The following is a 42,001-nucleotide window of genomic DNA, read 5'->3' on the forward strand; positions in this document are numbered from 1 at the left end:
CGCCCGCTCCCGCGGCGACGCCTGCCTTGCCGGCGGCGGCCGCACCCGCCGCGCCCGCTGCTCCGGCTGCGCCCGCATCCACTCGAGGAGAACCGGCATGATTTCGCAGCGGCCGCTGGGCGAGACGCTGGGCGCGTTTGCCGACGTTGCCGAACTGCTGACCGCGGGTGCGGCGCAGGGGCTGCAGGTGCGCTCGCTGGCCATGGAGCTGCCGCTCGACCTGCGCGTCGCGCGCGGCGCCGGCGGCATCGAGCTGGTCGGCGACCTGCCGCAGTTCCTGACCCGCACGGCCTTCGATCCGGAGCCGGCGCGGCTCGTGATCGTCCTTGAAGCCGTGCCGGCTGGCGGAGCGGGGCAATGAACAGCAACGCCAGCCTGCGCCTCGAGGATTTCATCCAGGCCGTGCAGAGCCAGCTCGACAACGCGCAGGCGGCGATGGCGATCAAGGCGCGCAACCTGAACCTGCCGCTGACCTTCGCGATCAAGGACGTCAACCTCGATTTGCGCGCCCATGTCGAATTCGTCGAAAGCGAGGTCTGGATTCGCCCCGCCGGCCCGGGCGACACCGACAGCAGCACCTTCCATCTCGTCTTCACGACCATCACGCGGCCGGCGATCGAGGAGAACGCGATCGCGCTGTCCGAGGACAGCAAGGACCAGCCGCTGGACGCGCTGGGCGACGAACTCTCGGCCGAGGACCGCAAGCGGCTGGAATGGGCCGGCGTGCGCACGGTCAGGCAATTCCGGCAGGCCGAGCAGCGCGACATGGTGCATGCGATCGGCCGCGTCACCAACCTGTCCGTGGACCGGCTGCGCCGGGCGCTCGACCGGGCGTCCGCGCCGAGTGTCGAGCGGGTCGAGCCCGTGGCGCCCGCCACCGACGCGCTGCCCGATGCGTCGCCGCTGCTGCGCGTGGTCGGGCGCAATCTCGTCAATGGCGGGCACGCGCCGCTGGTGCGGATCGGCAATCGCCCGGTCGCCGTGCTGCAATCGGCGGACGACGAGCTGCTGCTCGCGCCCGGTCACGACCAGTGGGCCGGCGAACTCGCCGTGTCGCCAACGAGCCGGCATGCCGCCGCCGTGGCGTTCGACCTGAGCGCCTTCGCGCCGCCGCCGGCGCCCGCCGCGAGGCCGATGACCCTGGCCGCCGTTCCCGGTCAGGAGGAGACGCGGCCATGACGATCCATGCACTCGGCACGCCGTGGGCGTCGCCCGGCGAGCGGCAGTTCAGCCTGCCGACCAGCCTGCTCCTGAAGCTGGCGCTCGGCGAAGCGCCCGAGCATGTGCCGTCGATCCGCGACGTGACGCGCGGCGCGCTGGCCGCCGCGCAATGCATCGACGGCGGCCCGGTCGACCGCATCGTGGTCGCGTTCGCCGGCCGCTTCCTCGCGGTGCGCCCGTTCAGCGCGCTGGCCGGGCGCTGGGTGCCCGGGCAGGCGCACCACGGTTACGACGCGGTCGAACAGGCGACGGGCATGGCCCGCACGCTGCTGCTGCGCGTGCCGGCCGGTACGCCGATCGGCGCGCTGTGCGACTCGCTCGCGCAGCTCGCGAGCGTGGAGAGCGTGACGCCCAACTACGTGGCGATGGTGCCGATGGACGCGCCCGGCCGGCTGGCGCCGGTGCCGCCGGCTGCGCGGTTCGCGCAGGATGCCCGCGCGCTGGTGCGCATGGCCGACGCGCATGCGATCGAGCGGGGCGACAGCGGCGTCACGGTCGGCCTCATCGACAGCGGCATCGCCCGCCAGCATCCCGAATTCGCCCACGCGTTCCGCGCGGGCGCCGACACGGTGCGGCTGGAGCCCGGCGATCTGTCGCCGGGCGTGCAGCTGCTGAGCGGCCACGGCCATCGCGGCGATTTTCCCGAGGACCGCTTCGTCGGCCACGGCATGGGCTGCGCGGGCATCATCGCCGCCGAGGGCGTCGCGATGCCGCGCGGACTCGGCGGCGATTGCCGCATCCTGCCGATGCGCGCGCTGGCGGCCGCCCGCCTGCCGGGCAAGGCGCACGCGGTCGGGCTCGGCGCGATCGCCGACCTCGACCGCGCGCTCAAGCTGGCGGTCGACCTCGGCGCCAAGGTCATCAACATGAGTTTCGGCACCGACGATGCGACGATCGCCGCCAACCGCCCGAAACCGCATGCCGACACGATTGCGTATGCCGCCGCACGCGGCTGCATCCTCGTTGCCGCGAGCGGCAACGACGGCAGCGTCACCCGCTACTGGCCCGCCGCCTACCCGCAGGTGATCGCGGTCGGTGCGGTGGGCGACGACGGACGGCCCACCCCGTTCTCGACGCGCGGCCCGCACGTCGCGCTGTGCGCACCGGGCGAACGGGTGCTGACGAGCGCGATCGAGGCCTATCAGCTTGCAACCGGCACCAGCTTCGCCGCGCCGTTCGTCGCGGGCGCCGCGGCGCTGCTCGTCGCGTATGCGCAGCGCCGCGCCTATCCGCTCGACGGCGCGACGGTACGCGATCTGCTCGTCGCCACCGCCCGCCCGTTCGCGCCCGGCGCGGCCGACGGCTGCGGCGCCGGCATTCTCGACGCGGCGGCGGCGCTGCAGGCGCTGTCCGGCCGCATCGATGCGTACGAAGCGGCGGGCGACGACGGTTGCGCGGGCAAGGAAGGCAGTGCCGACGACGGCTGACTTGTGCACCGGATCCCGTTCATTCCCTCGAACCGACCGGATTTCAAGGAGAAGTTAAATGTTTCATGTCAATGATCAAGTCCGCTTCCTCGACTTCGTCGACCTCGAGACCCGGGCACGCGACGGGCTGGTCGATATCGTCAACCGGCTCGAGTCGCTGAAGCGGCCGCTGGTCGCTGCCGAGCGGCAGCAGCTTGCCCTGTGCAAGGCCATTCTCGACGTCGTCTACCGCAGCAAGACGTCGTCCGGCGACGTGGCAGAGGTCTGCGACCCGCTGTTCGTCGCCACCCGCGCACTGCTCGCCAGCAAGTCGCTGGTCAACCCGCCGCTGCTTACCGAGGACGAAGGCCGGCTGCAATTCCGCGAGGACGACGCTAAGCATTCGGACCACGAGCCCGCGTCGATCACGCTGGTCGCGCTGGTGCTCGGCATCCTCGCGGTGGACGGGGCCACGCCGCCGCCCGTGAAGGTCGCGGACGGCAAGATCGTGCCGGACGACGACAACGGGCTGATGAACGCGTTCACCCGCCAGTTCTTCGCGGCGGTGGGCGAAGCCAATTCGTACGGGGCGCTCGCGCAGCGGGTGCTGGCGCTGCTGTGCATCGAGGGCGATCCCGACGGCCGCAGCGGCCAGCAGCAGCCGGGCGTGGTCGCCACCGAATTCGCGCGGGTGATGCGCGGCCTGCAGGCCCGCAAGATCCAGGCCGACGAGCCGCAATTGCGCCGCCGCATCAACGAGGAGCTGAACACCATCCAGAACATCGGCGGCGAAGATGCGATCGCCGATCTCGGCATCGACCTGCCGAACCTCGAGGATCTGGAGGACGCGAACATCGTCGCCGACAACGTGCGCGTGATGGGCCCGATGATCGTCGCCGCGATGTTCGACGAGCTCAAGGTGTTCCAGGTCGTCGACCGCATCGTCGAGCAGTTCCAGCACGGCACGCTGCCGATCGGCCCGGGCAATGCCGGCAAGCTGCTCTATCGCTACTGGCGCGAAACGCCGAACCGCATCTCCGAGCAGGAGCGCAAGAACTTCGCGGCGATCACGCTCGGCGTCCCGGGCGGCGATCCGAATACCGCGGGCAACCGCGAATTCAACGATCTGTGGATCCGCTTCGTGTCGTCGGTGTCGTCGTTCGTGCGCCAGACCGAGGTCGACGCGTTGCTGCGCGCGAGCGTGCCGAACCCGATCAACCACCAGCAGGTGCGCAAGGCCGCCCGGGATCTCGCCGGCAACCTTTCGCTGCACGGCTACGGCATGGCGCATTACGCCGCGCGCGAGATCCAGTCGCAGGTCAAGTTCATGATCGACCTGCTGCAGGACCCCGAGATCCGCGGCTGCTACGGCGCCAAGGACATGTGGCAGGTGATCGACCAGGTCGCGACCTACGATCTGGGCGGCGCGCGCACCAGCTCGCGCTATCGCACGCTGGCGACCTGCGGCACGATCATCACCGCGTGGCTGGCCAACAACGTCGACCGCGTCAACAAGGCGACCGGCCCGCTGCTCAGCATCGACCAGATCGCCAATCCCGACGTCTCGTCGAACCACAAGTCGACCGTCGATCCCACCGACTACGACCTGGTCAACGCGTGCGAGCTGTGGCTGGCCGATACCGCGACCACCGATACGCAGATCGAGCAGTTCTCGCAGCCGCGCGAGGCGCCGCAGATGACGTCGAAGCCGGTGCCGATCCCGGCGATGGCGCGCGAGATGCTGGACGGCGTCGGCGATATCGGCGCCGGCATCGGCCTCGGCACGGGCGTGCCGGTGACGGCGGGCTACGGCGTCGGCACGCACAACGGCGCGAGCTACTACTCGAACCGCCCGCACTGAACCGGCGTTGCGTGCGCTGCGCCATCCCCGAACCCTGCCGGAGCCGAGCCATGCCCCTGACCTCAATCCGCGAGCCGGTCGTCGCCCGGGTCGAACGCCGCCTGAAGAGCGCCGCGCGAAGCCTCGGCACCGCCGATCCTTTCGCGCCGTCGCGCGACCTGTTCCTGCGCACGTTCGGCGACGGCGCCGACGATCTGCGGTTCCGCGACAACGCGCTGATGCCGATGGCGGTGCCGTTCGAACCCAGCTTCTCGGAAAGCCAGCCGGGCAAGCTGCGTTTCACGATCGAGCCGCTGCCGCCGGAGGCGTCCGCGATCGACCGGCGCGACGCGTCGACGCGCGAAATGCGCAAGCTGATCCGCGACTTCATCGGCCGCGAAGCGCTGCACTGGTTCGACCAGGCGAGCGAGCCGTTCCGGGGCTTCGCCCGACCGGGCGGCAACCTCGACTACGGCGCGTTCTTCGGCTCCAGCTACGACCGCGACGGGCTCTACGCGTCCAAGGTGTATTACGAGCTGCCCGGCGACGCCGGCACGATCGAGAACCTGCCGCGCGACCTGGCCGGCATCGTCCAGGCCGTGCTGCGGATGGTGCCCGGGCTCAAGCCGCTGTTCACCACGATGGCGGCCCAGCGCGACCTCGGCGGCCAGCGGCTCACGTTCGCGTGCACCCGGGCGCTGCGGCTCGCCGATCTGCAGCCGGTCATGGACGCGCTCGGCATCGGCCATCGCCTGCCCGGCATCATGCAGCTCCTGGGGCTGGTGCTCGGCGGGCGGTTCGACCTGCCGCCGCACGGCGCGCTGCTCGCGTTCGGGCTGGGACCGGACGGGCCGGATTTCGAGCTCTACGTGCTGCTCTCGGCGATCCCCGACGTGCCGCCCGCATTCCTCAGCCTGCTGACGATGGGGCTCGCCGAGCGCCCGCGCGGGCTGCAGGCGCTGGAGCAATGGATGGGCGCGTTTACGCCGGAGGACGCGCACTGGCCGGGCCGCTTCTCGATCATCAGCCTGCGCACGGACGCGGCTTGCCCGGCGCGGGTGAGCCTCTACCTGCGCCCCATCGAGTTCGAGTTGCCTGTGGACGCGTTCGCCCAGGCCAGCTGAATCCGAATCGCTTCGTCACGCGTTTCCCGCGAGGTCGCCATGTTCCCGCAAGCTGCCCGTCCCACGCCGATCGCGCCGCCCCCGCGCGCCGCCGCGGCCGCCCCGCGCCACACGCCGCCGGTGCCGGTCGACGCAGTGCGCCACGGCGTCGCGCAGATGCTGACCCGATCGCAGGCCTTCAACGCGATGCCCGACGCCGATCGCCGCGACATCGCCCGCAACACCGCGTTGATCGCCGATTACCTGGCGCGGCCCGAGGGGTTTGCCGGCCACGAGATTCCGGGCGGGCTGGGCACCGCCACGGCGCGCGCGCTGGACGACAACACGGATCATTCGGCGCACGAGCAGGATTTCAACGTCCACAACCAGGCAGTCGAGGCCATCGGCAAGTCCAAATTCACCGCGTCGGCCGCGCACGAAGGCGCCGCGGTGGCGGGCGAGCTGCTGAACCAGGTCAAGTTTCCGACCTTCGTCGCCAGCCTGATCAGCGGCGTGTTCCAGTCGATCACCCACAGCTCGATCGAGCAGATGAAGGCGTATCAGGAAATGATCGCGCAGGTGGCGAAATCGCTCGGCCAGTTCGCCGACGAGCACGTGACCGAGAACCAGGCGCGCGATCACATGGTCGACCAGTTTCCCGACCTGTTCCAGATCGGCATGGACGACAGCGGCGATACGCCGAGCCCGCGCGTGCAGGTGCGCGACGGGGTCGACCCCGACGAAGCGTCGAAGACCGTGCGCGCCCGCCTGCAGATGGGCGACGGCGACACCTTCGACCTGTCCGACGAGGCCTCGGAGCTGGCCATCGTCAACCGCTTCAAGATGCAGCTCGCCAAGCAGCGCCAGCAGATGCTGGCGTCGATCGTGCTGATGGGCATCAACCGCATCGTCGTCACCGACGGCAAGATTTCCGCGAAGATCATCTACGACGTGCGCGCGCAGGACACGCTCTCCAAGCAGCGCAGCGCCACCGCGGTCGACCTCGCCCGCGACAAGGACGGCAACGTCCAGACGACCTATGCCGGCAAGGGCACCTACGACCGCGGCGGCAAGTACGACTCCAGCAACGACAAGGACAACGGCCGCCAGTACAGCGCCGACTACTACGCGAAGGGCGACTACGAATACGAGAACAAGCCGATCATCACCGCGTCGACCGCCGCGTCAGAAACCAGCAACGCGGCGATGCAGACCAAGATCCAGCTGTCCGGCGCGGTCGACGTCAATTTCAAGAGCGACTACCTGCCGCTCGACAAGATGGCGACGCCGCAGATGATCGCCACCATCACCGGCAACGCGACGCCGGCCGATCCCAACGTGCTGCCCAGCCCGAAAACGCCGCCGGCCGGAGCCGCACCCGCACCCGCTGCGGCACCGGCCGCCGCACCGGCCGCCGCGCCGGCTCCGGCCAGGGGAAACTGAGCCATGCGCCTGTCCGCTCCCCCCGACGCGCTTCACCCGGTGCGGCCGCCCACGAGCGCCGCCGCGTTCGACGCGACGCGGCCCGAGGTGCGCCGCCTGCTGACCGCGATTCCGTCGTTCCTCGACCTGCCCGACGACGAGCGCCGCCGCATCGCCGCCGATACGGTGCGGGTGCTCGCGTACCTGGCCGATCCCAACGGCGTGCATGCCGAGATCGCCGAGCGCGAGGCGAACGGCGAACTGCCGCCTACCGGCCTCGCGCGCCCCGTCGCGGCACCGCGTCCGGTGCCGGCCGCCGCCGCGCTGGCCGACGATCCCGTCACCGCGACCAAGCGCCAGCTGTCGCAGGATCCCGGCTTCGCCGGCAAGGACTTCCAGGCCGGCGCGGTCAAGCAGGGCGTCGAGCAGTTCGGCCAGATGGTGCAGAAGGTCGATTTCCCGAAATTCGTCGGCGGCCTCATCAAGAACGTGTTCCAGGCGATCGTCGAAAGCTCGATCGAGCAGATGCGCGCGTATGGCGAGCTGATCGCCAACGTCGCCAAGACCACTGGCCAGTTCATGAGCGACAACATCAGCGAGGGGGCCGGCCGCGACTATCTCGCCGATTCGTTCCCGGACGTGCTGTCGGTGCAGGCGCAGGACGGCGCCGACGCGTTCGACGCCGACAGCGCCGGCGCGGCCGCCGCCGCGGCCCCGTCGCGGCTGGTGGCGCAGGGCGACAACGCGCCGCAGCGGCTCGCCGAGATCAGCCGCAACTACAACCTCGATCCGCCCGTGACCGACCTGTCCGACGACAAGTCCGAGCTGCGCCTCGTCACCGCGGCGCGCCTGCAGATGGCGAAGCAGCGCCAGCAGCTGCTGTCGTCGATGGTCATGCTCGGCATCAATCGCATCGTCGTCACCGACGGGTCGATCAACGCCAAGGTGGTGTTCGACATGCGCGCCAGCGACACCGCGAAGCGCACCTATACCGCGTCGATGCACGACCGCGAGAGCCAGAAATACAAGGAATCGCTCAGCGCCCACTACGGCAGCTGGTACACGCCTTATTCGGCCGACGCCGCGTTCGAGGGGCAGCAGGAACACGTGGCCACCGTCGGGTCGGCGCTCGACGACACCAGCGAATCCAAAGCCGAGGTGAAAGCGAAGCTCTCGGGCGAGGTCCGCGTCAACTTCAAGAGCGACTACCTGCCGCTCGACAAGATGGCGACGCCCGAGATGATGTCGGTGATCCAGGGCAACTCGACGCCGTACAACCCCAACAAGCCGGCCCCCGCCGCCGGCTTGCCGGCCGGGCAGCACTGAATCATGGCGCGCATGCTCATCGCCCCGCTGGCGGATGCCGGGCTCGCGGTCGCCATCCGGTCGGGGGAGCGGCTCGTCGAGCGCGCGACCGCGCACGGCCTGGCCGTCGCGCTCGACGAGCTCGGCGACATCGCGATCCCCGATCCCGTTGCCGCGCGCGTCGACAAGGCGCAGCTGCGGGCGCTCGCGTCGCTCTATCTGGCGGCCGATCTCGAGCCCGCGGGCGTGATCCCCGCGGTCGAGGCGCTCGCCGGCTTGTCCGCGAGCGGCGCCGTCGACGTCGATCTCGGCGGCGCGGGGCCGCTGGTCGCCAACTGGTGGCGCCACCGCGCCGAGAAGCTGGCGGCCGGCGAACGCGCGGCGTTCTATTCGCGGTTGTTCGGCACCGCGTACGGCCCGGCGGCGGCGGATGCCGAGCGCAACGTCCAGTTCGAGGAGTGCATGCTCGCGCTTTGCGAGGCGCTCTACAAACTCGACGAGACGCCGGGCGCCGACCCGCGTGGAGATCTCGGGCACCAGGCGCGGGTCCGCAACGCCGCCCGCTCGCTCGCGCAAAACCTCGGCGCCGCGTGTACCGGCGTGACCGCGTTCATGGCCGGCGAGATCGTCGGCATGCTCAGGGACGCGTTCGCGATCCTCGGCCATGCCGACATGCGTCAGGGCTTCGGTGCGCACGACATCTGGGGCGTGGTCGCCGGCATCGGCCGGCTCTCGCGCCAGCCGCCGCGCCAGCCCGCCGCCCATGTCCGGCGCGGCAAGGCCGGGATGACCGTGATCGCGTGGCTGGCGGACGTCGCGGATGCGCTGGGCGGCGCGTCGCCGCTGGTGACCACCGACAATCCGGTGATCGCCGCCGCCGCCGAATGGCTCGAGGCAACGCTCGGCCTCGGCGAGAAACCCGACGGCCAGGCGCCTGCCGCGCCGGACGCCGGCCGCGGCGTGCCGCCGGCTTTGGGGCCGGCTGCGCCGGAGAACCCGTGGGCGGCACTCGGACGCTGACATGAAACCTCGTCGCTCAGGCCGTCGCGATGCGGACGGCACAACCGGGATACCGACGGCGGTGGACGCGCCGTCGCCACCCCGGCCGCGCGCTACGCGTCGCGGGACGCGCGACGCGCGGCGGAGCCGTTGAGATGGCGGCGGCCGCGCGCTCTGCGCGTTCGCCGGTGCTGCGGCCCGACGTTCGCCACCGTGTCCGCGAACTGCTGTCCGCGCAGCAGGGCTTCGGCGCCCTCGATCCGGCCACGCGCCGCGATCTCGCGTCCGGACTGGTACGGATCGGCTCGATTGCGCTCGACCACGACGCGCTCGCGGCGCGTCCCGGCGCGGCGCTGGCCGTCGCGCAGAACGCCGGCTCGGACTATTCGGGCACCGCCATCGACCGGATGGCCGGCACCACCCGGGCGGTGCTCAACGCGGTGTCGTTCCCGCGCTTCGTGACCGAGCTGATCACGGGTGTCTTCAAGGCGATGAACGATTCGAACCAGCAGCAGCTGACCGCGTTCGTCGACCTGATCCGCAACGTCGCGCAGACCACCGAAGGCTTCGCGGACAGCAACGTCGGCATCGCCGGCGCGCGGCAGTGGCTGGCCGAGCATTTCCCCGCCGCCTACCAGGTCACCGGCGACGACGAGGCCGCGGACGATGCCGACGAATTGGCGGGTCTGCCGCCGGACGAGCGCCGCCAGCGCCAGCAGGAGCTGCAGGCCGAGCGCGATGCCGCGACCCGGCTGACGTTGCGCCCGGGCGCGTCTCCGCCGGCCGAAGCGGCGCTGCGCAGCGCACTGGGAATGGGGCCGGGCGACGCGGTCCCGGCTTCCGATCCCGAGCGCCTGGTGCCGCTCGCGCAGCAGGTGCTGGCCCGCAACCGCCAGCAGTTGCTCGCGACGATGGTGCAGATGGGCCTGCAGCGCATCGTCATCGAGAGCGGGCGGCTCAACGCCGCGATGAATTTCCATATCGACGCGAGCAGCGCCGCCGCCAACGACCGCGGCTCGCAATTCGACACGCGCAACACGGTGGGCGTGAGCGGCGGCGCACGCTTCGGGCCCTGGGGCGCGGAGGCCAATGTGCAGAGCACGATCGGCTACGTGTCGACCGACCGGACCCAGACGACCGAGAGTTCGCACGCCGACGTCAACCTGAGCAGCGGCGTCGAACTGGTGTTTCGGACGGACTACGTGCCGTTGAACCGGCTGGCGGGCGTGGGCGACGTCGAGCGCATCCGCGTCAACACGATCAATCCGGATGCCGAAGCGGCGCGCCTGTCCTCCGATCGCGCCGCTCTGCGCAGCGCCGAACAGGCCGACCTGGCAGCTCGCCGGACCTCGCTCGACGGCGGGCTGCGCCCGCCGCCCGGCGCCGCGCCTGCGGCTTCGGGTTCCGCCGCGTCAGGCTCGGCAGGGGGAGCCGGCGCCGGCCAAGCGTCCTCGTCGCCACCGGCTGCGACGCATACGCCTGCTCCGCAGCCGCCTTCCGGGCCTGGCGCCGCAGCGTCCCCGTCGCCAGCGCAATCCGCTGCGGCAGCACCTCGATCGCCTGCCGGCGCAACGGCAGCGGGACGCCGCGCAGCGTCCTGAGCGCGCGCCCCGGCAGCCGTTCCCGAAGCGTCCGCTTGTTAGGGTTTATTTAGCGTTCGCTTGTCGACCCACCGAGCCGACGACATCGCCGCGCTTCTGCCGCATCGCTGGGCACTCGCGACTGCGTGATTGGCACCGGTTTACTCCGAGGGATGCCTTCGCCGGGAGCTTACGCAATTGCAGCGCTGCGGCTCGGAACACCGACTCTCTCTCGGGCGTCGTCCCCCTCTACCGCGTTAACTTTGAAATCCCCTGCCGCTATCCGCATGCCGTTGATATTTGGCTGGCCCTGGATTTTGTTGTCGTGTAATCGCGTGTAATTGATCTGGCTGCGTGCTCGACCTAATTTTGAGTCCGGGAAACATTGTGTGCCCGGTTCGCTGAAAATTGCCACGGAGGCTGAAATGAGTAATATTATCAATGTAGAAGTCGTTTTCGATGCGGGAGCTCTTTTGACTAAATATGGGCATCAGGACATCGGCTCCAATTCGCCGGGGGGGAAGCCGGACAATCCATTGGGCGTTTGGTATGAAGATATTTACATGGTGGGGTCGAAAAATTACGTCATCGATGGTCAGGCGACGGCGCAATTGAATATCAAAGCAAACGTCGGTGACGAGATCCGGTGGGCCGGAATCTCGCTTTCCGAGAATATTAGCTACAGCGTAATCCTCTACGAAATCAATTGGAATCCAGATAAGAAAAACAGTGTGCAGGTGACGCCCGATCCAAGCCCGAATGTCGTGTTTCCGATGGTTCCGATTCCAGATACGAACAATCCGGTGAAATACGGGATTCAAACTGTACCTGAGTATTTTCTCTCGTCCAACATTTCCGTACGTGGCTGGGAGGCGTATCTGGTCAAATTTTATATCACGCAAAATGATTCGGGTACGCCGACGACGCTTGGATATTTCTACTGGGATCCGTCGATTGACGTTTCGTGATTGCGTCAATCGCGGAAAAGCGGTGCGCGAGCTGAATTTGTGTCGATGAGGATATTTTAAATAGAAGTGACGATTCGTGTCATTTAAGTGTGTGTCGGCCTTTTGGCAGGATAAGTGAAGCCTGCTACTACCACACCATCCATCATGCGGCGCCAGAGGGCTGACCAAGCGCCGAGTACGAGAAAGTAAACGATATATCTACCGAATTTACAAACCAGGATTTTCGGGCGAATGAGCTGGCTGTCAATCCCACGTCGAGCTGGGCGAATGTCGATGGAGCGGTTAAAGCCAATAGTCTGATCGCACCGATCTTCGTTGATGGAAAAATATTCGCGTTCGCACAAGACTCGAGTAATACCTTGGATCTGTTCGCGATCGACTACACCGGAACGGGTGCTTGGTTGAATTACACCTACCCGATCACAGCAAGTCCTGCCGTCGCCGCTCCCGTCACGCGAGCGAACAAGAGTTACATGGGCGTGGCGCGTCTGGTGTCGAATACAGGTATCCAGGTCAGTTATATTCCCCCGGCCGGGCCGCAGCCTGCAAACGTAAGGCAGTCTACCATTCCTGCCGATGGATTGTCGAATGGGACGGCATTTTGCCGACGCCTTGCAAATCGTTAAAAACTCTATTGACCGTTTCGAAGTTTTTGCACTCGACCAAGCTGGCAACATGTGGCAGACGATGGAAGCCGATGACAATGTTCCGGTAAAGAAATGGTCGAAATGGGCCAAGATTGGAAAGGATCTGAACAGCGGCGCAAAGGAATTCAGGGCAATTCTAATGACCGGCGGTCAGTATAAGGATTGCGTCCAAGTGGTGGCGGTGGACAAGGATGGGAAAATGCGCCAGGCGACGCAAACGCAGGGGCAATATGGTTCCTATGGCCAATTCGCTCTGGTCGGGTCGTATGATAATCTTTCGTCTTCGACTCGCTTCACACCGAGTCCGGCCGCGGTTTTCGGGCCGTCGATCAAGAATATGGTGTATGCGGCCTACAATGAGTCTCCGTTGAATCCTAACGACCCGTTGGATTATCTCGTGGAAGGTTCGTCATCCAATGAATGGAAAGTTCTTGATACGGATTCAGGGCCACAGCCCATTGGTGCTCCGGTATTGGCTGCTTCCGCCAATAAGGTGTATCTGATTTGGATGGTAGATGGGGGGCAGTTCTGTCTGGCATACTCAACTGGTTCGCCCACGAATTACTGGGGAAGTTCATATCAAAAGGTGGGTGTGGCAGATTCGAGCTTTACCGGGAGCGTGACGGCAGTGGCTAACGATAATAATGTCGGATTGTTTCAAGTGCTTCGGGATGGTACGGTGGCCTTCATTAATTTTCGTCCGAGTTGATGGGGCTCGATGTCAATACGTGTGATTGGGTGCGGTGCTGTTTCTGCTGAGTTCATTGCTTTCGATAGGACCGCTGGTGGCTGGAATAATGGGCAATTCTGCCGCTTCCATTGTCGATCGACGATGGGACGCATCGGAACCGAATTCCGGCCACACTTTCTGTCTTGGTGACCAAGTGTTCTATCGTGGGAGAAGTCGCGGCGTCGACGGCGCATTCGTCCGCACTCGCATTTCGCCTGGCCGCACGCGCGGCGGCCGGGCGACCATCTGCGCGTGTCGGTCGAATGGTTGCCGCGGGACGAAACGCGTGATTTCATCGTCAGCGGCATCGACTGCACGATTCAGGCCGGCGAGCCGTCTGTCCTGCCCGCAGCGCGAACCGCACGATACCGCTGCCGGCAAGCTCTGCCGTGCCGGCAACCGCATGCGGCGCGTAGTACCGCCGATATCAGAACAGTCACTCATCTTTTCTTTTCCCGCTCGCGCGGCATGTTTTCACGCGAGGCTCATTCACGACGAGAACTCGCCTTGTTCATAAGGAGCTTGAAATGCCGGAAAGAGTCGTGGCGAAACAGGCAGTCGGCAGTTATCCGGGCGGCACTCAGAAATCCGGATATAACCTGCCGCTTAACAGGAAAATCAACTTCCCAGTGGGGTTTTCGACCACGCCCATTGTCATTGTGACGGCTCTCCAGGATCCCAGCGTGTCCTCCTCCTATCCGGACACGTTCTCGGTGACGGTGACCCACGTCACGACCACCGGGTTCAATGTCAACATCACCCGGGAAGATTATTCGCGGCCGGAATATTCGGGCGCCGGTTGGGGGCAGAATCTCCACATCTCGTACATCGCGGAAGTCCCGAGTTATTGAACGTGATCGGGCATCGAGCGATTGCCGCGCCGCTTCGGCGTGACGCGTTGATCGTTGCACGTGCCGAAACAATCAACGCGACTCGGGGGCGGCACATGCATCGTTTCGCCGTGAAACGCGCGTAGCGACGCGCCGCATCCGTAGACCGAAGTGAAGTCGTCACCGTTTGCGAAGCAAAGATGTCAATTCGACATCCGACATCGGCCACACGAAGGGAATCCCTCGTGAATTCTTGAGGTTCGCCGATGCGCAATAAGATCGTCACCGGGCGTGGCGTAGCGAAGCCCGCTGTCAACTCCACTCCGCCCTGTTGCGGCGAGCGCAGCTATGGTGATGTGTTGCGCCGATCACCATTCGGCTCGCCATCGCGCCATCGTGATAAGCAGGCTTGGATCGCGGCGTCGCGGGCAAGAATGCCCAGCGCAGCGGAAATGACGTTCATGCGGTTACAAAGATGATGAAGCTGTCTCACGGCTTTCGGCCCAGGAGTCGGCTCCTCGATCAGTTCGGGCACGGGTTCTGCGAACAAGGGCAGTATCGGGCCGAGCACTTCGTGCAGTTCCTTCAACTGAATCTCGAGGCGCGAGGCAATTGCGTGCGCGCTATCGATCATCGTGGTGACAGTGTCGCACGGTTCGCCGCGCATGCGTCGTTCAAAGTTAAATGATTTGTGATCACTCGCCGCCGCAAAATTTTGCACAATGGCGGCAGCGCGGCGTTGCGCCGCGATTCGCCCCCGGCAACCGGCAATCCCGACCACCGTTGTCGCAACCGTTACCGAACCCGAGCCCGACGTGCCGCCGCCCACCGCCATGGACCATCCGAAACGCATCCTGATCGTCGAGGACGACGCCGACATCGCCGACGTGCTGAGCCTGCACCTGCGCGACGAGCGCTACGAAGTCGTGCACAGCGCGGACGGCGCCGAAGGGCTGCGCCTGCTCGAACAGGGCAACTGGGACGCGCTGATCCTCGACCTGATGCTGCCGGGCGTCGACGGCCTCGAAATCTGCCGGCGCGCGCGTGCGATGACGCGCTACACGCCGATCATCATCACGAGTGCGCGCTCGAGCGAGGTGCACCGGATCCTCGGCCTCGAGCTCGGCGCCGACGACTATCTGGCGAAGCCGTTCTCGGTGCTCGAGCTCGTCGCGCGCGTGAAGGCGCTGCTGCGGCGCGTCGATGCGCTCGCGCGCGATTCGCGGATCGACGCGGGCACGCTCGACATCGCCGGGCTGTCGATCGACCCGATCGCGCGCGAGGCGAGCGTCGACGGCGCGCGCATCGACCTCACGCCGCGCGAATTCGACCTGCTGTATTTCTTCGCGCGGCACCCGGGCAAGGTGTTCTCGCGGATGGACCTGCTCAATGCCGTGTGGGGCTACCGGCACGAAGGCTACGAACACACGGTCAACACCCACATCAACCGGCTGCGCGCGAAGATCGAGGCCGATCCGGCCGAGCCCGTGCGGATCCTCACCGTGTGGGGACGCGGCTACAAGCTCGCCGCGCCGGGCCAGCGGGACGCGTCATGAAACTCACGCTCACCCAGCGGCTGTCGCTCGTGTTCTCGGTCCTGCTGCTCGCGTGCTCCGGCGCGTCGGCGTGGCTGCAGATCCGCGCGAACGACATGCGCGAGAAGGAAGTCGTGCAGGCGCTGTCGCGCGACCTGGCCGCCAACATCGCCAACAGCGCGCCGCTGATGGACGCGAACGGGCTGCGCCCCGACGCCGTGCGCACGCTGTTCGGCCAGTTGATGGGCGTGAACCCGAGCGTCGAGGTGTACCTGCTCGACAACGCGGGGCGGATCAAGGGCGACGATGCGCCGCCCGGCCACGTGAAGCGCGACCGCGTCGATCTTGCTCCCGTGCAGCGTTTCATTGCCGGCCAGCCGCTGCCGATCCTCGGCGACGATCCGCGCAGCCCCGACGCGCGCAAGGTGTTCAGCGCCGCGCCGCTGCAGCGCGCCGGGCAGCCGCCGTCGGGCTATATCTACGTGGTGCTGCTCGGCGAGGCGCACGACCGGCTGGCCGCGCGCGTCGACGCCGGCAACGTGCTGCGCACGACGTTGTGGTCGATGGCGGTCGTCGCGCTGCTCGGCCTGCTCGCGGGCCTCACCGCGTTCAGCTTCATCACGCGCCCGCTGCGCCGGCTGACGGACGCGATGCGACGTTTCGACGCGAACGGCGTGCCCGACACGCAGCCGCCGGTGCCGCGCTCGCCGCCGGGCCGGCGCGGCGACGACATCGTCGTGCTCGAATCCGCGTTCGCGCAGATGGCCGACCGGATCGGCGAACAGTGGCGCGCGCTGACGCACCAGGACCAGCAGCGGCGCGAACTGATCACGAACATCTCGCACGACCTGCGCACGCCGCTCACGTCGCTGCACGGCTATCTGGAGACCCTGTCGCTGAAGTCCGACGCGCTCGCCGAACCCGAACGGCGGCGCTACCTGTCGATCGCGCTCGCGCAGAGCGCGAAGGTCGGCCGGCTCGCGCAGGCGCTGTTCGAACTCGCGCGGCTCGAATCGGGCGGCGTGCAGGCCGAGCGCGAGCCGTTCTCGCTGGTCGATCTCGTGCAGGACGTGTTCCAGAAATTCGAGCTGGCCGCGCAGGCGCGCGGCATCGCGCTGCATGCGCGGATCCCGCCGCGCGTGCCGGTCGTGTCGGCCGATCTCGGGATGATCGAGCGCGTGCTGACCAACCTGCTCGACAACGCGCTGCGGCACACGCCTTCGCACGGCGAGGTCGAGGTCGCGCTGGAGCCGCGGGGCGACCGCGTGGTCGTGACCGTGTCGGATACCGGCGAAGGGATTCCGGCGGCGCGCCGCGAAGGGCTGTTCCAGCGGCCGCAGCGGCCGATGAGCGGCGGCACGGTGACGAGCGGCGGGCTCGGCCTGCTGATCGTGCACCGGATGCTGGCGCTCAACGGCAGCAGCATCCGGCTCGTCGATCGGGCCGGGCGCGGCGCGGTGTTCGAATTTGCGCTGGCGGTCGCGTCGCCGGCGGCCGGCGACGCGCGCTGAAATTCGTCAGCGTCGGCGTCCGCGTTCAGCCGCCGCGCTTGCGCCGCACGTCGCTCGGCGTCCTGCCGGTCCAGCGCTTGAACGCGTGACGGAACCCCACCGCGTCGCTGAAGCCGAGCGTCAGCGCGATGTCCTCGGTGCTGAGCGTGGTCGTGGTCAGGTAGTCGATCGCCAGCGCCTTGCGCACGCTCGTCAGCAGTTCACTGTACGACGTGCCTTCGGCCTCGAGCTTGCGGCGCAGCGTGCGCGCGGTGATGCACAGCGTCTGTGCGATCGCGTCGAGGTCCGGGAACTGCCCCGGCATGCGCGTGAGTTCCTGGTAGACGCGGCGCGTGACGCCCGACTGGGTGCGCAGTTCGTCGAGCAGCCGCGCGCAGTGCGACGACACCTGCGCGGCGGTGATCGGGTTCGCGAGCTGCGGTGCGCGCGTGAGCCACGCGGCCGGGTAGCTGAGCACGTTGCGCGGCTGGTCGAACGCGAGCGGGCATTCGAGCGCGTCGGACAGCAGCGCCGCGTGCGGCGGCTCCGGCTGCGTGAACTGCGCACGCGCCGGCACGCACCACGCGCCCATCACGTCCTTGATGATCGTCACGTGCAGCGCGAACTGCATGTCGATCAGGAAGCGGTACAGCGGCTCGTCGAGACAGGGCAGCGCGACTTCGTGCCGGTCCGGAAACAGCCACGATGCGGTGTCGCCCTGTTCGACCCAGCGGATCGCGAGCATGCCGTTCGCGAGCCGGTGATACTTGACCGCCGAGTCGAACGCGTGCGCGAGCGATTCCGAACACAGCATCGCGTAGCCGTACATTCCGTAGCTCGACGCGTGCAGCTGGCGGCCAACGCGCACGCCGAGATCCGTGCCGTCGTAACGGCCGATCGCGTTGCGCGCGGCGCGGAGGAACTGCTCGGGCGACGTGAGCGTGAACGGATCGGCGACGGCGGCCGGATCGAGGCCCGTGCCGTCGAGCACCGTGGCCGGGTCGAGGCCGGCCTCCGCCGCGATCGCGACGAGCACGGCCAGCTTGGCCGGCGAGAAGCGCTTCTCGCGCAATGCGTGGGCGGGCGGGGCGTCCGGCAGGCGGTCTGCGCGGGCAGCCGTCGGGTTCAAGAGCACACTGCGCGGCATGACGGGTCCTGCGTCCGAATCGATATCGTTGACGGAACGCAATTCTGAGCGGGAACGGTTCCGGGCGCCACAGGGTTCACCCTGATGCGGGCTGGCGCACGTGGCCTGCTCGCGGTGCGCGGCCTGACGGATGGGCCTGGCGACCGGCAGGCCGCCGGTGTCGTGTCCGTTTCGATCATCTTTTCGGCCGGCCGAATCATTTTCAAAGCGCGTCGCGCGGGCGATAGTCGCCGATCAGGCGACGGCCCGCGCCACCCAGGCGTGCAGGCCGCCGTGCGAACGGCGCGAGGCCGGCCCGGGGCGGTTCCCGGCCGGGCAGTGCGCTGTCCTCCAGGAGCGAGACATGACGAACAGACACTGGACCGCGTCATATGGCGCGATCCCCGCCGAGATCGACGCCGATCGACATCCCTCGATGAATGCGCTGCTGGACGACGCGATGCGCCGGTTCGCCGACAAGCCGGCGTTCCGCGCGTCGGGTCAGACGCTGACCTATGCGGACGTCGATCGCCAGTCGACCGCGCTGGCCGCCTATCTGCAGCAGGTCGTCGGGGTCCGCAAGGGCGATCACGTGGCCGTGATGCTGCCCAACGTGCTCGCGTTTCCTGTCGTGTTCGTCGCCGTCGCGAGGATCGGCGCGATCCAGGTCAACGTGAACCCGCACTACACCGCGCACGAGCTCGGGCATCAGCTCAACGACGCGGGCGTCGAGGTCGCCGTGGTGTGCGGCGGGTCGATGGGCACGTTCGCCGACGTGGTCGGCGGCACGCGCGTGCGTACGGTGCTGAGCGTGGGGCGCGGCGATCTGGGCGTGGTCGACGCGCCGGCCGGTGCGTGCGACGCGCTGCCGCCCGGTTCGATCGCGCTCGCGGACGCGATCGCCGCAGGCGAATCGCTCGCGTGCGAGCCGGTCGCGCTGGGCGGCGCGGACCTGCTGCTGCTGCAATACACGGGCGGCACGACCGGATTGTCGAAGGGCGCCGCGCTGTCGCACCGCAACCTCGTCGCGAACATCGAACAGTTCGCGGCGATCGTGGCGGCCGCGCGGGTGCCGGGCGAGGAAGTCGTCGTCACCGCGATCCCGCTGTACCACATCTTCGCGCTGACGGTGAACTTCCTGTCCTACTTCGCGATCGGCGCGCAGAACTGGCTCGTCGCGAACCCGCGCGACATGGACGCGTTCATCGACGTGCTGAAGGCCGCGCGGCCGACCGTGTTCGTCGGCGTGAACACGCTGTACGCGGGGCTCGCCGGCCATCCGCGCCTGAAGGAAGTCGACTGGTCGCGGCTGAAGCTGTCGGCCGGCGGCGGCGCGGCGGTGATCGACGTGATCTCGTCGCGCTGGAAGGCGGTGACGGGCAACTTTATCCGCGAGGGCTACGGGCTGTCGGAAACGTCGCCGGTCGTGTCGTTCAACCCGCAATCGATCGACGCGTTCACGGGCACCACGGGCCTGCCGCTGCCGTCGACCGACGTGAAGCTGCTCGACGACCAGGATCGCGAGGTCGCGATCGGCGAAGCGGGCGAGATCTGCGTGAAGGGTCCGCAGGTGATGACCGGCTACTGGCAGAAGCCGGAAGCGAATACGGCCGCGTTCACGGCGGACGGCTATTTCCGCACCGGCGACGTCGGCGTGTTCGACGCAGCCGGCTTCCTGCGGATCGTCGACCGCAAGAAGGACATGATCATCGTGTCGGGCTTCAACGTGTACCCGAACGAGGTGGAAGCCGTCGCGACCGCGCTGCCGGGCGTTGCCGAATGCGCATGCATCGGCGTGCCGGACGCGCGCACCGGCGAGGCCGTCAAGCTGTTCGTGGTGCTGGCGCCGGATGCCGACGTGACGGAGGCGCAGATCGTTGCGCATTGCCGCGAGAGCCTCGCGGCCTACAAGGTGCCGAAGCTCGTCCGCTTCGTCGACCGGCTGCCGAAGTCGACGGTCGGCAAGATCCTGCGCCGGGAACTCAGCCGCACCGACTGATGGCGCCGAGGCGCCGCGCGGCCGCGGCGGCGCGGCCCGGCGCGCCGAAGGCCCCGAAGGTGACGCGCGGGCCGCTCAAGTACAATGCGAGCGGTTCGATCGACGGGGACGCGATGACCGGCTCAGATTCACTTTCCGCCCGGCCCGGGCGTGCGCTGCCGTCGCCGAGCGCGACGGTGCCGATCTCGCTCGTCAACGGTTTCCTCGCGAGCGCGGGCGCACAGCGCGACGTGGTCGAACGCTATCTGCGCGGGGCCGGCATTCCGATCGAGCTGCTCGGCGAGCCGCATGCGCGCGTGACGGAGGAGCAGTTCTCGACGCTGTACCGCACGCTCGCGATCGACCTCGACGACGAGATGCCCGGCATCTTCTCGCGCCCGCTGCGCGGCGGCACGCTGAAGTATCTGTGCCTGAGCCTGCTCGATGCGCGCAACCTCGAAACGGCGCTGCATCGCTTCGGCCAGTTCTTCCATATCCTGCTCGACGACTTCTTCGTCGAATCGAAGCGCGACGGTCTCGTCGCACAGGTGCTGCTGCGCCCGAACGAGGCCATCGGCCCGATCGGCGCGCTCGGTCAGGAGCTGATGCTCAAGCTCGTGCACGGCGTGTGCTCCTGGCTGATCGGGCAGAAGATCCCGCTGCTGCGGATCGAGTTCGCGTGCCCGCGGCCGCGCCATGCGGTCGACCACCTGTACTTCTTCACCGGCTCCGTGCAGTTCGACTGCGAGCGCACGCTGATGCGCTTCAGCGCGGACTACCTCGATGCGCCGATCCGGCAGAGCAAGCGCAACCTGCGCAAGTTTCTCGCGCGCGCGCCCGGCGACTGGATCTTCGAATCGTTCAGCGAACAGCTCGTGTGCCATCGCGTGCGGCAGTACCTGTCGGCGGCGCTGCCCGACCTGCCCGCGATCGACCAGGCGGCCGAGCACCTGCATTGCTCGGTGCGCACGCTGAGCCGCCACCTTGCCGCCGAAGGGACGACGTTCCAGGCGCTCAAGGATGAACTGCGGCGCGACATCGCGATTCAGCGGCTGACCGATACGCCCGACACGATCGCGGCGATCGGCGCCGATATCGGCTTCGACGATCCGAGTGCGTTTCATCGCGCGTTCCGGCACTGGACGGGGAGTACGCCGGGGACATATCGGCGGCGCGCGTAGTGCGTTTTTTTCAAACCGGTTCCCATAACCGGCTTCCTGTGTTCGCTCCCATGGCCGGCTCCCATAGGCGATTCCCATAACCGGCTCCCGTTGCCGCCGGCATGCTGCGTCGCTTCGGCCCCACCGGCCGGCACATCGATTGCTCACCGTTTTCATCGAAACCGGCTCAGGCCAAACCCTTATCCAGCCGGCCGTTTCCGGCCGCGCCCACGCAACCCGTGGCCGATTTTGTCACCATGTGGGCCGGATATGACAACGGGAATCGGCCATCGCGGCATTACGATGGGTCACGTCGTCGCCCGGGTCCGGCCGGTTCTGCCGTACCGGCCCGGTAGCACGCCTCATTCACCGCCTGATTTGGAACATCGACCATGAGCTATAACGCCCCCGTCAAGGACATGCTGTTCGTGCTGAAGGAACTCGCGGGTATCGACGCCGTCGCGCAGTTGCCGGGCTTCGAGGATGCCGGTTACGACACGGCGCAGGCCGTGCTCGACGAGTCCGCGAAATTCTGCGGCGAGGTGCTGGCGCCGCTGAACGTCGAAGGCGACCGCAACCCGAGCAGCTGGAAGGACGGTGTCGTGACCGCGACGCCGGGCTTCGGCGACGCGTTCCGCCAGTTCGTCGAAGGCGGCTGGCAGGGGCTGCAGCATCCGGCCGAGTACGACGGCCAGGGGCTGCCGAAGCTGATCGCGACGCCGTGCATCGAGATGCTGAACGCGTCGAACCTGTCGTTCGCGCTGTGCCCGCTGCTGACCGACGGCGCGATCGAGGCGCTGCTGACGGCCGGCACCGACGAGCAGAAGCAGCGCTATGTGCCGAAGCTGATCTCGGGCGAATGGACGGGCACGATGAACCTGACCGAGCCGCAGGCGGGCTCCGATCTGGCGCTGGTGCGCTCGCGCGCGGAGCCGCAGGGCGACGGCACCTACAAGGTGTTCGGCACGAAGATCTTCATCACGTGGGGCGAGCACGACATGGCGGACAACATCGTCCACCTGGTGCTGGCACGCACGCCGAACGCGCCGGAAGGCGTGAAGGGCATCTCGCTGTTCATCGTGCCGAAGTTCATGGTCAACGAGGACGGCTCGCTGGGCGCGCGCAACGACGTGCACTGCGTGTCGATCGAGCACAAGCTCGGGATCAAGGCGAGCCCGACGGCGGTGCTGCAATACGGCGACCACGGCGGCGCGATCGGCTACCTGGTCGGCGAGGAGAACCGCGGCCTCGAATACATGTTCATCATGATGAACGCGGCGCGCTTCGGCGTCGGGATGCAGGGGATCGGCGTGGCCGACCGTGCGTACCAGAAGGCGGCGGCGTTCGCGAAGGAGCGCGTGCAGAGCCGCCCGGTGGACGGCTCCGCGAAGCAGCCGGTGACGATCATCCATCACCCGGACGTGCGCCGCATGCTCGGCACGATGCGTGCGCTGACCGAAGGCGCGCGGGCGCTGGCGTATGTGGCAGCCGCGCACAGCGACATTGCCCACCGCCATTCGGACGAGGCGACGCGTGGCCGTCATCAGGCAATCTACGAATATCTGGTGCCGGTCGTGAAGGGCTGGAGCACGGAGATGGTGAACGACGTGGCGAGCCTGGGCGTGCAGGTGCACGGCGGGATGGGCTTCATCGAGGAGACGGGCGCGGCGCAGTACTACCGCGATGCGCGGATCCTGGCGATCTACGAAGGCACGACGGCGATCCAGGCGAACGACCTGGTGGGCCGCAAGACGATGCGCGACGGCGGCGCGGTGGCGAAGGCGCTGATCGCGGAGATCGGCGACACGGCGGCAGCGCTGGGCAGGCTGGACGGCGCGGCGGCCGCGTCGATGAAGGCGCAGCTGGAAAAGGGTGCGCGCGCGCTGTCGTCGGTGGTGGATTACGTGGTGGCGAACGTGAAGCAGGATCCGAACGCGGTGTTCGCGGGCAGCGTGCCGTACCTGAAGCTGGCGGGCGTGGTGCTGTGCGGGTGGCAAATGGCGCGCGCGCTGGTGGCCGCGCAGGCGAACCGCGCGCGCGACCCGGCGTTCTTCGACGCGAAGATCGCGATCGCGCAATGCTATGCGGAGCACATTCTCGTGCAGGCCGGCGCGCTCGAAGCGTCGATCGTCGGCGCGAAGGGCAACGAGAGCGTGCTCGCGTTGACGGAAGACCAGTTCTGACCGGCTGACGGTCGGGACGCAGGAGGAGACAGGATTTTGACCACACAGGACTTGCTTGCGCAATACGGCCCGCGCGAATCGATGGAATACGACGTCGTGATCGTCGGCGGCGGCCCCGCTGGGCTGTCGGCGGCGATCCGGCTCAAGCAGCTGGCCGCCGAGAAAGGCACCGAGATCGGCGTGTGCGTGCTCGAGAAGGGTTCCGAGATCGGCGCGCACATTCTGTCGGGCGCGGTGATGGACCCGCGCGCGATCACCGAACTGTTCCCCGACTGGAAGGAACAGGGCGCGCCGCTCACCGTCGAGGTGACGGAAGACCGCTTCCTGTTCCTGTCCGAGAAGAGCGCGGTGACGACGCCGAACTGGGCGCTGCCCGAGAACTTCAAGAACCACGGCAACTACGTGATCTCGCTGGGCAACGTCACGCGCTGGCTCGGCCAGCAGGCGGAAGCCTTGGGCGTCGAGATCTTCCCGGGCTTCCCGGCCGCCGAGATTCTCTATCACGACGACGGCTCGGTGAAGGGCGTCGCGACCGGCAACATGGGCGTGGGCAAGGACGGCGAGCCGACCGAGAACTTCCAGCTCGGCATGGAGCTGCACGCGAAGTACACGCTGTTCGCCGAAGGCTGCCGCGGCCACCTCGGCCGCCAGCTGATCTCGAAGTTCAAGCTCGACGCGAACGCCGATCCGCAGGCGTACGGGATCGGCATCAAGGAGCTGTGGGAAATCGATCCCGCGAAGCACAAGCCGGGCCTCGTGATCCACACGGCCGGCTGGCCGCTGAAGTCGGATACGTACGGCGGCTCGTTCCTGTATCACATGGACAACAACCAGGTCGTGGTCGGCTTCGTGGTGGGCCTCGGCTACACGAACCCGTACCTGTCGCCGTTCGAGGAATTCCAGCGCTACAAGACGCATCCGTCGATCCGCGCGTTCCTGGAAGGCGGCAAGCGCGTGTCGTACGGCGCGCGCGCGATCACCGCGGGCGGGCTGCTGTCGCTGCCGAAGACGGTGTTCCCGGGCGGCGCGCTGATCGGCGACGACGCGGGCTTCCTGAACGCCTCGCGGATCAAGGGCAGCCATGCGGCGATCAAGACCGGCATGCTGGCGGCCGATGCCGCGTTCGACGCGGTGCAGGCCGGCCGTCAGTCGGACGAACTCAACGCGTACCCGGATGCCTTCAAGCAGTCGTGGCTGTACACGGAGCTGTACCGCGCGCGCAACTTCAAGCAGTGGATGGCCAAGGGGCTGTATCTCGGCACGCTGATGGTCGGGCTCGAGCAGAAGGTGATGGGCGGCAACGTACCGTGGACGCTGCATCACCAGCACGCGGACCACGAGATGCTGAAGCCGGCGTCGCAGTGCGAGCCGATCGAGTATCCGAAGCCGGACGGCAAGCTGACGTTCGACCGGCTGTCGTCGGTATTCATCTCGAACACGAACCACGAGGAGAATCAGCCGGCGCACCTGACGCTGAAGGATGCGAACGTGCCGGTGAACGTGAACCTGCGCACGTACGCGGGGCCGGAGGCGCGCTTCTGCCCGGCGGCGGTGTACGAGTTCGTGAAGAACGACGACGGCAGCGATCGGCTGGTGATCAACGCGCAGAACTGCGTGCACTGCAAGACCTGCGACATCAAGGACCCGACGCAGAACATCGTGTGGGTCACGCCGGAAGGCGGCGGCGGGCCGAATTACCCGAACATGTAACGCATCAGCGCGCATGCTTGCGCGAACGAACCGGAGCAGACGATGAGCAATGCAGCGAAAGAAGTCGTGGTGGTGAGCGGTGTCCGTACCGCGATCGGTGATTTCGGCGGCAGCCTGAAGGATTTCTCGCCGACCGAGCTCGGTGCGAAGGTCGTGCGCGAAGTGCTGTCGCGCGCGAACGTGCCGGGCGATGCGGTCGGGCATGTCGTGTTCGGCCACGTCGTGAACACGGAGCCGAAGGACATGTATCTGTCGCGCGTCGCGGCGATCGACGGCGGCGTCGCACAGCACACGCCCGCGATGAACGTGAACCGCCTGTGCGGCTCGGGCCTGCAGGCGATCGTGTCGGCCGCGCAGACCATCATGCTCGGCGATGCCGACGTCGCGATCGGCGGCGGCTCGGAGAACATGAGCCGCGCGCCGTACACGGTGCCGGCCGCGCGCTTCGGCCAGCGCATGGGCGACGGCAAGCTCGTCGACATGATGCTCGGCGCGCTGCACGACCCGTTCCAGACGATCCACATGGGCGTGACGGCCGAGAACGTCGCACGCAAGTACGACATCTCGCGCGACGCGCAGGATGCGCTCGCGCTCGAATCGCATCGTCGCGCGGCGCGCGCGATCGCGGAAGGGCGCTTCAAGGATCAGATCCTGCCGATCGCGATCCGCACGAAGAAGGGCGAGGTCGCGTTCGACACCGACGAGCACGTGCGTCACGACGCGAGCGCGGACGATTTCACGAAGCTGCGCCCGGTGTTCGCGAAGGAGAATGGCACCGTGACGGCCGGCAACGCATCGGGCATCAACGACGCGGCCGCGGCCGTGCTGATGATGAGCGCGGACGCCGCACGCGCGCAGGGCGTGAAGCCGCTCGCACGCCTCGTCGCGTATGCGCACGCGGGCGTCGATCCGGCGTATATGGGCATCGGCCCGGTGCCGGCCACGCAGAAGGCGCTCGAACGCGCGGGCTTGAAGATCACCGATCTTGACGTGATCGAGGCGAACGAGGCGTTCGCCGCGCAGGCCTGCGCGGTCACTCAGGAACTCGGCCTCGATCCCGCGAAGGTCAACCCGAACGGGTCGGGCATCTCGCTCGGTCACCCGATCGGCGCGACCGGTGCGTTGATCACGGTCAAGGCGCTGTACGAGCTGAAGCGCATCGGCGGGCGTTACGCGCTCGTGACGATGTGTATCGGCGGCGGCCAGGGGATTGCTGCGATCTTCGAGAACATCTGATAATCGGACACTCAGCACCCGAACACACAGGAAACTTCATGGCCATCGAAATCGTCGGCGTCGTGGGCGCCGGAACCATGGGCAACGGCATTGCGCAGACCGCCGCCGTTGCGGGATTCAACGTCGTGATGATCGACGTCAGCGACGCTGCGCTCGACAAGGGCATCGCGACGCTGAAGGGCAGCCTCGAGCGGCTCGTGTCGAAGGACAAGCTCGACGCGGCCGCACGCGATGCGGCGCTGGCGCGCATCACGACGTCGACCGACTACGCGAAGCTCGCGTCGGCCGACATCGTGATCGAAGCCGCGACCGAGAATGTCGAGCTGAAGGGCCGCATCCTGAAGCAGATCGAGGCCGTCGCGCGGCCCGACGCGATCGTCGCGACCAACACGTCGTCGATCTCGATCACCGCGCTCGCGGCGCCGCTCGCCGATCCGGCACGCTTCGTCGGCATGCACTTCTTCAATCCGGTGCCGCTGATGCCGCTCGTCGAGATCATCCGCGGGCTGCAGACGAGCGACGCGACCGCGTCGGCCGTGCGCGAACTGACCGAGCGTTTCGACAAGTCGCCGATCGGCGTGCGCAATTCGCCGGGCTTCGTCGTGAACCGGATCCTCGTGCCGATGATCAACGAGGCGTTCTTCGTGCTGGCCGAAGGCATGGCGTCGGCCGAGGAGATCGACGCGGGGATGAAGCTCGGCGCGAACCACCCGATCGGGCCGCTCGCACTGGCCGACCTCGTCGGCCTCGACGTGTGTCTCGCGGTGATGGACGTGTTCGTGAAGGACTTCGGCGATCCCAAGTATCGTGCGTGCCCGCTGCTGCGCGAGATGGTGTCGGCAGGGCGGCTCGGGCGGAAGGCGGGGCGCGGGGTGTACGACTACAGCAAGTAAGCGGCACACCATGCCACTTCGTCGCGCGGCCGCCTCAGGGCGGCCGCGTGCATTAAGCGGTGCGACTACGCGTCCAGCACCGCCAGATCCCGCGGCAACATCCGCTTGAACATCGCGAGGATCTGCCGCGCCGTCTTCGGCGGCAGCGTGATCGCGTGGCGCACGGCCGCCGCGATCTGGATCATCATCAGCTCGGCGAACGCGCGCCGCTGCGCGCGTGTCGTGTCGGGCGCCACGTCTCCCAATGCATCCGCTAACAGCGCGGCCAGAAACTCGCCGTCCGCCCGGTCGAGTTCCTGCAGCGCGCGGTCGGCCTGCGTCGCGCGCCAGATGTCGCGCATCAGCGGCTCGTCGACGAACATCCGGTAGTAGCTGTCCGTGATGCGGGCAAGCGTGCCGTGCAGGTCGTCGAGCGTCTTCATCGCGGCGAGATCGCGCCGCACGCAGTCGTGCCCGACGGCGTTGTAGCGTTCCGCGAGCGTGCCGATCACGGCCGCCTTGTCCGGAAAGTACTGGTACAGCGAACCGAACGAGATGCCGGTGCGTTCGACGATGTCGCTCATCCGGAACGCGTCGCAGCCTTTCTCGATCATCACGTCCGACGCACACGCGAGGATGCGCTCGAACCGCTCGCGGCTGCGCTGCTGCGTCGGCACGAGCCGCGCGCGCGCCGGCGCGTCCGCTGCCGCCGCTTCGGGCGCGTCGTTCTGCCCCGATTTTTGTCGGCCCATGCCGCCTCCGGAAAAACTTGACGTTGCGAATGCGAGAGTCTATCGTGTTTTTAAAACGCGAGACACTCTCGCATTTTAGAGAGAAAAGGAGACGCACATGTCGGCACTTCCCATCCTCATCGTCGGCGGCTCGGGCAAGACGGGCGCCCGCGTCGATGCACGGCTGCGCACACGCGGCATCGCTACCCGGCCCGTGTCGCGCACGTCGGCCGTCCGCTTCGACTGGACCGAGCCCGCGACGTGGCCCGTCGCGCTCGACGGCGTGTCGGCCGCGTACGTGACCTACCAGCCGGACCTGGCCGTCGAAGGCGCGGTGGAAGCGATTGCCGCATTCGCACGGCTCTCGCGTGAAAGCGGCGTCGAGCGCGTGGTGTTGCTGTCCGGGCGCGGCGAGCCCCGCGCGCAGGCCGCCGAGGCCGCGCTGCAGGCGTCGGGCGTGGGCTGGGGCGTGGTGCGTGCGAGCTGGTTCAACCAGAACTTCTCCGAGGGCTACCTGCTCGACGGCGTGCTGGCCGGCGAGGTCGCGCTGCCGGCCGGTGCGGTGCGCGAGCCGTTCGTCGATGCGGACGACATCGCGGACGTGGCCGTGGCCGCGCTCACCGATTCCCGGTTCGCGGATCGCGTGATCGAGGTCACGGGCCCGCGCGCGCTGACGTTCGCCGAAGCCGTCGGCGAAATCGCGCGGGCCGCCGGCCGGCCGATCGTGTATCGCGAGATTCCGCCCGATGCGTTCGTCGCGGGGCTGCGCGAGGTCGGCGTGCCGGAGCCGGTCGTCGAGCTGCTCGACGAACTGTTCGGCACGGTGCTCGACGGGCGCAACAGCGCGGTGGCGCACGGCATCGACGACACGCTCGGGCGGCCGGCGCGCGATTTCGCCAACTATGCGCGTGCGACGGCCGCAACCGGCGTGTGGAGCGCGTGACCATGATCGCGTTCGTGACTTCCGCATTGCTGTGGGGGGCGGCCATCGGCTGCGGGCTGATGGCCGGCGTGTACTTCGCGTTCTCGACGTTCGTGATGACGTCGCTCGGACGGATCGCGCCGCAGGCCGGCGCGGCCGCGATGAATGCGATCAACGTCGACATCGTGCGTTCGCCGTTCATGCCGCTGTTCCTCGGCACGACGCTGATGGCGCTCGCGCTGGCCGTGCTCGCGCTGTTCGATCGCGATCGGCCGGGCGCGATGGCGGCGCTCGCGGGCGGCGTGCTCTACGTGGCCGGCATGTTCGCGGTGACGATGGCCGTCAACGTGCCGCTCAACGATGCGCTCGCCGCGGCCGATCCGGCGACCGCGCAAGGCGCGGCGCTGTGGACGCGCTACGTGCACGACTGGACGATGTGGAATCACGTGCGCACGGTGGCGTCGGCGGCCGCGTGCGTGTTGTTTATCGCGGGGCTTGCGACGCGGTAGTGCTGCCGTCGAGCCGAACACGCACTACGCATGAAACGCCGACGGCGACACGTCGAAATGCCGCTTGAACATGGCGGAAACGCGTTTTGGCTTCTATAGCCGTGATCCATCGCGACGGTCGGCACCCGCTCGCCATGTGCGAGGCGCTTGAGCGCGAGCTGCCGCAGCGCCTGCTCGCGCCGGCGGCGGAAGCCGAGCCCCCGTCTTGCGCCGGAACGCGCGCCGCGGTTCGAACGGCCGCTCCCTGATGTCGCGCAAGCCGTGCCGGACGCGAAAACACCGGCGGCCTGCATGGCCGATGAAGGACGCCGGGAATCGGTGTCCGCGATACAGCGATTTCGTTTTCTTCATCCCGGCGTCCTGGACTCGCCAATGTGACAAGTGCCATGGAAACTGAATTTATTTCGGGCTTTCCGGAAATTAATTTTAATAAGACCCCCGGTTGCCGGAAGGAATGCAGCTAGGTCGACTTTTAGCTGATCGAGCCGATAACGACGAAACTGAAATTCCGGTCGGTATATTTTCCGTTTGCGTCGCCGGTTTGAATCGTGGCTCCGCTGCCGGAAAGTGCCGGAAAGATCACGTTGTCCAGCGTGTTTTGCCCGCCGCCGTATCCCCATTGCGAGCCGACGATCGCGGGCGTTTTGATGAATGCGGTATTGAACGAGAGCTGGTACGTGCCGGTGCTTTCGCGTTTCACGGCGAATCCGCCCGAGCCATCCACGACCGTGCCGTTGCCCTGCACGCTGCCCCACAGTGTAACTTGAGCCATGATCGTTTCTCCTTCGCTATTTTTCTAAAACAATATCGGGAATTGAAACGGAATGTCGATCGTGTGAAGTCGGGATTCCCCGGATCGACAACTATATTGTATGCGATGGATTTTTAAAGTCAGGATCGGCTGTAAATAATTTATTCTGGTTTCTATTCTAAATAAATCGAATTTGTAATGACTGGCGCGAATTGTTGCGCAATATCGGCGCATGGCGTCGGCAACCGATAAAAGCCCGCATTTATCGGGAGCGGACCGTGGTATGCCGATCGCGGCGGGCAATCCGCGAGCGGCTGCGAACCCGACGCCCGGCTCAAGGCAAGAGGCACCACATCGCGAGAAACGGCGCGCTGCCCGAGCGCATCGCATGCACGATATTGGGCGTGTTGTGCAGCCCGCCGCCGATGCCCGGATCGAACGACGCGCCGTCCCGCTGGCGAAATTCACCCGCGGACAGCAGCACGTACGCCTCTTCCGGCAGATGCTGGTGATCGGGGTAGCGGGTAAAGGGCGCGATCAACGAAAACCCGAGCTGAACGTCGTAACGGCTCTCCATCCCGCCCGGCCCGCAAATCATCCCGTTCACGTGCTTCTCGACGTAATCTTCGCTCCCGTTCAACCCCGACGTTCGTCGTTGCCAGCCCAGCGAGGGTTCGAGCGTCTTGAGCGCGCGTGCCGCGGCGCGCAGGTCCGACGAATCGTCAAGAAGGGGCGCAAGCGCGGAATCGAGGAGGTCGCAGGCCGGATATCGTTTCGCGGCACGCATGCCGTCGTGAGACGGATGCTCGAGGCGAGCGAAAACCTGCGCCGCTGCGTGGCGGGCCGCATCCGGCAGCCTGGGCGACTGAAACAGGGCCCGGGCGATGGCGATGAAATGTTCGAGGTCTTCGTTGCGCGTGTACATGGTGCTCCATGAATGCGGTGACGGCCGTGTCGCATGCGTTGCGACGCGTTGAGTGCGTGGCGATTTCCCGTGAACGCCATTGCACGCTCTCGGGCGCTGCCCTCGGCCCGAATCATAGGCCAAGCGCGTCATGTCCGGCACGGCTGCCGTATCGCGTTCGGAAAGTCGATGCGGAAAAACGGGCGGCTTTTCAGGATTTTCCCTCGATCCTGCGCATGCCGCGCTGTGTCTCGCTCGAGCGGAAAGCGCTCGCGCAGCGATACCGCTCTCGTCGCGAAGGCCCGCCGGTATTGGCATTGTGCGCCGGCCGGCGCGCCGTCCGAGCGCTATCTCAATCAGTGATCAACAGCGGTGCCGAATGCGGGCGTTCGGCCATGCGCCGATCGTCGAGCGTCGCACGCCGCGCAAAGAAGCTCTAACAAAATGAATTTTGAGGCCGTTGCCAGCAAATGATGCAGGCGGCGATTTTCACGAATGCTCCATGGATCGCCGCGGCGCGTTCAAACCGGATGCGCAGGCGTCTGAAGTTGTGAAGCCATGCGAAGGTACGCTCGACCACCGGATCTACTACCGTCGAGCCATTGGTTTCTTCTCTTGTCGGCATGCATGATCACGCTCGCCGGCCTGAATACCCGCAGATAGTGGCGCATAATGTTTTGATATCGACCCTTGGCAGAAAGAGGGTTTTATGCGCTGCACAATATGCGGATCCGAGAATCCTCCCGGTGCGAGGGTCTGCCAGGAGTGTCAGGCCGTGCTGTCCCACACTTGTCCGCAATGCGGACATGAGGCCGAGCCAGCAGCCCGCTTCTGCAGCAATTGCGGGGCGTCGCTGGCTACACCACCCGCCGCTGCGCCGTCATTTTCTCGACCATCGGGTCGGGAGCCGCCGCCACCTCCCATTCATTACACGCCCGATCATCTTGCCGAGCGGATCCGTGCCGAACACGCGGCCATGGAAGCGCGCGGCGAGCCTGCCGGCGAGCGCAAGACCGTTACCGCGCTGTTTGCCGACATGGCCGGGTCGACCGCGTTGATCCACGATCTCGATCCCGAAGTGGCGCATCGCTTGATCGTGCCCGTGGTCGAGCTGATGATGGAAGCCGTCCACTACTACGAAGGGTACGTAGCGAAATCGCTCGGCGATGGCATCCTCGCGCTGTTCGGCGCACCGATCGCCCACGAAGACCATGCGCAGCGAGCGCTTTTCGCTGCATTGCGCATGCAGCAGGCGATGCGGCAGCATGGCGACCGCATTCGTCTGCGGGAAGGCATTCCTCTGCAAATTCGCGTCGGCGTTCATACGGGCGAGGTCGTCGTCCGCTCCATCCGCACCGACGACTTGCACACCGAATACGATCCGCTCGGGCATACGATCCACATCGCGTCGCGGATCGAGGGAATCGCCACGCCCACGTCGATTCTCGTCAGCGAATCCACCCATAAGCTGGCCGAAGGCTATTTCGAGTTCAAGGCGCTCGGGGCAACGCAACTCAAGGGAATTCCGGCGCCGCTGTGCGTATACGAGGTGCTTGGCCTGGGGGCGTTGCGCACGCGCCTGCAGCTGGCGGCGCATCGCGGTCTCGCGCGGTTCGTCGGCCGTGAAACGGAAATGGACCATCTGAACCGGGCGCTGGAGGCAATGAGGAGCGGGCATGGGCGCGTAGTCGGCGTGGTGGGGGAAGCGGGCGTCGGAAAGTCTCGCCTTTTTCACGAGTTCAAGGAGCGTTCACGGCGTGGCGCGCTGGTGCTGGAAACGTTTTCGGTCTCGCACGGCAAGGCGTTTCCCAATTTGCCGCTCATCGAACTCTTGAAGAACTATTTCCAGATCACGACGCAGGACGACGAACGGCGCTGCCGGGAAAAGGTCATCGGCAAGGCGCTCACGCTCGAGCGCAGTTTCGAGGACCTCGTGCCATACGTCCTCTATCTGCTTGGAATCGGTGATGGCGGGGCGATACTGGTCGAGATGGATCCGCAGATCCGGCGCGACCGTACCTTCGACGCGATCAGGAAGCTTCTCGCGCGAGAGAGCCGGAATCAGCCGGTCCATTTGCTGTTCGAGGATCTGCAATGGCTGGACCGTGAGACAGAAGCCTTCCTCACATACCTGGTCGACCACGTGCCGGACGAGCGAATACTCCTGTTGGTGAACTACAGGCCCGAGTATCGGCCCGCGTGGGACCGCGCGGTTCGTTGCAGCAAAATCCGTCTCGAACCGCTGGGGCCATCCGATGCTCAAGGACTGCTTACGGCGCTGCTCGGCGAAGATCGCACACTCGTGCCTCTAAAGCAGCTCATTCTGGAGAAGACGGAGGGCAACCCGTTTTTCATGGAGGAAGTGGTCCAGACGCTTGTCGAAGAGAAATCGCTGCTCGGCGATGCCGGGCATTACCGCATCGTGGAGACCCCGGCGACGCTGCACATTCCCACCACCGTGCAGGGCGTGCTGGCTGCCCGGATCGATCGGCTTCCCATCGAGGAAAAGGAACTGCTACAGGCGCTCGCAGTGATAGGCCACGAGTTTCCGTTCAGCCTGATCCGGCGAATTTGCAGTGAAGCGCCGGCGCGGGACGATGAACTGCGTCGTCTGCTCGCCCATCTGGAAGCCGCGGAGTTCATCTACGAGCGACCCGCCTTTCCCGAGGTCAATTATTCATTCAAACACGCGCTGACTCAGGAAGTGGCCGGGCGCTCGTTGCTCACGGAACGGCGTACCACCCTGCACGAGCGCACTGCGCAGGCGATCGAGGTGCTGTTCCCGACGCGCATCGCCGATTACTGCAGCGAACTTGCGCACCACTACAGTCAGAGCGGAAACATTCCCAAGGCTGTCGAATATCTGCATCGTGCGGCGCAGCAGGCGCTACGTCATGCCGCCCACCCCGATGCAATGAATCACCTCGGAGCGGCGCTTGCGCTGCTCGAGCGTTTGCCGGATACACCGATGCATGCGCATTGGGAACTGACGCTGCTGCTTTCCCTTGGGCCAGTCTTGATGGATGTCCGTGGGTATGGCGCGACAGAGGTGGGCGTGACATACAGGCGCGCGCTCGAGTTATGCGAGCGGACCGGTGAGGCATCGCAACGCTTTGCGACGCAGTTGGGCTTGCGGATACACCATGTGGTGCGCGGCGAGTATGCAATCGCGACCGATCTGAGCAACCAGATGCTCGGTATTGCCAGGGATGCGAACGATCCAGGCATGCTCGTGGAGGCACATGGTGCGCTGGGCGTGTGCTTTTTTCTGCAGGGCGATTTCGGCGCTGCTCGCGCAAACCTGGAACAGGCCTGTGCGATCTACGATCCGAAGCAGCATCAGGCGCACGTCTTCGCACACGGGGTGGATCCTGGTATTCGGGCGCTCAATTACCTCGTATTGACTTTGTGGTTTCAGGGCTATCCGGAACAAGCGCTCAAACGCAGCGCTGAAGCACTCTCGCTCGCGCAGGGCCTTGCTTATGGGCCATCTCTGGCGTTCAGTCTTACCTACGCAGCCCACTTGCATCAACTGCGGAGGGAGCCGGCGCTTGCCGGTGAGCGTGCAGATGCGGTCATTGCCGTATCGACCGAGCACGGATTGCCTTACTGGCTCGCGTGGGGGACGCTTCTGCGAGGCTGGGTGACGAGCGAGCAGGGAAACATCCAGGACGGAATCGCGCAGATGCGGCTGGGCCTCGACGCGCAGCGGGCAGCCGGCGGCGAAGACCTGCGGCCATATTCTCTCGCGTTGCTCGCCGACAGTTACTGGCGTGCGGGTGACAAGAGGGCAGCACGAGACACGCTGGAAGAGGCGATGGCGATCGTCGAGAAATCCGGTGAGCATTGCTACGAAGCCGAGCTCTGCCGGCTCGCGGGAATCTATTTGGCCGGAGAGGCGATCAAGGACGGCACGGCACCTGCACGCGATAACGAAGCCGTAGACTGTTTTCATAGAGCGATCGCGCGAGCGCACCGGCAGGGTGCCAGGGCGCTGGAATTGCGAGCAGCGTCGGACCTTGCGAGGCTATTGCAACGGCAGGGGAAGACCGTGGAGGCAAAGCGGGCGCTGTCCGGGGTGTACAGCTGCTTCACGGAAGGATTCGGCACGAGCGACCTGCGAGCGGCGAAAGCGCTGCTGGATGCTCTGGACGCGCGCGCCGGATGAATGGACCTGCGGCGCACGACGACGTATCGCGTGACGCCGTACCGTCCATTACCTGCCGCTGCTCCGCATAACGGAGAGCTGGGGAGACGGGCATGACAATCACGCACGCAAGACGCCGCAATGATGGACCGCGCAAACAGATCGCGCTGGCTTTGCAGGGTGGCGGGATGCATGGCGCCTTTACCTGGGGTGTGCTTGACAGTCTGCTCGAAGACAGCCGGCTCGAAATAGAGGGTGTCAGTGCAACCAGCGCCGGCGCGATGAACGCCGCTGTACTCGCATACGGGCTGCAAAAAGGGGGCGAAGACGGTGCGCGTCAGGCACTGCACGACTTCTGGCGGGCAGTCGCGCAATCGGCCGAGCGCTACAACCCGCTGCGTTGGGTGCCCTGGCTGAAGGGCACGCACAGCTTCGGGCTCGATCATTCGCCGCTGTATGCATTCGCCGACATGATGCTGCGCGTTTTTTCGCCCTATCAGTTCAATCCGAACAACCTGAACCCGCTGCGCGAAGTGCTCGAAAGCCAGGTCGATTTCGACGCGCTGCGCAAGCACTGTCCGATCCGGATGTACCTGTGCGCAACCAATGTCGAGACGGGGAAAATACGGATCTTCACGGGAGAGGATGTCAGTGCAGACGCGGTACTTGCGTCGGCATGCGTGCCGACACTGTTCCAGGCGGTCACGATCGATGGCGAGTACTACTGGGATGGCGGTTACATGGGTAATCCGGCCATCTATCCTCTCATCTACAATTGCGCGACGCGCGACGTCGTGATCGTGCACATCAATCCGCTCGTGCGCCGCGGTGTGCCGATCACGGCTGCGGAAATTCTCAACCGTATCAGCGAGATCAGTTTCAATTCGTCGCTGATGCGCGAGATGCGGGCAATCTCGTTTGTCACCGACCTGATCCGGCAAGGCACGATACAACGTGGCGAGATGAAGGAAATGCTGATCCATTCCATTCGTGCCGACGATGCTCTGTGCGCGTTGAGCGTATCGAGCAAGTACAACGCGGATTGGGGATTTCTCAGCGAACTGCATGACTACGGGCGACGCGAAGCGGATACGTGGCTCGCGCATCACTACGGAAACATCGGACAGCGGTCGAGTATCGACATCCGCAGTGAATTTCTCTGAGCGCATCGCGGTAATGTCGGCACCGGGCGATCATGCGCAGCCGTCCCGGGCCAAGGAGCGAACGTGAACCGGACGCGGGCGCGGTTCGTCGCGCTGTGGTCGTGCAGCGGCGGGACACATGCCGAGGATGTCTATCGCATGCTGGCGCGATGCTATATGGAGCCGGCGCGCCATTACCATACGCTCACGCATGTACGGCGATGTTTGCGTCATCTCGACCTGGCGCGCGACTCGATTCCCGAACCGGACGCCGTCGAGCTCGCGCTCTGGTTCCATGACGTGATTTTCGTTCCTGGCGCGCACGATAACGAGCAGCGTAGCGCGGACTGGTTCAGACGCCAGGCGGGGGAGCGAATCCGCGCGTGCGACCGTATCTGCGAGATGATTCTCGCGACGACCCACTCGGGCATTGCCGCGGAACTGGATACCCGTTTCGTGTGCGACATCGACCTGGCCGTGCTTGGCGCTTCTCGCAGCCGATTTCGCGAAGACGGCCGGCGCCTGCGGGCAGAGCGCCCCGATCTTGACGACCGGGCTTACGACCTTCATGAACGGACGATTCTTCGCGGGTTACTCGCACGCCCGCGCATCTATCTCACGGATTTCTTCTACACGCGCTGCGAGACGCGAGCACGCAGAAATTTGAGCTGGCGGCTGGGCTTGCCGAGTCCGGAATAGCCACGACAAGCTGCTGTCGGCGTTCGCAATTGGCACTGGCGGTGCGATCGCCGATTTACCGGAGCCTGATTCTCCGACGATGCCGAGCGTCGGCGCGATGCACCGGCGGCCGAGCGGCGGCATGTTCGATGGAGAGTCCTGCGATCGCGATCTGCCGGCGCGCAAGTTCGCCGGGTTGTACTGATCCACGCATCGCGCGGCTGTTCTCGCCCCCCGATTCACATATCGCCCGATCAGATATCGATCGCAAAAATAACCATTTGGTACACGCATCGGCACGCATTACAGTCTCGCCTCCTGCTGCCGGCCGCGACGCCGGTGATTCCGACGTTATTTCAGAAGCCAGCCAAATGAATCGTTTGATGCGTTCCAGGGTCCGCGGCGCCGCCGCCACGCTGTTCGTGCTCGGCGCGGCGTGCGCCGCCCACGCGGCTCAACCGACGCTGCGCGTCGGTATCGATGCCGAGTCGTATCCGCCGTTCTTCTCGAAGGACGCGACCGGCAAATGGAAAGGGTGGGAAATCGACGTGCTCGAGGCCGCGTGCGGCAAGCTGAACGTGCGCTGCGAACTCGCCGACATCGCGTGGGACGGCCTGATTCCGGCGCTGCAGAACCGCAAGATCGACGTGATCTGGTCGTCGATGACGATTACCGGCGAACGGCAGAAGGCCATCGACTTCAGTCGTGCCTACTACGAATCGCCGACGGTATTCGTCGGCGCAAAAAGCGATCGACGCCGCGTCGATTGCGCGGTGCCCGCGAGCTTCAAGGGCCGCGTGATCGGCGTCGAGGCCGGCACCAATTTCTCGGCCTTCCTCGATGCGCGCTTCAAGCAGGACGTGCAGATCAAGGCCTTCGACAAGTTCGACAATGCGCTCGCCGATCTGGTCTCCGGCCGGGTCGATTACGTGCAGGAAGCGAAGGGCCTGTTCACGGCGTTCCTGTCGTCTCGCGACGGCAAGGATTTCGAGGTCAAGGCCACCTGCGCGGACAACCCGGTGCTGGGTCTCGGCATCGGCGCGGGCGTGCGGCGCGGCGATGCGCTGCGCGACCGGCTGTCGGGCGCGATCGCGCAATTGCAGCAGGACGGCACGTGGGATGCGATCACCGCGCGCTATCCGAACCTGAAAGGCACGATCGAGAAGGGCCGTTGAACCGATGGCCGCAGACGATTCGCTGCTGGCGCTGCTCGCATTCGGCGACGGCGGTTACGGCCGCATCTTCGCGAGCGCGTTCGCGCTGACGCTCGGCGTCGCGGCCGCGTCGTTCGGCGCCGGCACGCTGCTCGGCATCGCCGGCGCGCTCGGCAAGCTGTCGCGGCACGCGCCGCTCGCCTGGCTCATCCGGCTCTACACGACGCTGGTGCGTGCGCTGCCCGAGCTGTTGTGCCTGCTGCTCGCGTTCTATGCGCTCGCGCCCGCCGTCGAGGCCGCGCTGCGCCGCGGCGGCCTGGTGCCTGACGGCTTCGCGTTTCCGCCGTTCCTGGTCGCCGCACTGTCGCTCGGCTTCATCCAGGGCGCCTATCTGACCGACATCTTCCGCGCGGCGCTCGTCAACGTGCCGGTCGGCCAGATCGAAGCCGCGCATGCGTACGGAATGACGCCGTGGCAGACGCTGCGACGCATCCGGCTGCCGGCCGCGGCGCGGCTCGCGCTGCCCGGTGTCGGCAACGTGTGGCTGAACGCGACCAAGGATGCGTCGTTCATCAGCGTGCTCGGATCGTTTACGGATCTGCTGAAGGCGAGCCAGCTCGCCGCCGGCGCGACCCGGCACTACGTGTTCTTCTATCTGGTCACGGCGGCGCTGTTCCTGCTGCTGAGCGTCACGTCGACGGGGCTGTTCGCCGCGCTCGAACGGTACGCGAACCGTGGCGCAACGAGCGCAACCGCATGAGCTTCTCGCTGCCGTTCCTGCTCGATACGGTGATGCCGAAGCTGCTCGCCGCGGTGCCGACGACGCTCGCGCTGATGCTGTTGTCCGGCGTGGCCAGCGTGCTGCTCGGCATGCCGCTCGCGCTGGCCGCCGGCGCACGCCGGGCGCCGCTTCGCTGGTCCGCACGCGGCTGGATCATGCTGATTCGCGGCACACCGCTGCTGGTGCAGCTTTATCTGCTGTACTACGGATTCGGCCAGATCGTGCCGCGCGAATGGATGCGCGACAGCTGGGCGTCGCCTCTGTTGCGCGACGCGTTCTGGTATGCCGTCGTTGCCTTGAGCGTGAACGAGAGCGCGTATGTCGCGACGATCCTGCGCGGCGCGATCGCCGGCGTGCCGGCCGGCGAGATCGAGGCCGGCTACGCGTACGGAATGACGCGCGCCGGTGTACTGCGCCGTATCGTCGGCCCGCGCGCGTGGCGGCTCGCGCTGCCCGCGCTCACCGGCGAAGCGATCCTGCTGCTGAAATCGACCGTCCTCGCGTCGACCGTCACGGTGTTCGACGTGATGGGCACGGCCAACACGCTGCGCTTCGAAACTTTGCGCGTATACGAACCGCTGGCCGGCGCGGCGCTCGTCTATGTCGTGCTGGTCGCGCTGCTGACGATTCCTGCCGCCCGTCTCGAGAGACGCCTCAACCGCTACCTGACGCGCGAGTCGGACGACCGCGCACCCGCGCGCGCACGTAACGCGTCGTCGGGCGTGTGGGCGGCACCCAACTGATTCCCCTGTTTCGCATTGAGCATGACGATGTCCGATCCTCGACCCCTGCTGTTTTCCCTCTATGAACAAGCCAGCGTCGGCTGCGGCGGCGCGCCGAGCCTCTGGACCCATCCCGCCGACGAACGGCTGCGCGCCAATACGCTCGCGTACTGGTCGGACCTCGCGCGCAAGGCCGAGCAGGCCGATCTCGACATGCTGTTCTTCGCGGACGTGCTCGGCCTGTACGACGTGTACGGCGGGTCGGCCGACGCCGCACTGCAGTGGGCGGTCGAAGCGCCCGCGAACGATCCGATGATGCTGATCCCGGCGCTCGTCGCGCAAACCGAGCGACTGGCGTTCGGCGTGACCGCGAGCACGACCTACGAACATCCGTTCGCGCTCGCGCGCCGCTTCAGCACGCTCGATCACCTGAGCAACGGCCGGATCGGCTGGAACATCGTGACGTCCTACCTGACGAGCGCGGCGCGCAATTTCGGGCTAGACCGGATGATCGGCCACGACGAACGCTACGCACGCGCGGAGGAGTTTCTCGACGTCGTGTACAAGCTGTGGGAAGGCAGTTGGGCGGACGACGCGGTCATTGCCGACAAGCACGCGCCGCGCTATGCGCGCGGCGACCGCGTGCGGCCGATCGCGCACGAAGGCACGCACTATCGCGTGCACGGCCCGCACGTGTGCGCGCCGTCGCCGCAGCGTTCGCCCGTGTTGATTCAGGCGGGCTGGTCCGGGCGCGGACGGGAATTCGCGGCGAAGCACGCCGAAGTGGTGTTCGTCGCGAAGTCGAATCCGCACGAGATCCGCGCGGGCCTCGACGAAATTCGCCGGCTCGCAGTCGAAAACGGCCGCGCGGCGGACGACGTGAAGGCGCTGACGGTGCTGCGGATCGTGACGGCGCGCTCGTCGAGCGACGCGAAGGAGAAATACCATGCGCTGCAGCAGCACTATCACCTGCAGGCGCAGCTCGTCAGCTACGCGGGCGACACCGGCATCGACATCGATCGTTATGCGGACGACGAGCCGCTGACGACGCAGACGGAAGGGCTGACGTCCTACGTGGTGCGACCGGACGGCAGCGGCAAGCCGCTGACGGCCGGCGACGTGCGGCGCAAGTTCGCGAACGTCACGCGCGGCACCGACCTGATCCTCGTCGGTTCGCCGGACGAAGTCGCGGACCAGCTTGCCGAGCACGCGCAGCAGTCGACGACGAGCGGCTACATGCTCAATCCGCTGATCAGCCCCGGCACGCTCGACGATTTCGCCGACCTGATCGTGCCGGAGTTGAAGAAGCGCGGCCTGTACCGGACGCAGTCGCCGGGCGGCACGTTCCGCTCGCGCCTGGGCGGCGGCGATCGCCTGCCGGACAGTGCGTATGGCGCGTCGTTCCGGCAGCCCGCGGCGGCCGGGCGCTGACGGTCGGACGGATATCGATTCCCCAAAACATTGGTAGGGCCGCGCGATGACGAGCGGTAGAGTCGACTATTCGGTCGCGGACCGGCCGCATTGGGAACAGCGGGCGCAGCATGCGTCCGTCCCGGCGGAACGACGAACCCGGGAGTTGCCTGACATGAACCGTGAGGTGCCGTTTCAGCCGGAAGCAGGTTGTGCCGACTCGAAGCATGACGACGAGCGTTTCGTATCCGCCTGCGGGAGCGCGATCGAAGCGCCGTTTGCGAGCGATGCCGAACGCGGCTTCGAATGCGAACGGCTGGCCGGACGGCGGTACGGTTTTCCGACGTGGCACGGGCGCCGGCGGGCACGACCATGAGCGCAGGCGCCGCAAATCGACCGCGCCGATCACCGACGCCGCCCGTCCTGAGCGCGGCCGGCATCGCGAAACGGTTCGACGCGACCGTCGCGCTGGCGGCGCTCGACCTGTCGATCGGCGCCGGTGAAGTCGTCGCGTTGATGGGCGCGAACGGCGCCGGCAAATCGACTTTCGTGAAGATCCTGAGCGGCGTGATCCGGCCCGACGGCGGCACGCTGACGCTGCGCGGCGCACCCTATCGGCCGGCTTCGCCGCACGCGGCGAAGCGGCTCGGCGTCGCCACCGTGCACCAGTCGGTCGCCGACGCCGTCGTGCCGACGCTGTCGATCGCCGACAACCTGTTGCTCGACCGGCTGTGCGATCCGGCGTCGCCGTGGCATGCGCCGCCGGCCGCGCGGGGGGGGGGGGGGCCGGTGGCTTATATACTTCTACG

At 66.6% G+C, this 42,001-nt stretch carries 36 protein-coding genes and 2 pseudogenes; 30 read left to right on the forward strand and 8 right to left on the reverse strand.

Going from position 1 to position 42,001, the window contains the following annotated elements; all coding sequences use genetic code 11:
* The 12 genes from ACPUER_RS25320 to ACPUER_RS25375 form a co-directional block, all read left to right on the forward strand.
* A partial coding sequence (locus ACPUER_RS25320) for a hypothetical protein (RefSeq protein ID WP_425132428.1) occupies positions 1–361 on the forward strand: 361 nt, incomplete at its 5' end.
* Complete coding sequence (locus tag ACPUER_RS25325; RefSeq protein WP_243567112.1) at positions 358–1,179, forward strand: hypothetical protein; 822 nt, start codon at positions 358–360, stop codon at positions 1,177–1,179. The genes ACPUER_RS25320 and ACPUER_RS25325, both read left to right, overlap by 4 nt.
* Entirely contained in the window at positions 1,176–2,648 is a 1,473-nt protein-coding gene (locus ACPUER_RS25330; protein WP_425132429.1) for a S8 family peptidase, read from the forward strand. The genes ACPUER_RS25325 and ACPUER_RS25330 overlap by 4 nt, the downstream gene beginning before the upstream one ends.
* Before the next feature lie 58 nt (positions 2,649–2,706).
* Positions 2,707–4,488: a hypothetical protein gene (locus tag ACPUER_RS25335; RefSeq protein ID WP_175964029.1), complete on the forward strand. Its 1,782-nt coding sequence runs from the start codon at positions 2,707–2,709 to the stop codon at positions 4,486–4,488.
* Positions 4,489–4,538: 50 nt separating this feature from the next.
* Positions 4,539–5,591, forward strand: a complete 1,053-nt coding sequence (locus ACPUER_RS25340; protein ID WP_175964030.1) for a hypothetical protein — start codon at positions 4,539–4,541, stop codon at positions 5,589–5,591.
* Between the two features lie 39 nt (positions 5,592–5,630).
* On the forward strand, positions 5,631–7,013 hold the full coding sequence (locus ACPUER_RS25345; RefSeq protein ID WP_425132430.1) for a hypothetical protein: 1,383 nt from the start codon (positions 5,631–5,633) through the stop codon (positions 7,011–7,013).
* Positions 7,014–7,016: 3 nt separating this feature from the next.
* The gene (locus ACPUER_RS25350; protein WP_310133435.1) at positions 7,017–8,318 is read left to right on the forward strand and encodes a hypothetical protein; all 1,302 of its coding nucleotides are present in this window, start codon (positions 7,017–7,019) and stop codon (positions 8,316–8,318) included.
* A gap of 3 nt (positions 8,319–8,321) precedes the next feature.
* Positions 8,322–9,317, forward strand: coding sequence for a hypothetical protein (locus tag ACPUER_RS25355; protein ID WP_425132431.1), 996 nt, complete (start codon positions 8,322–8,324; stop codon positions 9,315–9,317).
* 134 nt (positions 9,318–9,451) lie between these two features.
* The gene (locus tag ACPUER_RS25360) at positions 9,452–10,897 is read left to right on the forward strand and encodes a hypothetical protein (protein WP_425132432.1); all 1,446 of its coding nucleotides are present in this window, start codon (positions 9,452–9,454) and stop codon (positions 10,895–10,897) included.
* A 368-nt stretch (positions 10,898–11,265) separates the two neighbouring features.
* Positions 11,266–11,844, forward strand: a complete 579-nt coding sequence (locus ACPUER_RS25365; protein ID WP_425132433.1) for an AidA/PixA family protein — start codon at positions 11,266–11,268, stop codon at positions 11,842–11,844.
* Positions 11,845–12,432: 588 nt separating this feature from the next.
* Positions 12,433–13,200, forward strand: a complete 768-nt coding sequence (locus ACPUER_RS25370; RefSeq protein WP_425132434.1) for a hypothetical protein — start codon at positions 12,433–12,435, stop codon at positions 13,198–13,200.
* 548 nt (positions 13,201–13,748) lie between these two features.
* A complete protein-coding gene (locus ACPUER_RS25375; protein WP_425132435.1) occupies positions 13,749–14,072 on the forward strand; it encodes an H-type lectin domain-containing protein in 324 nt (107 codons plus the stop codon).
* Positions 14,073–14,397: 325 nt separating this feature from the next.
* Here ACPUER_RS25375 and ACPUER_RS25380 read toward each other — a convergent pair whose 3' ends face one another.
* On the reverse strand, positions 14,398–14,886 hold the full coding sequence (locus ACPUER_RS25380; protein ID WP_425132436.1) for a hypothetical protein: 489 nt from the start codon (positions 14,884–14,886) through the stop codon (positions 14,398–14,400).
* Here ACPUER_RS25380 and ACPUER_RS25385 point away from each other — a divergent pair.
* Positions 14,885–15,607 carry a response regulator transcription factor gene (locus ACPUER_RS25385; protein WP_034185037.1) on the forward strand — a complete coding sequence of 241 codons (723 nt, stop codon included), beginning with the start codon at positions 14,885–14,887 and terminating at the stop codon, positions 15,605–15,607. The two genes, ACPUER_RS25380 and ACPUER_RS25385, sit on opposite strands and share 2 nt — an antisense overlap.
* Entirely contained in the window at positions 15,604–17,097 is a 1,494-nt protein-coding gene (locus ACPUER_RS25390; protein WP_425132437.1) for a HAMP domain-containing sensor histidine kinase, read from the forward strand. The genes ACPUER_RS25385 and ACPUER_RS25390 overlap by 4 nt, the downstream gene beginning before the upstream one ends.
* Before the next feature lie 25 nt (positions 17,098–17,122).
* Here ACPUER_RS25390 and ACPUER_RS25395 read toward each other — a convergent pair whose 3' ends face one another.
* Positions 17,123–18,223: an AraC family transcriptional regulator gene (locus ACPUER_RS25395; protein WP_425132438.1), complete on the reverse strand. Its 1,101-nt coding sequence runs from the start codon at positions 18,221–18,223 to the stop codon at positions 17,123–17,125.
* A gap of 343 nt (positions 18,224–18,566) precedes the next feature.
* On the opposite strand from ACPUER_RS25395, the gene ACPUER_RS25400 reads away from it, so the two are divergent.
* The gene (locus ACPUER_RS25400; protein WP_425132439.1) at positions 18,567–20,201 is read left to right on the forward strand and encodes an AMP-binding protein; all 1,635 of its coding nucleotides are present in this window, start codon (positions 18,567–18,569) and stop codon (positions 20,199–20,201) included.
* Here the strand turns inward: ACPUER_RS25400 and ACPUER_RS25405 are convergent.
* Complete coding sequence (locus ACPUER_RS25405; protein WP_425132440.1) at positions 20,185–20,397, reverse strand: hypothetical protein; 213 nt, start codon at positions 20,395–20,397, stop codon at positions 20,185–20,187. The genes ACPUER_RS25400 and ACPUER_RS25405 overlap by 17 nt on opposite strands.
* On the opposite strand from ACPUER_RS25405, the gene ACPUER_RS25410 reads away from it, so the two are divergent.
* The 5 genes from ACPUER_RS25410 to ACPUER_RS25430 all read left to right on the forward strand — a co-directional run bounded on the left by ACPUER_RS25410 (position 20,378) and on the right by ACPUER_RS25430 (position 27,362).
* The gene (locus ACPUER_RS25410) at positions 20,378–21,361 is read left to right on the forward strand and encodes an AraC family transcriptional regulator (protein ID WP_425132441.1); all 984 of its coding nucleotides are present in this window, start codon (positions 20,378–20,380) and stop codon (positions 21,359–21,361) included. The genes ACPUER_RS25405 and ACPUER_RS25410 overlap by 20 nt on opposite strands.
* A gap of 371 nt (positions 21,362–21,732) precedes the next feature.
* Positions 21,733–23,523: an acyl-CoA dehydrogenase gene (locus tag ACPUER_RS25415; protein ID WP_425132442.1), complete on the forward strand. Its 1,791-nt coding sequence runs from the start codon at positions 21,733–21,735 to the stop codon at positions 23,521–23,523.
* 81 nt (positions 23,524–23,604) lie between these two features.
* Positions 23,605–25,233: an electron transfer flavoprotein-ubiquinone oxidoreductase gene (locus ACPUER_RS25420; RefSeq protein ID WP_425132453.1), complete on the forward strand. Its 1,629-nt coding sequence runs from the start codon at positions 23,605–23,607 to the stop codon at positions 25,231–25,233.
* A gap of 42 nt (positions 25,234–25,275) precedes the next feature.
* Complete coding sequence (bktB, locus tag ACPUER_RS25425) at positions 25,276–26,469, forward strand: beta-ketothiolase BktB (protein ID WP_425132443.1); 1,194 nt, start codon at positions 25,276–25,278, stop codon at positions 26,467–26,469.
* Positions 26,470–26,507: 38 nt separating this feature from the next.
* Positions 26,508–27,362: a 3-hydroxybutyryl-CoA dehydrogenase gene (locus ACPUER_RS25430; RefSeq protein ID WP_425132444.1), complete on the forward strand. Its 855-nt coding sequence runs from the start codon at positions 26,508–26,510 to the stop codon at positions 27,360–27,362.
* A 65-nt stretch (positions 27,363–27,427) separates the two neighbouring features.
* Here ACPUER_RS25430 and ACPUER_RS25435 read toward each other — a convergent pair whose 3' ends face one another.
* The gene (locus tag ACPUER_RS25435; protein WP_175964046.1) at positions 27,428–28,093 is read right to left on the reverse strand and encodes a TetR/AcrR family transcriptional regulator; all 666 of its coding nucleotides are present in this window, start codon (positions 28,091–28,093) and stop codon (positions 27,428–27,430) included.
* A gap of 97 nt (positions 28,094–28,190) precedes the next feature.
* Here ACPUER_RS25435 and ACPUER_RS25440 point away from each other — a divergent pair, with 97 nt between their 5' ends.
* Positions 28,191–29,015: an NmrA family transcriptional regulator gene (locus ACPUER_RS25440; protein WP_425132445.1), complete on the forward strand. Its 825-nt coding sequence runs from the start codon at positions 28,191–28,193 to the stop codon at positions 29,013–29,015.
* Between the two features lie 2 nt (positions 29,016–29,017).
* Entirely contained in the window at positions 29,018–29,503 is a 486-nt protein-coding gene (locus tag ACPUER_RS25445) for a DUF1772 domain-containing protein (protein WP_175964048.1), read from the forward strand.
* Between the two features lie 24 nt (positions 29,504–29,527).
* Here ACPUER_RS25445 and ACPUER_RS25450 read toward each other — a convergent pair.
* The 4 genes and pseudogenes from ACPUER_RS25450 to ACPUER_RS25465 all read right to left on the reverse strand — a co-directional run.
* A pseudogene (locus ACPUER_RS25450) lies at positions 29,528–29,725 on the reverse strand (helix-turn-helix domain-containing protein); the annotation flags it as partial.
* Between the two features lie 250 nt (positions 29,726–29,975).
* Positions 29,976–30,248: a hypothetical protein gene (locus tag ACPUER_RS25455; protein ID WP_425132446.1), complete on the reverse strand. Its 273-nt coding sequence runs from the start codon at positions 30,246–30,248 to the stop codon at positions 29,976–29,978.
* Positions 30,249–30,588: 340 nt separating this feature from the next.
* A complete protein-coding gene (locus ACPUER_RS25460; RefSeq protein ID WP_425132447.1) occupies positions 30,589–31,179 on the reverse strand; it encodes a dimethylsulfonioproprionate lyase family protein in 591 nt (196 codons plus the stop codon).
* 415 nt (positions 31,180–31,594) lie between these two features.
* Positions 31,595–31,738: pseudogene (locus ACPUER_RS25465) on the reverse strand (IS5/IS1182 family transposase); the annotation flags it as partial.
* Between the two features lie 129 nt (positions 31,739–31,867).
* Here ACPUER_RS25465 and ACPUER_RS25470 point away from each other — a divergent pair.
* From ACPUER_RS25470 to ACPUER_RS25505, 8 genes are all read left to right on the forward strand, one after another.
* On the forward strand, positions 31,868–35,326 hold the full coding sequence (locus ACPUER_RS25470) for an AAA family ATPase (RefSeq protein ID WP_425132448.1): 3,459 nt from the start codon (positions 31,868–31,870) through the stop codon (positions 35,324–35,326).
* Between the two features lie 92 nt (positions 35,327–35,418).
* Entirely contained in the window at positions 35,419–36,468 is a 1,050-nt protein-coding gene (locus ACPUER_RS25475) for a patatin-like phospholipase family protein (protein WP_425132449.1), read from the forward strand.
* 138 nt (positions 36,469–36,606) lie between these two features.
* Positions 36,607–37,146: a hypothetical protein gene (locus ACPUER_RS25480; protein WP_175964104.1), complete on the forward strand. Its 540-nt coding sequence runs from the start codon at positions 36,607–36,609 to the stop codon at positions 37,144–37,146.
* Positions 37,147–37,496: 350 nt separating this feature from the next.
* Positions 37,497–38,300: a transporter substrate-binding domain-containing protein gene (locus ACPUER_RS25485; RefSeq protein WP_175964053.1), complete on the forward strand. Its 804-nt coding sequence runs from the start codon at positions 37,497–37,499 to the stop codon at positions 38,298–38,300.
* A 4-nt stretch (positions 38,301–38,304) separates the two neighbouring features.
* Complete coding sequence (locus ACPUER_RS25490; RefSeq protein WP_425132450.1) at positions 38,305–39,039, forward strand: ABC transporter permease; 735 nt, start codon at positions 38,305–38,307, stop codon at positions 39,037–39,039.
* A complete protein-coding gene (locus tag ACPUER_RS25495) occupies positions 39,036–39,803 on the forward strand; it encodes an ABC transporter permease subunit (protein WP_175964055.1) in 768 nt (255 codons plus the stop codon). Before ACPUER_RS25490 ends, ACPUER_RS25495 begins: the two co-directional genes overlap by 4 nt.
* A gap of 27 nt (positions 39,804–39,830) precedes the next feature.
* Positions 39,831–41,213: an LLM class flavin-dependent oxidoreductase gene (locus ACPUER_RS25500; protein ID WP_425132451.1), complete on the forward strand. Its 1,383-nt coding sequence runs from the start codon at positions 39,831–39,833 to the stop codon at positions 41,211–41,213.
* 351 nt (positions 41,214–41,564) lie between these two features.
* On the forward strand, positions 41,565–42,001 hold a 437-nt coding region (locus ACPUER_RS25505), incomplete at its 3' end, for an ATP-binding cassette domain-containing protein (RefSeq protein ID WP_425132452.1).

The organism is Burkholderia sp. DN3021 (genome assembly GCF_049805555.1).
GTDB lineage: Bacteria > Pseudomonadota > Gammaproteobacteria > Burkholderiales > Burkholderiaceae > Burkholderia > Burkholderia pyrrocinia_C.

Coding starts and splice junctions, on each gene's coding strand:
- ACPUER_RS25400 (WP_425132439.1), top strand. CDS start 18,567: ATGACGAACAGACACTGGACCGCGTCATATGGCGCGATCCCCGCCGAG.
- ACPUER_RS25460 (WP_425132447.1), bottom strand. CDS start 31,179: ATGTACACGCGCAACGAAGACCTCGAACATTTCATCGCCATCGCCCGG.
- ACPUER_RS25380 (WP_425132436.1), bottom strand. CDS start 14,886: ATGGCGGTGGGCGGCGGCACGTCGGGCTCGGGTTCGGTAACGGTTGCG.
- ACPUER_RS25360 (WP_425132432.1), top strand. CDS start 9,452: ATGGCGGCGGCCGCGCGCTCTGCGCGTTCGCCGGTGCTGCGGCCCGAC.
- bktB (WP_425132443.1), top strand. CDS start 25,276: ATGAGCAATGCAGCGAAAGAAGTCGTGGTGGTGAGCGGTGTCCGTACC.
- ACPUER_RS25325 (WP_243567112.1), top strand. CDS start 358: ATGAACAGCAACGCCAGCCTGCGCCTCGAGGATTTCATCCAGGCCGTG.
- ACPUER_RS25420 (WP_425132453.1), top strand. CDS start 23,605: ATGGAATACGACGTCGTGATCGTCGGCGGCGGCCCCGCTGGGCTGTCG.
- ACPUER_RS25475 (WP_425132449.1), top strand. CDS start 35,419: ATGACAATCACGCACGCAAGACGCCGCAATGATGGACCGCGCAAACAG.
- ACPUER_RS25415 (WP_425132442.1), top strand. CDS start 21,733: ATGAGCTATAACGCCCCCGTCAAGGACATGCTGTTCGTGCTGAAGGAA.
- ACPUER_RS25340 (WP_175964030.1), top strand. CDS start 4,539: ATGCCCCTGACCTCAATCCGCGAGCCGGTCGTCGCCCGGGTCGAACGC.
- ACPUER_RS25500 (WP_425132451.1), top strand. CDS start 39,831: ATGTCCGATCCTCGACCCCTGCTGTTTTCCCTCTATGAACAAGCCAGC.
- ACPUER_RS25470 (WP_425132448.1), top strand. CDS start 31,868: ATGCGCTGCACAATATGCGGATCCGAGAATCCTCCCGGTGCGAGGGTC.
- ACPUER_RS25355 (WP_425132431.1), top strand. CDS start 8,322: ATGGCGCGCATGCTCATCGCCCCGCTGGCGGATGCCGGGCTCGCGGTC.
- ACPUER_RS25395 (WP_425132438.1), bottom strand. CDS start 18,223: ATGCCGCGCAGTGTGCTCTTGAACCCGACGGCTGCCCGCGCAGACCGC.
- ACPUER_RS25490 (WP_425132450.1), top strand. CDS start 38,305: ATGGCCGCAGACGATTCGCTGCTGGCGCTGCTCGCATTCGGCGACGGC.
- ACPUER_RS25495 (WP_175964055.1), top strand. CDS start 39,036: ATGAGCTTCTCGCTGCCGTTCCTGCTCGATACGGTGATGCCGAAGCTG.
- ACPUER_RS25335 (WP_175964029.1), top strand. CDS start 2,707: ATGTTTCATGTCAATGATCAAGTCCGCTTCCTCGACTTCGTCGACCTC.
- ACPUER_RS25485 (WP_175964053.1), top strand. CDS start 37,497: ATGAATCGTTTGATGCGTTCCAGGGTCCGCGGCGCCGCCGCCACGCTG.
- ACPUER_RS25435 (WP_175964046.1), bottom strand. CDS start 28,093: ATGGGCCGACAAAAATCGGGGCAGAACGACGCGCCCGAAGCGGCGGCA.
- ACPUER_RS25430 (WP_425132444.1), top strand. CDS start 26,508: ATGGCCATCGAAATCGTCGGCGTCGTGGGCGCCGGAACCATGGGCAAC.
- ACPUER_RS25375 (WP_425132435.1), top strand. CDS start 13,749: ATGCCGGAAAGAGTCGTGGCGAAACAGGCAGTCGGCAGTTATCCGGGC.
- ACPUER_RS25480 (WP_175964104.1), top strand. CDS start 36,607: ATGCTGGCGCGATGCTATATGGAGCCGGCGCGCCATTACCATACGCTC.
- ACPUER_RS25370 (WP_425132434.1), top strand. CDS start 12,433: ATGGGACGGCATTTTGCCGACGCCTTGCAAATCGTTAAAAACTCTATT.
- ACPUER_RS25385 (WP_034185037.1), top strand. CDS start 14,885: ATGGACCATCCGAAACGCATCCTGATCGTCGAGGACGACGCCGACATC.
- ACPUER_RS25345 (WP_425132430.1), top strand. CDS start 5,631: ATGTTCCCGCAAGCTGCCCGTCCCACGCCGATCGCGCCGCCCCCGCGC.
- ACPUER_RS25350 (WP_310133435.1), top strand. CDS start 7,017: ATGCGCCTGTCCGCTCCCCCCGACGCGCTTCACCCGGTGCGGCCGCCC.
- ACPUER_RS25390 (WP_425132437.1), top strand. CDS start 15,604: ATGAAACTCACGCTCACCCAGCGGCTGTCGCTCGTGTTCTCGGTCCTG.
- ACPUER_RS25440 (WP_425132445.1), top strand. CDS start 28,191: ATGTCGGCACTTCCCATCCTCATCGTCGGCGGCTCGGGCAAGACGGGC.
- ACPUER_RS25445 (WP_175964048.1), top strand. CDS start 29,018: ATGATCGCGTTCGTGACTTCCGCATTGCTGTGGGGGGCGGCCATCGGC.
- ACPUER_RS25330 (WP_425132429.1), top strand. CDS start 1,176: ATGACGATCCATGCACTCGGCACGCCGTGGGCGTCGCCCGGCGAGCGG.